The organism is Oceanobacillus sp. E9, from assembly GCF_001741975.1.
Taxonomy (GTDB): Bacteria; Bacillota; Bacilli; order Bacillales; family Amphibacillaceae; genus Oceanobacillus; species Oceanobacillus kimchii.
Genome location: NZ_LSNA01000010.1, coordinates 1 through 55,419 on the forward strand (window position 1 = coordinate 1; position 55,419 = coordinate 55,419).

The 55,419-nt window shown below is 35.0% G+C and carries 71 protein-coding genes and 1 pseudogene (1 of these 72 only partly in view); 10 read left to right on the top strand and 62 right to left on the bottom strand.

Features of this window, described 5'->3' with window-relative positions; genetic code table 11:
- Nucleotides 1-357: 357 nt before the first annotated feature.
- Nucleotides 358-579 (bottom strand): hypothetical protein, encoded by a 222-nt coding sequence (locus tag AQ616_RS17680; RefSeq protein WP_017795230.1) that lies wholly within the window; start codon nt 577-579, stop codon nt 358-360.
- Nucleotides 580-876: 297 nt separating this feature from the next.
- Here AQ616_RS17680 and pdaB point away from each other — a divergent pair, with 297 nt between their 5' ends.
- On the top strand, nt 877-1,632 hold the full coding sequence (pdaB, locus tag AQ616_RS17685) for a polysaccharide deacetylase family sporulation protein PdaB (RefSeq protein ID WP_069686460.1): 756 nt from the start codon (nt 877-879) through the stop codon (nt 1,630-1,632).
- A gap of 39 nt (nt 1,633-1,671) precedes the next feature.
- Here the strand turns inward: pdaB and AQ616_RS17690 are convergent, their stop codons facing one another.
- Nucleotides 1,672-2,325, bottom strand: coding sequence for a KinB-signaling pathway activation protein (locus AQ616_RS17690; RefSeq protein WP_017795228.1), 654 nt, complete (start codon nt 2,323-2,325; stop codon nt 1,672-1,674).
- Between the two features lie 133 nt (nt 2,326-2,458).
- Between AQ616_RS17690 and gerD the strand changes: the two genes are divergently transcribed.
- The gene (gene gerD, locus AQ616_RS17695) at nt 2,459-3,112 is read left to right on the top strand and encodes a spore germination lipoprotein GerD (RefSeq protein WP_069686461.1); all 654 of its coding nucleotides are present in this window, start codon (nt 2,459-2,461) and stop codon (nt 3,110-3,112) included.
- A gap of 104 nt (nt 3,113-3,216) precedes the next feature.
- Here the strand turns inward: gerD and AQ616_RS17700 are convergent, their stop codons facing one another.
- Nucleotides 3,217-4,275, bottom strand: a complete 1,059-nt coding sequence (locus tag AQ616_RS17700; protein WP_069686462.1) for an Mrp/NBP35 family ATP-binding protein — start codon at nt 4,273-4,275, stop codon at nt 3,217-3,219.
- Nucleotides 4,276-4,364: 89 nt separating this feature from the next.
- Nucleotides 4,365-5,096 carry an N-acetylmuramoyl-L-alanine amidase CwlD gene (gene cwlD / locus AQ616_RS17705; protein WP_017795225.1) on the bottom strand — a complete coding sequence of 244 codons (732 nt, stop codon included), beginning with the start codon at nt 5,094-5,096 and terminating at the stop codon, nt 4,365-4,367.
- Nucleotides 5,097-5,260: 164 nt separating this feature from the next.
- On the opposite strand from cwlD, the gene AQ616_RS17710 reads away from it, so the two are divergent.
- Nucleotides 5,261-5,674 (top strand): DUF948 domain-containing protein, encoded by a 414-nt coding sequence (locus AQ616_RS17710; protein WP_017795224.1) that lies wholly within the window; start codon nt 5,261-5,263, stop codon nt 5,672-5,674.
- Between the two features lie 100 nt (nt 5,675-5,774).
- On the opposite strand, the gene AQ616_RS17715 is transcribed toward AQ616_RS17710, so the two are convergent.
- The 3 genes from AQ616_RS17715 to AQ616_RS17725 are packed head-to-tail and all read right to left on the bottom strand — an operon-like array spanning nt 5,775 to nt 6,901.
- A complete protein-coding gene (locus tag AQ616_RS17715) occupies nt 5,775-5,996 on the bottom strand; it encodes a hypothetical protein (RefSeq protein WP_069686463.1) in 222 nt (73 codons plus the stop codon).
- A complete protein-coding gene (locus AQ616_RS17720; protein WP_017795222.1) occupies nt 5,989-6,438 on the bottom strand; it encodes a DUF948 domain-containing protein in 450 nt (149 codons plus the stop codon). The genes AQ616_RS17715 and AQ616_RS17720 overlap by 8 nt, the downstream gene beginning before the upstream one ends.
- Nucleotides 6,439-6,442: 4 nt before the next feature.
- Complete coding sequence (locus tag AQ616_RS17725) at nt 6,443-6,901, bottom strand: DUF948 domain-containing protein (protein WP_017795221.1); 459 nt, start codon at nt 6,899-6,901, stop codon at nt 6,443-6,445.
- 137 nt (nt 6,902-7,038) lie between these two features.
- On the opposite strand from AQ616_RS17725, the gene AQ616_RS17730 reads away from it, so the two are divergent.
- A complete protein-coding gene (locus AQ616_RS17730) occupies nt 7,039-7,887 on the top strand; it encodes a YihY/virulence factor BrkB family protein (protein WP_069686464.1) in 849 nt (282 codons plus the stop codon).
- 211 nt (nt 7,888-8,098) lie between these two features.
- Here AQ616_RS17730 and AQ616_RS17735 read toward each other — a convergent pair whose 3' ends face one another.
- From AQ616_RS17735 to AQ616_RS17765, 7 genes are all read right to left on the bottom strand, one after another.
- A complete protein-coding gene (locus tag AQ616_RS17735) occupies nt 8,099-9,337 on the bottom strand; it encodes an efflux RND transporter periplasmic adaptor subunit (RefSeq protein WP_069686465.1) in 1,239 nt (412 codons plus the stop codon).
- Nucleotides 9,334-10,008 (bottom strand): hypothetical protein, encoded by a 675-nt coding sequence (locus AQ616_RS17740; protein ID WP_069686466.1) that lies wholly within the window; start codon nt 10,006-10,008, stop codon nt 9,334-9,336. The genes AQ616_RS17735 and AQ616_RS17740 overlap by 4 nt, the downstream gene beginning before the upstream one ends.
- 117 nt (nt 10,009-10,125) lie before the next feature.
- Nucleotides 10,126-11,292, bottom strand: coding sequence for a GNAT family N-acetyltransferase (locus tag AQ616_RS17745; RefSeq protein ID WP_017795217.1), 1,167 nt, complete (start codon nt 11,290-11,292; stop codon nt 10,126-10,128).
- Between the two features lie 229 nt (nt 11,293-11,521).
- Nucleotides 11,522-12,565 (bottom strand): NAD(P)/FAD-dependent oxidoreductase, encoded by a 1,044-nt coding sequence (locus AQ616_RS17750; protein ID WP_017795216.1) that lies wholly within the window; start codon nt 12,563-12,565, stop codon nt 11,522-11,524.
- A 265-nt stretch (nt 12,566-12,830) separates the two neighbouring features.
- Nucleotides 12,831-14,237: an NADP-dependent phosphogluconate dehydrogenase gene (gene gndA / locus AQ616_RS17755; protein ID WP_017795215.1), complete on the bottom strand. Its 1,407-nt coding sequence runs from the start codon at nt 14,235-14,237 to the stop codon at nt 12,831-12,833.
- A gap of 86 nt (nt 14,238-14,323) precedes the next feature.
- Nucleotides 14,324-14,656, bottom strand: coding sequence for a hypothetical protein (locus tag AQ616_RS17760; protein ID WP_069686467.1), 333 nt, complete (start codon nt 14,654-14,656; stop codon nt 14,324-14,326).
- Between the two features lie 313 nt (nt 14,657-14,969).
- Nucleotides 14,970-15,533, bottom strand: coding sequence for a DUF4256 domain-containing protein (locus AQ616_RS17765; RefSeq protein WP_251046453.1), 564 nt, complete (start codon nt 15,531-15,533; stop codon nt 14,970-14,972).
- Nucleotides 15,534-16,146: 613 nt separating this feature from the next.
- Here AQ616_RS17765 and AQ616_RS17770 point away from each other — a divergent pair.
- A complete protein-coding gene (locus AQ616_RS17770; protein WP_017795212.1) occupies nt 16,147-17,046 on the top strand; it encodes a YitT family protein in 900 nt (299 codons plus the stop codon).
- Nucleotides 17,047-17,208: 162 nt separating this feature from the next.
- On the opposite strand, the gene tlp is transcribed toward AQ616_RS17770, so the two are convergent.
- The 6 genes from tlp to sigY form a co-directional block, all read right to left on the bottom strand.
- Entirely contained in the window at nt 17,209-17,433 is a 225-nt protein-coding gene (gene tlp / locus AQ616_RS17775; protein WP_017795211.1) for a small acid-soluble spore protein Tlp, read from the bottom strand.
- A 429-nt stretch (nt 17,434-17,862) separates the two neighbouring features.
- Nucleotides 17,863-18,642 (bottom strand): ABC transporter permease, encoded by a 780-nt coding sequence (locus AQ616_RS17780; RefSeq protein WP_069686469.1) that lies wholly within the window; start codon nt 18,640-18,642, stop codon nt 17,863-17,865.
- The gene (locus AQ616_RS17785) at nt 18,639-19,544 is read right to left on the bottom strand and encodes an ABC transporter ATP-binding protein (RefSeq protein ID WP_069686470.1); all 906 of its coding nucleotides are present in this window, start codon (nt 19,542-19,544) and stop codon (nt 18,639-18,641) included. The genes AQ616_RS17780 and AQ616_RS17785 overlap by 4 nt, the downstream gene beginning before the upstream one ends.
- Nucleotides 19,544-19,747, bottom strand: coding sequence for a PLDc N-terminal domain-containing protein (locus AQ616_RS17790; RefSeq protein WP_069686471.1), 204 nt, complete (start codon nt 19,745-19,747; stop codon nt 19,544-19,546). The genes AQ616_RS17785 and AQ616_RS17790 overlap by 1 nt, the downstream gene beginning before the upstream one ends.
- 303 nt (nt 19,748-20,050) lie before the next feature.
- Nucleotides 20,051-20,395 (bottom strand): YxlC family protein, encoded by a 345-nt coding sequence (locus tag AQ616_RS17800; RefSeq protein WP_069686473.1) that lies wholly within the window; start codon nt 20,393-20,395, stop codon nt 20,051-20,053.
- Nucleotides 20,382-20,912 carry an RNA polymerase sigma factor SigY gene (gene sigY, locus AQ616_RS17805; protein ID WP_069686474.1) on the bottom strand — a complete coding sequence of 177 codons (531 nt, stop codon included), beginning with the start codon at nt 20,910-20,912 and terminating at the stop codon, nt 20,382-20,384. The genes AQ616_RS17800 and sigY overlap by 14 nt, the downstream gene beginning before the upstream one ends.
- An 847-nt stretch (nt 20,913-21,759) precedes the next feature.
- On the opposite strand from sigY, the gene AQ616_RS17810 reads away from it, so the two are divergent.
- Nucleotides 21,760-22,011, top strand: a complete 252-nt coding sequence (locus AQ616_RS17810; protein WP_069686475.1) for a hypothetical protein — start codon at nt 21,760-21,762, stop codon at nt 22,009-22,011.
- A 119-nt stretch (nt 22,012-22,130) separates the two neighbouring features.
- A complete protein-coding gene (locus AQ616_RS17815) occupies nt 22,131-22,454 on the top strand; it encodes a DUF3221 domain-containing protein (protein ID WP_168156664.1) in 324 nt (107 codons plus the stop codon).
- 17 nt (nt 22,455-22,471) lie between these two features.
- Here the strand turns inward: AQ616_RS17815 and AQ616_RS17820 are convergent, their stop codons facing one another.
- The 3 genes from AQ616_RS17820 to AQ616_RS17830 all read right to left on the bottom strand — a co-directional run bounded on the left by AQ616_RS17820 (nt 22,472) and on the right by AQ616_RS17830 (nt 24,603).
- Entirely contained in the window at nt 22,472-22,666 is a 195-nt protein-coding gene (locus AQ616_RS17820) for a hypothetical protein (RefSeq protein WP_069686477.1), read from the bottom strand.
- Between the two features lie 125 nt (nt 22,667-22,791).
- A complete protein-coding gene (locus AQ616_RS17825) occupies nt 22,792-23,214 on the bottom strand; it encodes a hypothetical protein (protein WP_139136388.1) in 423 nt (140 codons plus the stop codon).
- A 57-nt stretch (nt 23,215-23,271) separates the two neighbouring features.
- A complete protein-coding gene (locus AQ616_RS17830) occupies nt 23,272-24,603 on the bottom strand; it encodes a fibronectin type III domain-containing protein (protein ID WP_069686479.1) in 1,332 nt (443 codons plus the stop codon).
- Nucleotides 24,604-24,782: 179 nt separating this feature from the next.
- Here AQ616_RS17830 and AQ616_RS19710 point away from each other — a divergent pair, with 179 nt between their 5' ends.
- Nucleotides 24,783-24,926 carry a hypothetical protein gene (locus AQ616_RS19710; RefSeq protein WP_168156665.1) on the top strand — a complete coding sequence of 48 codons (144 nt, stop codon included), beginning with the start codon at nt 24,783-24,785 and terminating at the stop codon, nt 24,924-24,926.
- Nucleotides 24,927-25,095: 169 nt separating this feature from the next.
- Here AQ616_RS19710 and AQ616_RS17835 read toward each other — a convergent pair whose 3' ends face one another.
- From AQ616_RS17835 to terS, 25 genes are all read right to left on the bottom strand, one after another.
- A complete protein-coding gene (locus AQ616_RS17835) occupies nt 25,096-25,338 on the bottom strand; it encodes a hypothetical protein (protein ID WP_069686480.1) in 243 nt (80 codons plus the stop codon).
- Between the two features lie 29 nt (nt 25,339-25,367).
- Nucleotides 25,368-26,036, bottom strand: a complete 669-nt coding sequence (locus AQ616_RS17840) for a hypothetical protein (RefSeq protein WP_139136389.1) — start codon at nt 26,034-26,036, stop codon at nt 25,368-25,370.
- A 552-nt stretch (nt 26,037-26,588) separates the two neighbouring features.
- Nucleotides 26,589-27,437 carry a M15 family metallopeptidase gene (locus AQ616_RS19805; RefSeq protein ID WP_069686482.1) on the bottom strand — a complete coding sequence of 283 codons (849 nt, stop codon included), beginning with the start codon at nt 27,435-27,437 and terminating at the stop codon, nt 26,589-26,591.
- Nucleotides 27,438-27,481: 44 nt separating this feature from the next.
- Nucleotides 27,482-27,706, bottom strand: a complete 225-nt coding sequence (locus tag AQ616_RS17850; RefSeq protein ID WP_069686483.1) for a phage holin — start codon at nt 27,704-27,706, stop codon at nt 27,482-27,484.
- Between the two features lie 19 nt (nt 27,707-27,725).
- On the bottom strand, nt 27,726-28,022 hold the full coding sequence (locus AQ616_RS17855; protein ID WP_069686484.1) for a hypothetical protein: 297 nt from the start codon (nt 28,020-28,022) through the stop codon (nt 27,726-27,728).
- 44 nt (nt 28,023-28,066) lie between these two features.
- Nucleotides 28,067-28,279 (bottom strand): hypothetical protein, encoded by a 213-nt coding sequence (locus AQ616_RS17860; protein ID WP_069686485.1) that lies wholly within the window; start codon nt 28,277-28,279, stop codon nt 28,067-28,069.
- 28 nt (nt 28,280-28,307) lie between these two features.
- Entirely contained in the window at nt 28,308-33,062 is a 4,755-nt protein-coding gene (locus AQ616_RS17865; protein WP_069686486.1) for a phage tail protein, read from the bottom strand.
- Complete coding sequence (locus AQ616_RS17870; protein ID WP_069686487.1) at nt 33,062-33,778, bottom strand: distal tail protein Dit; 717 nt, start codon at nt 33,776-33,778, stop codon at nt 33,062-33,064. Before AQ616_RS17870 ends, AQ616_RS17865 begins: the two co-directional genes overlap by 1 nt.
- Nucleotides 33,779-33,791: 13 nt before the next feature.
- Nucleotides 33,792-35,969 carry a hypothetical protein gene (locus tag AQ616_RS17875; protein ID WP_069686488.1) on the bottom strand — a complete coding sequence of 726 codons (2,178 nt, stop codon included), beginning with the start codon at nt 35,967-35,969 and terminating at the stop codon, nt 33,792-33,794.
- Nucleotides 35,970-36,611 (bottom strand): Gp15 family bacteriophage protein, encoded by a 642-nt coding sequence (locus AQ616_RS17880; RefSeq protein WP_069686489.1) that lies wholly within the window; start codon nt 36,609-36,611, stop codon nt 35,970-35,972.
- A 3-nt stretch (nt 36,612-36,614) separates the two neighbouring features.
- Nucleotides 36,615-36,998 (bottom strand): hypothetical protein, encoded by a 384-nt coding sequence (locus tag AQ616_RS17885; protein WP_069686490.1) that lies wholly within the window; start codon nt 36,996-36,998, stop codon nt 36,615-36,617.
- Nucleotides 36,999-37,040: 42 nt separating this feature from the next.
- Complete coding sequence (locus tag AQ616_RS20120; protein WP_084822509.1) at nt 37,041-37,367, bottom strand: fibronectin type III domain-containing protein; 327 nt, start codon at nt 37,365-37,367, stop codon at nt 37,041-37,043.
- Entirely contained in the window at nt 37,291-37,734 is a 444-nt protein-coding gene (locus AQ616_RS17895; protein WP_017795186.1) for a phage tail tube protein, read from the bottom strand. The genes AQ616_RS20120 and AQ616_RS17895 overlap by 77 nt, the downstream gene beginning before the upstream one ends.
- A 12-nt stretch (nt 37,735-37,746) precedes the next feature.
- A complete protein-coding gene (locus AQ616_RS17900) occupies nt 37,747-38,133 on the bottom strand; it encodes a phage tail terminator protein (protein WP_017795185.1) in 387 nt (128 codons plus the stop codon).
- A 10-nt stretch (nt 38,134-38,143) separates the two neighbouring features.
- Nucleotides 38,144-38,533 (bottom strand): minor capsid protein, encoded by a 390-nt coding sequence (locus tag AQ616_RS17905; RefSeq protein ID WP_240490531.1) that lies wholly within the window; start codon nt 38,531-38,533, stop codon nt 38,144-38,146.
- A complete protein-coding gene (locus AQ616_RS17910; protein WP_069686493.1) occupies nt 38,499-38,834 on the bottom strand; it encodes a putative minor capsid protein in 336 nt (111 codons plus the stop codon). The genes AQ616_RS17905 and AQ616_RS17910 overlap by 35 nt, the downstream gene beginning before the upstream one ends.
- Nucleotides 38,824-39,201 carry a head-tail connector protein gene (locus tag AQ616_RS17915; protein WP_084822510.1) on the bottom strand — a complete coding sequence of 126 codons (378 nt, stop codon included), beginning with the start codon at nt 39,199-39,201 and terminating at the stop codon, nt 38,824-38,826. The genes AQ616_RS17910 and AQ616_RS17915 overlap by 11 nt, the downstream gene beginning before the upstream one ends.
- Before the next feature lie 11 nt (nt 39,202-39,212).
- On the bottom strand, nt 39,213-39,458 hold the full coding sequence (locus AQ616_RS17920) for a hypothetical protein (RefSeq protein WP_069686494.1): 246 nt from the start codon (nt 39,456-39,458) through the stop codon (nt 39,213-39,215).
- 16 nt (nt 39,459-39,474) lie between these two features.
- The gene (locus AQ616_RS17925; RefSeq protein ID WP_069686495.1) at nt 39,475-40,389 is read right to left on the bottom strand and encodes a hypothetical protein; all 915 of its coding nucleotides are present in this window, start codon (nt 40,387-40,389) and stop codon (nt 39,475-39,477) included.
- 13 nt (nt 40,390-40,402) lie between these two features.
- Nucleotides 40,403-40,963, bottom strand: a complete 561-nt coding sequence (locus AQ616_RS17930) for a phage scaffolding protein (RefSeq protein ID WP_069686496.1) — start codon at nt 40,961-40,963, stop codon at nt 40,403-40,405.
- 108 nt (nt 40,964-41,071) lie between these two features.
- A complete protein-coding gene (locus tag AQ616_RS20125; protein ID WP_276206877.1) occupies nt 41,072-41,203 on the bottom strand; it encodes a hypothetical protein in 132 nt (43 codons plus the stop codon).
- An 11-nt stretch (nt 41,204-41,214) separates the two neighbouring features.
- Nucleotides 41,215-42,339 carry a phage minor capsid protein gene (locus AQ616_RS17935; RefSeq protein ID WP_069686497.1) on the bottom strand — a complete coding sequence of 375 codons (1,125 nt, stop codon included), beginning with the start codon at nt 42,337-42,339 and terminating at the stop codon, nt 41,215-41,217.
- On the bottom strand, nt 42,339-43,829 hold the full coding sequence (locus AQ616_RS17940) for a phage portal protein (RefSeq protein ID WP_069686498.1): 1,491 nt from the start codon (nt 43,827-43,829) through the stop codon (nt 42,339-42,341). Before AQ616_RS17940 ends, AQ616_RS17935 begins: the two co-directional genes overlap by 1 nt.
- Nucleotides 43,830-43,840: 11 nt before the next feature.
- Nucleotides 43,841-45,115: a PBSX family phage terminase large subunit gene (locus AQ616_RS17945; RefSeq protein WP_069686499.1), complete on the bottom strand. Its 1,275-nt coding sequence runs from the start codon at nt 45,113-45,115 to the stop codon at nt 43,841-43,843.
- The gene (gene terS, locus AQ616_RS17950; RefSeq protein ID WP_069686500.1) at nt 45,108-45,872 is read right to left on the bottom strand and encodes a phage terminase small subunit; all 765 of its coding nucleotides are present in this window, start codon (nt 45,870-45,872) and stop codon (nt 45,108-45,110) included. The genes AQ616_RS17945 and terS overlap by 8 nt, the downstream gene beginning before the upstream one ends.
- A gap of 335 nt (nt 45,873-46,207) precedes the next feature.
- Between terS and AQ616_RS17955 the strand changes: the two genes are divergently transcribed.
- The gene (locus tag AQ616_RS17955; RefSeq protein ID WP_069686501.1) at nt 46,208-47,464 is read left to right on the top strand and encodes a hypothetical protein; all 1,257 of its coding nucleotides are present in this window, start codon (nt 46,208-46,210) and stop codon (nt 47,462-47,464) included.
- Nucleotides 47,465-47,520: 56 nt separating this feature from the next.
- Here AQ616_RS17955 and AQ616_RS17960 read toward each other — a convergent pair whose 3' ends face one another.
- The 7 genes and pseudogenes from AQ616_RS17960 to AQ616_RS17980 form a co-directional block, all read right to left on the bottom strand.
- The gene (locus tag AQ616_RS17960; protein WP_069686502.1) at nt 47,521-48,033 is read right to left on the bottom strand and encodes a sigma factor-like helix-turn-helix DNA-binding protein; all 513 of its coding nucleotides are present in this window, start codon (nt 48,031-48,033) and stop codon (nt 47,521-47,523) included.
- Between the two features lie 89 nt (nt 48,034-48,122).
- Entirely contained in the window at nt 48,123-48,944 is an 822-nt protein-coding gene (locus tag AQ616_RS17965; protein WP_069686503.1) for a hypothetical protein, read from the bottom strand.
- Nucleotides 48,941-49,035, bottom strand: a pseudogene (locus AQ616_RS20230) (XtrA/YqaO family protein); the annotation flags it as partial. The gene AQ616_RS17965 and the pseudogene AQ616_RS20230, both read right to left, overlap by 4 nt.
- A gap of 11 nt (nt 49,036-49,046) precedes the next feature.
- Nucleotides 49,047-50,144 (bottom strand): MrcB family domain-containing protein, encoded by a 1,098-nt coding sequence (locus tag AQ616_RS17970; RefSeq protein WP_069686504.1) that lies wholly within the window; start codon nt 50,142-50,144, stop codon nt 49,047-49,049.
- A complete protein-coding gene (locus AQ616_RS17975) occupies nt 50,141-50,335 on the bottom strand; it encodes an XtrA/YqaO family protein (RefSeq protein ID WP_069686505.1) in 195 nt (64 codons plus the stop codon). The genes AQ616_RS17970 and AQ616_RS17975 overlap by 4 nt, the downstream gene beginning before the upstream one ends.
- A 40-nt stretch (nt 50,336-50,375) precedes the next feature.
- The gene (locus AQ616_RS19720) at nt 50,376-50,549 is read right to left on the bottom strand and encodes a hypothetical protein (RefSeq protein ID WP_168156666.1); all 174 of its coding nucleotides are present in this window, start codon (nt 50,547-50,549) and stop codon (nt 50,376-50,378) included.
- A 4-nt stretch (nt 50,550-50,553) separates the two neighbouring features.
- Entirely contained in the window at nt 50,554-50,763 is a 210-nt protein-coding gene (locus AQ616_RS17980) for a hypothetical protein (RefSeq protein WP_069686506.1), read from the bottom strand.
- A 447-nt stretch (nt 50,764-51,210) separates the two neighbouring features.
- On the opposite strand from AQ616_RS17980, the gene AQ616_RS17985 reads away from it, so the two are divergent.
- On the top strand, nt 51,211-51,435 hold the full coding sequence (locus AQ616_RS17985) for a hypothetical protein (protein ID WP_069686507.1): 225 nt from the start codon (nt 51,211-51,213) through the stop codon (nt 51,433-51,435).
- A 121-nt stretch (nt 51,436-51,556) separates the two neighbouring features.
- On the opposite strand, the gene AQ616_RS19725 is transcribed toward AQ616_RS17985, so the two are convergent.
- From AQ616_RS19725 to AQ616_RS18015, 7 genes are all read right to left on the bottom strand, one after another.
- Nucleotides 51,557-51,706 carry a hypothetical protein gene (locus AQ616_RS19725; protein ID WP_168156667.1) on the bottom strand — a complete coding sequence of 50 codons (150 nt, stop codon included), beginning with the start codon at nt 51,704-51,706 and terminating at the stop codon, nt 51,557-51,559.
- A 12-nt stretch (nt 51,707-51,718) separates the two neighbouring features.
- Complete coding sequence (locus AQ616_RS17990) at nt 51,719-52,219, bottom strand: Holliday junction resolvase RecU (RefSeq protein ID WP_069686508.1); 501 nt, start codon at nt 52,217-52,219, stop codon at nt 51,719-51,721.
- A 15-nt stretch (nt 52,220-52,234) separates the two neighbouring features.
- Nucleotides 52,235-52,435 carry a hypothetical protein gene (locus AQ616_RS17995; RefSeq protein WP_069686509.1) on the bottom strand — a complete coding sequence of 67 codons (201 nt, stop codon included), beginning with the start codon at nt 52,433-52,435 and terminating at the stop codon, nt 52,235-52,237.
- Nucleotides 52,432-52,695, bottom strand: a complete 264-nt coding sequence (locus tag AQ616_RS18000) for a hypothetical protein (RefSeq protein WP_069686510.1) — start codon at nt 52,693-52,695, stop codon at nt 52,432-52,434. Before AQ616_RS18000 ends, AQ616_RS17995 begins: the two co-directional genes overlap by 4 nt.
- A complete protein-coding gene (locus AQ616_RS18005; protein WP_069686511.1) occupies nt 52,692-53,612 on the bottom strand; it encodes a DnaD domain-containing protein in 921 nt (306 codons plus the stop codon). The genes AQ616_RS18000 and AQ616_RS18005 overlap by 4 nt, the downstream gene beginning before the upstream one ends.
- Before the next feature lie 166 nt (nt 53,613-53,778).
- Nucleotides 53,779-54,570 carry a recombinase RecT gene (locus AQ616_RS18010; protein WP_069686512.1) on the bottom strand — a complete coding sequence of 264 codons (792 nt, stop codon included), beginning with the start codon at nt 54,568-54,570 and terminating at the stop codon, nt 53,779-53,781.
- A 1-nt stretch (nt 54,571) separates the two neighbouring features.
- Nucleotides 54,572-55,419 carry the 3' portion of a YqaJ viral recombinase family nuclease gene (locus tag AQ616_RS18015; protein ID WP_069686513.1) on the bottom strand. It continues 85 nt past the right edge of the window, so 848 of the gene's 933 nt are visible here — the last part of the coding sequence; its start codon lies beyond the right edge, outside the window — the gene reads right to left on this strand; it ends in the stop codon at nt 54,572-54,574.

Sequence of the window (55,419 nt, forward strand, 5' to 3'; positions counted from 1 at the left end):
TTGTATTTCTTGTGCTTCAGAAGTCAACTTCTGACTTCATTTCTTTTAAGAAAAACGAGGTGTTTTTCTTCTTTCGTACTGGTTGTTTTGTTCAGTTTTCAAAGAGCAATTTCTGTGTTTGTCGTTTTTTGCGACAAGATATAATTTATCATGTTATCCGTTTGATGTCAACATTTTTTTAAATCTTTTTTTGAAAATCTTTATTCAATGTAAGTTGCAAAATGTTTCATCAAGCGACAACAAAAATTAATATACCATATTCCTTTTTATTGAGCAATAGTTTTTAAACAAAAAATTAAAATTCGATAAAAAACCTTTTGCAGTAACATTACGAATCACTACAAAAGGTATCCTAAATTAAATATTCCCTTTCCTTTTAGGGATATACTTCATACACTCTTGTTCACTCGCCACTCTACGAAGTAATTGAAATAATAATCTATACCTTTCTCGCATTGCGCTTTTTACCATTTGATCAATTCGACTATCGTCTAAATCTAATAAGATTTCTTCAAGCTCTCGCTTTATTAAATACTCCATTTCCTTCTGTTCCATTTCATTTACTAATAATCCAATCATGCAATCACCTCATATATCACCGTATAAATCCGTTAAACAAATTCATATATTACTATTAATATATTTCAATAAGTCATTTTCGGTTCCAAAGACTAACGACTTAAGTATTACAAGTATTCGCAAAAACAAATGAATTTTGTCGGTCGGAGTTTTTAGCATCTATCCACTACTATTCCCCAAAACCACTAAATTTCATCCATCATTTTCTTAAACAGTTTTCGACAAAGCGAGCTTGTACATAATTAGCAAGTCTAGTGCATAGAAATGATTATAGGTATAAGTAGAGGAGGAAAACAAATGGATCATTTTTATTCCTTTCGTCTAAGAGGGAAAAGAACTGCATGGATTATCGGTTTAGCATTTATCATTGCTTTTATAGCATGGACACAAAAAGATGCAGTCTTTTCCGTATTTAATGGCGAAGAGCCTGTTGCTTTATCAAAAGGTAATGCCGATGAACCAAACATTGCTATTACATTTAATATTAGTTGGGGTGAAGAAAGAGTAAAAGAAATATTAAAGCAATTAGAAAATGAAGATGTACAAGCTACGTTCTTCATTAGTGGAGAGTGGGCAGAAAGGCATCCAGACCTTCTAGAAGCTATTTCAGAAGGTGAACATGAGATTGGAATGCTTGGTTATCGATACAAAAGCTATTTAGACCAAGAGATTGATCAAGTTAGAAAAGACCTATTGTATGCACAGGAAGCCTTTGAAAAATTAGGTTATGAAAACGTTAATTTATTGCGCACACCACATGGCCATTTTAACGAAGAAATTATTGAACTCGCTGAAAGTCTCGGTTTCCATGTTGTTCATTGGAATGTAAATCCTAACGACTGGGAAAATCCAGGTACAGAAGTAATCGTTGACTACATCATGAAAGAAACTGATAATGGCGATATCGTTCTCCTACATGCATCCGACAGTGCAAAACAAACTGCCGGTGCACTAGAAACCATTCTCCCAGGACTTAAAAACAAGGGCTATGAACCGGTAACCATTTCAGAAATCATTAATCAAGCAAAAGCAAACACAGAAATTGTTGATTAAAAAAGATCTCTTTCCAATTTTGGAGAGAGATCTTTCGCATTACTTTTTCTTTTTTTTATTGTGACTTTTTTTATCCTGTCCATTACTTCCTTGAACTTGAGGCTTCTTCTCTTGAAAATTTAATCGATGTAAATTCAAAATTTGGTATGTATTCGATACGAGTAATGGAACCACCATAAGCCATGCATAATCTGTTCCATCTACCATTAATCCTGGAACCCATTCTACTGTCGTAAATACGACCATAAAGAATAGCGTTGGAATAAATGCTTTTTTATTTGTTTCTTTGGCTTTAATCTTAGCAACTATCCAACCGATTAGTAATAATGCCGCTGCTAATAGGATAAACCAATACAGCTCAACATTATCCGCTGATCGATATGGAAAATAAATAATATCAAAAAGAATAAATATAATTAGACCTACTTGTACCGTTGACCAATACCCTTTGAATAAACTCTGTCCCATTCGATGAACAAATAAATACGCGAAAAAACCAGTTAAACTAATGGTTGCAAACGTTAACCCTAAACCTAAAAAGAATACGATAAGTCCTAGAATTTCCATACCATCAAACGGTTGCATATAGTTTAAATATTGCTCTGGTTTAACAAAGAAACTTGCAATTAATCCAGCCAGTCCACCTAGCCAAAATGTTTTCCATAAAAAACCTACAAGGATTCGTGTATTCAAACTTTTTCACTCCTATTGCACATACTTTCATTTCCACAATATTTTACCATGATACGGCATTTATTTCTCTTATGTATGTGCATATTTTAATTATTGATTATACATATTAAACATATAGAAAGGAGGACTATAAATGGTACGACGACATCTATGTATTGTACTCCTTAGCTTATCCTTCTTTATATTGTTAACCGCTTGTGGTGGCGGTGGTGGTAATAGTCAAAACGAAGGTGAATATGATACAACCAAAAAAATGGTTGTTGATATACTTCAAACCGAAGACGGTAAGAAAGCGCTCCGCGAGATTATGCATGATGAAGAGCTTAAAAACTTATTGGTAATGGAATCAGACAGCGTGAAAAATGCTGTTAATGAAGCTCTTACTTCAGAAGAAAGCAAAAAATCTTGGGAAAAAATGTTCGAAGATCCAGAGTTCGTTAAGAACTATGCACAAACAATATCTGATGAACAAAAGAATTTAATGAAGGATCTCATGAACGACAGTCAATTTCAAAAACAAATGATTGAACTGTTAAATAATCCGGAAGTAACGGAGCAAATGCTATCTGTTTTAAAAAGCCAACAATTCCGTGCTCATTTAGAAGAAACGATTCAAGAGACCTTACAATCACCTATTTTCCAAGCTAAAATTGAAGAAATTCTACTCAAGGCTGCGGAAGAGCAAAGTAAATCAAGTGGTTCTTCAAATGAATCCGGTCAACAAGGCGGATCTGGAGAGTCTCAGTCTGGTTCCAATAGTGGTTCCGGCGGCGGGGGCGGCGGTTAATACCAATTGGATATGAGAATAGGGTGCCCGCCATCAATCAGGACACCCTAATTCTTTATCCCGCATGTAACGGGTTGTAACCCCTCACTAAATGAAGTTTCACTTTATTCTTCCATCTTGGCAATTACTTTAGCTGCTATCTTATGATATTCTTTTCCAATTGGATGATCTTCTTGATACACAGAAGGTGCAAAAACATCCTCTTCTTCATAAGGTTGTTGTAGAGGTAGTTGTCCTAATACTTTTGTTTTTAATACGTCAGCAAGTTTTTTGCCTCCACCTTTACCGAATACATATTCTTTCTCTTCGGTTGTTTTACTTTCAAAGTAAGCCATATTCTCAACCACACCAAGAATTTCATGGTCTGTTTTTAGTGCCATTTGGCCAGCACGTGCTGCTACAAAAGCAGCTGTTGGATGTGGTGTAGTTACAATTACTTCTTTACACGTAGGTAATAACTCATGTACATCCATTGCGATATCACCTGTACCTGGAGGTAAGTCTAATAGCAGATAATCTAATTCTCCCCATTCTACCTCAGAGAAGAAACTATTAATCATTTTACCAAGCATTGGGCCTCGCCAAATAATCGGTGAGTTATCTTCTACAAAGAAGCCCATGGAAATTACTTTTACTCCAAAACGTTCTACGGGAATAATTTTTTCCCCTCGTACAACAGGTCTTTTCTCCACACCCATCATATCAGGAACACTAAACCCATAGATATCGGCATCAATAATTCCAACTTTTTTACCTAATCGCATTAAAGATACTGCTAAGTTTACGGTTACCGTAGACTTACCTACGCCACCTTTACCACTCGCTACTGCGATAAATTTTGTATTTGAATTACCACCCATGAGAGTAGCTTCTTTCGCTTTCTCTGCTGCAGGTTGATATTTTTGAATAACTTCATCTGGAAGTGCTTCAAATCGAAGCCCTACTGTATTTGCCCCATCACGCTTCAAGATTCCAACGATTTCTTGTTGTAATTCCATTTGTTCTGCTGTATTAGTCTTGGAAATACCAATCTTCACGCTGACATGTTTCTTGTCTTCCTTAACCGTAACTGACTTAATTCCCCCAGTTTCTTCCAATGTTATATGTAAAAAAGGATCTTTAACAGAGCTTAATAGCTCTACAACCCTCTCTTTTGTTAGCATTGAACATCACCATCCCTTGTGTTTGTATCCACCTGCTAGTATAACACAAAACACAGAAAATCTAAGTAATATGCAATATGGTGACGGTTTCAGTTTGTTTCCTCTTCTCTTTCAGGCTCCTCTGTCGCATATCGTAAAATTCCCTCATAAATACTTGCCGCCATTTTTCGTTGATAATCTTGGTCTTTTAACAATTCTCTTTCCTCCACATTAGATAAGAACCCTATTTCCACCAAAGCTCCCGGAACTTCGGCATGTTTTAGTAAATACATGCTATTTAACGCTAAAGGTGATCGATTTGTGTTTTCTAAATTTCGTATGATTTCTTGTTGAATCATCGTGGCTAAATGCTTATTCTCACCATTTGTTGGATAATAAAACGTTTGTGCACCTCGCCATTTTGTCGAGGGTAATGCATTTAAATGTAGGGATAAAAAAAAGTCTGGCTCTTTGTCGTGAATAAACTTCAAACGATTTCGAATATCTTCGGATTTTCTTCGAGCTAGTCCACTTGTGTCTTCTGCAGCTAAATCTTTATCTTGTTCCCGGGTTAAATAAACAACTGCTCCTTGTTGTTGCAAATAAGACTGAATAAGTTTCGATACTTCTAGAGCGATGTCTTTCTCTTCTGTATCATCGGACCCAACCGCTCCTCCGTCAGGCCCACCATGCCCAGGGTCGATCACAATTGTTTTTCCGGTAAGGGGTAACGTCCACCCTTGATTTGCTGTCATATTTGTCTCATTTATTGGGTATTGTAATAAGTACGCAAGTAAAAATACACCTAATAGCCAAAAAGCAATTTTCTTTTTTCTTCCCATATATTTTGTGCCCCTTCCTTTGACTTCTCTTTTACTAAATTTATGGGACAAGATTGCAGTTTATGACTTAACATTTGTGGTATGCTATTTACGAGGTAGGTTTACTTCTACAAACACAGTGGTATCGATTAATCAAAGAATTACTTAAACGGAGGGAAACACTCATGATATGGATAGGAATTGGCCTTATAATTATTGGTATAGCATTTTTAGGAATTGCTGGAGCACTATTTAAGCCATTAATGAAACTAGCTGATTTATTCCAAAGCGTCCAAAAAACGACAGACCAATTACCGGAAACAGTAGAGACTATTACGTCTCAAGCTACAGACGTTCTTGGAACCGGAATCGACACATTACAGCAAGTAAATCAACAAATTAAAGAACTATCACCCATCTTTCATTTAATAGGAGATGCTGGTCGTGCGACCAATCGATTAACTTCTTCTGTATTAAAAACCGCCGATGGACTTCAAGAAAAAACAGAAGAAGCGAACGCAATGATTGGGAGTAAAAACTTACAAGGCATTTATGGCCTAGCAACCATTGGTTATTTCCTAGCGACACGAAATAAATAATAAAACATATTAAGATAAGGTTAGAACATATCTATTTAAAAAAGCTAAACGATTGTAGCCGATAACCCGGCAATCGTTTAGCTTTTTTTAACATATTTTCTTAGATACGATTTTCCACTTCTTGGCGAATACCTTGTAGGTCATTCGCCTTTTCAAATCCATCTGTATAGAGTTGCTGTTCAAAGTCTTTCAATCGTTCTAATAATGGTCGATTCTCCGCTAAAGAACGTTTGTTGGAAATGTATGAACTGACCACCCATCCTAATGAAACCCCCAGTGCTGCGCTTGTAGCGATAGCAGCTTGCTTCCCACGCTTACTCATTGGTGTAATCTCTTTCCTCACGCTTCATTTCTCTGCGTTTTTTCAACCAATAGTAACCTAATGCAAAGCTACCATACAAACCACCAAGATTATTCTTATCAGCAATATCTCTCCCTGCTTCTGTACGAGCTTTTACAGAATCGGTTACATCTACTAAAGAAGAGGAGAATTTTCTTGTTGCATTTCCTACATCTCCAACCATATAGAAAAGGGGACTCAATTGCTGTAATTTATCATTAACATCTGCCAATGTTTGATTACTTTCATGAATCATATCTCCTGTTTCTTTAAAAATCCCGTCCAGTTGTTCCGGCAATTTTTGAACCGTTTTATCTACTCCACTTAATACACTAGCCAAGTTATTTAACGTATGTCCGATAAAAATAGCCAAAATAATAGCCGCTACTCCAATAATAATGACACCTATGCCGATTAACGTCATTTACTTATCCCTCTCTTCCTGTATTTACAGTAGAAGAATCGTTCATAGACGATCCTTTTCCTGTTCGATACGTTTTAAATACTTGCATAAACGCTTCGCTCCACGTGATTCCTGTTATAAATGGTTGTAATTTCTTTTCTAATTCCGCTTCAGACAGTGTTTCCTTTTGTTGTAGATATAACTGGTTCATCGTTTGTACCGAAGTACCCACATCTTCTACGTGATCAAACACACTATCTGTCGCTTTCACTTTTTCACTAATATCATCGACCAATTTATCTGCTTCCTGCAGTGATTCCGTCAATTGAGGTGTAATATAATGCATTTCTTTTTCTAATTCCGTCATCGATCTGCCTAGCGATCGCATTGTATCTGAAAAACGACTTAATGCGAATGCCGCATAACAGGCCACAATTGCAAATGCGATAGCGATGAACAAAATTCCAACATAAATGACAGCCATATGTAAAATTCCCTCCTCTTAGACAATATTATACCACCTGTCTACAGAAATAAAACGTTTCCTATCTCTAAGTAAGATTAATCTTATTACGGAATGGGTATAGGTTCCATATAGTACCAAATATGGAGGTTGACCCAATGAAGATAAAATCCAATGTGCAAACGTTTATGACTAAATTTAAAGATGATGATGTACCATTACTTGCAGCTTCATTAGCTTATTACTTTTTATTATCTGTTTTTCCATTACTGGTAGTAGCTTTTGCTATTATTCCTTATTTTAATATAAGTCCACAGGATGCAATACAATTTATTTCTTCTATACTACCTGAAGAGCTAGCGAACACGTTCCAAGATAATATCGTGAGCCTTGTAGAGACACCTCGTGGTGGCTTATTAACAGTTGGTATCTTGGGAACTTTATGGTCTGCTTCCAACGGAATTAATGCATTCATTAAAGTATCGAATGAATCCTACGAAGTAGAAGAAACTCGCTCATTTATAAAGACAAGAGCAATTGCCTTTGGACTTACTATTGCAATGATTTTTGCAGTTATTACAGCTATTATACTACCAGTTTTTGGGGATGTCATTCTAACAATGATTATGTCTACTGCTGGGATTAATGCATCGTTTGAATGGATTCTACAAATTTCACGTTTTGCAATTAGTATTGCAATAATTACACTATTATTGCTAACGCTATATCGTTTTGCACCAAATGCAACACTTCCAGTGAAACATATTATTCCTGGAACCTTAACAGCTAGTATCCTCTGGCTTATCATTTCATTCGGATTCTCTATTTATGTATCAAACTTTGGAAATTATTCAAATATGTATGGAAGTCTAGGCGGTGTCATCATTTTAATGATTTGGTTCTTCTTGACGGGGATAATCCTTCTTATTGGCGGTATTATTAATGTAATGTATCATCAGAAAAAAACAGCAGAAAATCCTGCGTATTCTCATGCAGCGGATATATAAATTCATGAGTGCAAGCTAAAAACGTGGTAAGCGCCCACGGTGGGAGGCTGGAACAAAACAAAATTTTGGGCCAATGGACGGATGCCTTGCCTTTCGCTAACAGTTCCTACTGCCAAGTCTGTAGTAATCTTTATCCACCAAGTTTCCGCCCATAAAAGGCTACATTCCAAAAAAAGTCCAAACCGACTATCGATGCCAGTTTGGATTTTTATTATCTTGATAATATACCTGTAACAAAGCTTCTTGCCCATTGATTCCAAGTAAAAGATGACTTCGACAATTCTTTTACTTGGATAGGAGTAATGAATGTAGCTTCATGTCGGAATTGAGAAGAAGGTTGATTCGCAACAACATCACCAACTTCTACCCCCTGTACAACTTCTACTTGTTCATCAACATGTAACCCAGTCTCAATTGGGCTCTTCATAAGTTGTCCATTCGTATGCAACTTCCATACATGATTCGTAAAAATCGAATCTTCAAATAAGGTAGTGGCACTTAATGCTTCTTCCATGATAATTCCTATTTCAGCATGGTAACCCGGAAGCAGTGCCTCTAAAACTTCTGGATCCTCTTCCGCTATAGATACGGAAAATGGGTACACGCTTGCTGATTCTAAACCTACTTCTTTTGGATGATCACTTACTTCATTTATTGTACCCTCAAGCGCTATTGGTAGTTCATTTATTTCCATTTGTGTGGCAAGTCCTGCCTCCACCTTTGCTCGTTCTTCTTCCGTAAATTCTCCATCAACTTGAAGTGTTGTATCTTGTATGGTAATTACAGGATCTTCTAAACTGTCTTTTATCTCACTTATTCGACCATCAAAAGGACTATTTACAGTGATTACATTCCCAGATGATTGTAATTCCATTAACTGTGCTTCTAGACTCTGTAATTCCGCTGTTTTCTGAGAGAGTTCGTTTTCTTTTTCAATCAGGTATTGTTGCCGTAACAATTCTGCTTCTACGGTGTTCTGTGGGAATTTAATTTCAAGCTCTTCTTCATTTAGTGTCACATCACTTGGTGTACCAGTAGCACCTTCAGGAATTTGAAACATTTCCATTTGTGTGATAGCAGATTGTATAGCTGCAAGTTCCCCTTCTACTTGAGACACCTGTTGGTTCAAATTTACTTCCGTTTCATAATAACTTTGGACTTCATAGGAGAATAATGGCTCACCACTCGTCACCATATCCCCTTCCTGCACCATAAACTCTTGAAATACACCACTGGTTGTATCAAAATAGATGTGCTCTTCTCCGGCCACGTCAATCACACCAGGCTTATATAACATTTCTACAAGATCTGCCTCATGGCTATTTGTCCAGCTATGTACAAATGATACACGATCTATTTTTTCTTCTTTATCAAATAAAACGAGGACAAAATTCACTACAACAAACACAGTAATCGAAAACCACAATATATGCTTCTTATATTTCCTCATCCAAACCACCCACTTATGATGTATGAATCAACATTTGCTAAAACACTTGCAACAACCCATCCTAAGAAGTGAATTAAAATAACATTTAACCAAACAAAACGGTTTCTCACATCGGAATACTTCGCCAAAAAATTTGCTTGAAAGTATATAATCCATAATTGAAATAATGATATCGCTCCAAAAAAGTAAACAATCCAGGAAATATTAGTTATGTAAGAAGCAATTATTCCAAATGAGAGCGGAGATACATACCAACTTAACCCAGCAAGTAAAGCCAAAGGAATCCATAATAATCGCTCTATTAAAAAAACTATTAACGCAGTATGTTGAATAATAATTAGCTTTTTATAAGAAATTCCTGTCAGTAAATAGAATAATAGAGATGGTAAAAAAATAACGATCGCCGCAAACAGAAGCCCATAGACCATTCTGCCTAACACAAACCAAAGTTTACTAGCTTCAAAATCAACAGAACTTAACCATATTCCGTTTTTAGATATTTCCTCGGAACCAACACCTAAAAAAGCCATTATTCCGTAGATAATCATTGATACAAGTGATAAGGTGACTGTTATCTTCCATAACCCTCGTACTTCCTCTGCTTTATTTAGTCGAAAACTTTCATCTTTTGTCTGAGAAATCATTCGAAACAAACGCGCATAATAAGTCATTTCGTCACATTCCTTTTGCATTATCCATTCTTTTCTTCTAGTTGTCATTTTACCTTAATAACTGATGAAATACTATGAAATTTTCATTAATTTGACAACAATAGTCGTGAAGACCTATTAGAAAAAGTCAGCAAAATATGGTTTGGTTTGTGGAATTATGCGGTCAAGTGTTTCAATTTGTTGTTGCTCTCCTTGGATTAGACCTATCTCCATTAACTCTATCGGACGTTTGTACCCTAATAAAATCGATGCTAACTGTTGTATCGTGATGGAAACCGATAAAGTTGCTTCTTTAGACTTCTTTTCTACATAGATCTGTTTATTATTACTTTCTAGTCGATACGTGCCAGAATTTGATTCTACAAAATCATCTATAATCTCCAAATTAATTGTTAAATCTCCCATAGGTGCTAAAAATGGATATTGCTGTAGAAATTTAGAGACATCGACAATTCTTGCCATAAAATACGGGCTGACTTTTTGTTCAAAACGTGGATCATCCAATAATAATGGCAGTGCATCGTGACCAGCAGCAACCATTTTTACTTCTTTTGCCATCGAGTCATGATTCGAAATAAAGTGGAGTAAACGTTGTCTACTCGCTAGCGTAAGGTGTATGAGTTCCTCTACTTCTAGTATATTTTTCTTAACTTCATACAGAATATATCCATCTGGTTCGCCTTGTGGATCATAGCTAACGGCAATTAACTTCTCTTTAGATAAAATTTTATGCTCCCACCAGTGGAGATCTCTCAGAAGCATTCCGTTAAATTGTTTTGTATATTTTTCATAAATTGTTTCTACTATCGATGTAACATCATTATTCTGCATTCGTCGTATCATACCACTATCTAGCTGCCAATCTCTTTTAAAATGATGCATTGGAATAATGTATTCCTTCTCATCAAAGGTAATCTCCCAACCAAACCGACGATAAAATGGTATAGAGAATGGATGTAAGTAGGATAGTACTTGTCCTTCCTTCTTCATTTCCTGCAAAGCATGTTGAAGTAATTTTCGCACAATGCCTTTTCGACGAAATTCTGGCCACGTAGCAACTGAAGATATACCTCCCATTTTAATTGGCTTACCATGTACAGAGACTTCTAAAGGAACGATATGAAGCTTTGCTGCCAAACGATCATCTTCCATCCAACCCCATACTGCTTCCTTTCGTTTTTCCTTTTTTCTTTCTTCTAATCTTTCCGGTGTTAATTCATACTGAAATGCAAATGCCGATAATTGATAGATTTCATCATTTTGTGAAGATAGCTTTTTTAACAATGGAGAATCCCCCTTTTTTGAAAAATTCGATTACTTTTTCATACTACAATAAAAAGTGAAATTATTTAAGTTAAATTAAAAGACATGCAGAAAAACTCTGCATGTCTCTAAAAATACTACATGAAAATTTGTGTTGGGAAGATATTAAATTACTCTTGTATCCTAGTTGAGAATAGAATACTTAGAGACTCATCAGTCACTCGTGAGAGCTACAGCGTACAGTTTCCCTTTATACAGTTGCAGCTGATGCTTTAATCTTTTCATTACGTTCTTTGAACATTTCATTGTGGGAAGATACCATCGCAAAGTTATTTGCCATTGGGTCAATATACTTTTTCGCTTGGTTTACTGCATTTGCAGCATCTTGAAAAGCACCTGCAATTAAATGAAGCTTCCCTTCATGATGAAGTATATCTCCAGCTGCATATATTCCAGGGACGGAGGATTCGCTATTTGGCGAACCCGCCACAAAGTAACCATCTTTTATCTCTATTCCTAGGGAGGGACTATTGTCTAGCAAATCAATATCTCTGTCATATCCATGATTTATGATGACCTCATCAATTGGAAGGGCTAAGATATCTCCAGATTCATGATTAGTTAACTCCACGTGTTCGATAGACTGATTATTTTCAGAGATAAGTTTTGTGATTGAACAATTAAAGTAACATTCCGCTGAACTTTGCATTAGTTTTGTCACTTGTGCTTCATGTCCGGACAAAACATCCTTACGATATGTCAGATAAACACTTTTCGCAATATCTACTAGCTCGTTTGCCCAGTCAACGGCAGAATTTCCGCCACCAGAGATAATTACTCGTTTATCTTTGTAACGTTGTAAAGATGTTATTTTATAGTTTAGATTCGTCACTTCATATTTTTCTGCACCTTCTATATTTAATCTTTTAGGGTGTAGAATGCCGCCACCAACTGCTACAATGATTGTCTTTGAATAATGAATCTCTCCAGATGCGGTATGTAATTGAAATAATCCCATCTCATTTTTATCAATGGATTCGACTTTTTCATTTAACACAACAGTTGGATCAAACGTCATTGCTTGTTCTACCATTTGCTTTATCACGTTTTCACCTGACATTGGAGTTAATCCACCAATATCCCAAATGACTTTCTCTGGATAAATATGCACCTTTCCACCTAATTCTGCCTGATAATCAATGATTTTTGTTTTCATTTCTCTTAAACCACTATAAAAAGCAGAATATAAACCAGCTGGACCACCACCAACAATCGTAACGTCAAAGACTTCCATTTGCTATTCAACCCCCTAAAAGATATGAAGAACTAAATTTTAGTTAAACTATAATGATAAAACCTCTTAATTGTCATTATAATGATAATGAGAATCGTTTTCAATCTTTTAGAATAAAAAAATTTTACACCTTATACAAGTAGAAACTCTTCGGACAGCCTTACACGTGTATAATTTCTTTGATGCATCATTCTTATCTATGCAAAAGACAGAAAAAAGAACCTGGTTTAACATAATGTTAATCAGATCCTTTTTGTTTTAACGATTAAAACCACTGAGAGTGGAACACGCCTTCTTTATCTTTTCGCTCATACGTATGTGCACCAAAGTAGTCACGCTGTGCTTGAATAAGATTTGCTGGTAAATCTTCTGAGCGATAACTATCATAGTACGCAATTGCACTTGATAACGTTGGAACCGCAATACCATGCGCAACCGCTAGGGATACAACTTTTCGTAATGAAGACTGGTAACCTTCTACAATTTCCTTGAAATAAGAGTCGAGCATTAAGTTCGGTAATTGAGCATCTCTGTCATAGGCATCTTTGATCTTTTGTAAGAACTTCGCACGAATAATACACCCTCCGCGCCAAATCATCGCGATATCACCATAGCTCAAGTTCCAATCATACTCATCGGAAGCTGCTCGCATTTGAGCAAATCCTTGCGCATAAGATACGATTTTACTCATGTAAAGTGCTTGACGGATTGCTTCAATAAGCTCCTCTTTACTTTCATCTAATAATACATTCGTCGGTCCATTTAATTCTTTGCTTGCACGAACACGTTCATCTTTTAAGGAAGAAATAAAACGTGCAAACACGGACTCAGTAATTAACGGAAGTGGCACTCCTAAATCAAGTGCATTCTTACTTGTCCATTTTCCAGTCCCTTTTTGACCTGCTTTATCTAGAATTACTTCCACCAGTGGCTTCCCGGTCTCTTCGTCCACTTTAGTGAAGATATCTGCAGTAATTTCAATCAGATAACTGTCTAATTCTCCATCATTCCAATCCTTGAATACGTTATGAAGCTCAGTCGCATCTAGTCCTAGAACATTTTTCATTAAATCATATGCTTCTGCGATTAGTTGCATATCTCCATATTCAATTCCATTATGAACCATTTTCACAAAGTGTCCCGCACCATTTGGTCCAATATATGTTACACATGGATCATGATCAACTTTTGCGGAAATAGCTTCAAAAATAGGAGCAACTAATTTATATGCTTCTGCTTGTCCACCCGGCATAATCGATGGACCATTTAACGCTCCCTCTTCTCCACCAGATACTCCTGTACCAATGAAATGAATACCCGATTCATCTAATTCTTTATTACGACGAATTGTATCTTCATATAATGTATTTCCACCATCGATAAGAATGTCTCCTTTATCAAGATGTGGCTTCAATGATTCAATGGTAGCATCCGTTGCTGGACCAGCTTTTACCATCAACATGATTTTACGTGGTTTTTCCAAAGAATCTACAAATTCTTCGATTGTTTTTGCACCAACAAAGTTTTTTCCGCTTGCTTCATTTGCTAAGAAGTTTTCTGTCTTCTCGTAAGAGCGATTAAAAACTGCTACGGAAAAACCTTTGCTTTCCATGTTAAGTGCGATATTTTTTCCCATAACGGCTAAGCCGATAACTCCGATTTGTTGTTTCATCAACTCATCATTTCCTCTCTATAATTATTTTGAAATGAATCATTCCCTATTATAGCGAATTTAGTAGTAGGAAACCAATATCCGCTTTAATAAATTATAGTCAGTTGGTTTGTAGTAGAGATTACCTCGACTGTGTGATCCCCTTTTGTATAGTAAACAGCCGCACCTTCCCGAGCTCCTTCTTCCCATCCTGCTTGTTCGATAAAGTCCATGTAACTTGATGGAACCCCATTTTCTTCGGATGCTTTAATCCAATTATAAATTTCGCTATGTTGATTCGTATTTATTAAGTCAGCAGCTTTTGGTATAGGAAAGTCATGGTTTGAACTGGAATTCCCATAAACAAACAACCTTGAATATACAATCAATGCACTAAAAATTATAGTTACTACCGTAATGGAAATAATTCGCTTCTTCATTACTATCTCCTCAAATTCTATTGTATAAATGAGTATTCTGGATAATTAATTATACATTAACCAAATTAAGTAAAACTTCATTTAATGAGAGTTTCGGTCTTCCCTCCATTTATCTCTTTCACTTAAGCCTCATAGTCTTGAATTCGGAGTTTACTTTTCTCTACATGCAGGATAAAAGATATACATAGTTAAAATTAAATATTAGCTTAATTATCTTCATACTGATTGATAATATAATACTTTATATAAAAAATAGGAACAAAGGTCAGAATTAACTATCTTTTAGAAGACTAGAAGAAATTAATCACTACAATTACACCCGTACTAAACCACGAAAACCTCTTGAACCATAATAAGAGGAAGCTCCATTATGATAGACAAACACATGTCCATAACGATAATCACAAAATATAGCGCCTCCGGCTTCACGAATATCAGAAGGAGTTTTTATCCAACTTGATGTTTTCATATCAAAGTTACCAAGCTCTTGTAATAAGCGATATTGTTGTTCATTTAATAGCTCAATACCCATCTCAGTAGCAACGTCAATCGCACTATTATCTGGTTGATGCTTTTTTCTTGATTCTAACGCTTCACGATCATAGCAAATACTTCTACGCCCCTTGGGACTCTCTTTAGAACAATCATAAAAAATATATTCATCACTTTCTTGGTCATATTCAATTACATCCGGCTCGCCTTCTGTTCTTTCCATTTCATAGAGAGACCAAAGCTTATCACTATTCGCTTCTAGCCTTGCTTGTACATTTTCCCATTCTATATCTTTATGTCGATTCGGATTCTTTTCAAACCGTACTTTTAACGTTTCTATTAATTCTACTTGTTGTTCTGGCGATAATGTCTTACTATTAATCAAATTTATTTCCCCTTTCAAGAATATACTTTTTTAAAACATTGATTAATCTATATTGCAATTAGGAGATATATTAAACTAACCGAACTAATTTAGATATTAGAACAGTATTAAAATTATATCTTTCTTATCAAAGTATTTGATTTAGCTGATAAAAGCCAAATATAGTATCTTGCTAAATATAGTTTAACATTATGAAAATTAAATTGTTATTTAAATTAATACTAAACATTGACTAACTTGCAACAATTCTATAATCAACTTAAGGATCGCTAGCTAACTCTATTTATAATTATGTACCTCTCAGTTATAAAACTATACTGATTCTCTTTTTTGTAGACAAGTATAGTGTTCCTTCTTGTTACAACACATTCTATGCCCTCCTATCATAATACATATTATGATTAAAAGAACTGAATCGATTAAACAAGGTTCATAGTAAAATAAACATTTTTAACTAACTATAGTAATGGTCCATTAACTACTCTATGCGCTTTTCTTTTAAATTCTTTCCAGTGTACAAAATGACTTATAAATGATATCTCGTATCGCTGGTACTAGTATGGTACAATGAATTGCATCCTATTGAACTTAGGTAAAAGGTGGACACTCTTATATGAAGAATTATTTGTTTTTGATTATAGGTACATTTTTCTTTGCGGTTTCCGTAGCAATTTTTGCAATGCCAAATTCCCTTGCTGAAGGTGGTGTTCCAGGTCTTGCATTGCTTATGTATCATGGAATAGGAATATCTCCCGCTCTTACTACCTTCATTATAAATGCAGCAACACTTCTTATAGGGTATCGTTACTTACCTAAAGATATGATTGTGAAATCAATCGTAACCATCCCACTCTTTTCTATTTTTATATACATTTTAGAAGACTCCGTTTCAGGAATACCAGATCCACTATTGGCAGCGTTATTTACTGGGGTGTTTACCGGGATTGGTTTTGGATTAATTTTCCGGTCAGGAAGTACCACTGGAGGAACATCGACCATTGCGCGAATGTTAAATTACAAGTTTGGCTGGGAATTAACCGGTACGAACTTTGTACTCGATGCAGCTATAGTTATTTCTGGTGTTTTTGTAATTGGACCTTTATATACGATGTATACAATACTTGCATTATTCATAGGAAAAAGAGTAACAGACTATGTATTAGAAGGTTTTGAATCAAAGAAAGTAGTTCATATTTTCTCTCAAAAAACTGAAGAAGTCGAAAAAGCCATTCAAACTAACCTTGGTGCCCATACAACTGTATTAACGGCCAAAAAGAATGATGATGGTATCGAAGAAAATTTAATTTATGTAGCTATCCCCAAACAACGTCTATTTTACTTAAAGAAGCTCGTTCAAAGTATTGATGAGACGGCATTTACCGTAGTGCACACAGTAAAAGACGTTACTGGCGGAAGTTTCGCAGAAGCTCATCACCCTGGACAGAAAACGTTCCGAGACAATAAAATAGAACAACGATATTATAAAAACCAAGCTGATGAAGAGAATATGTAACGACTCTTTTTATGTTCGCGGAACACAATTATTAAGAAACCGAACTACAATCCAAGATATAATTTATCGAGACTATAGTTCGGTTTCCAATTTACTGTCTTAAGACACTGTTTTATCCCTCATGTAACAGACAATAATGCCTCTACTGAAAGAAGTTTCACTTTATTGTGAATCAGCTTCATCTTTTATTTCTGAACGTAATCCATCTACACTTTCTTTTCTTCTTTCATTTTTACTCAATAATTCTTCTTTTTCTTTACTGCTTAGTTCCTCTGAGTGAGCATTAATGTAATCTTTTGATTCATTAAGATTTTCTAAAGTGTGGTCGATGGTATTCTGAATCTTCTCAACGTTATCAGATCTATCATCTGGTTTCGGATGAGTCATACTATCCCTCCTTCAATAATATTCAGGAGTATTTTTTCCATAACCTTGAAATATATTCTTATGAAGAAACGTATTATGACATAAACTTTTATTAATATGGAAAAGTTATTATACAAAGTAAAAATCCCCCACTATAAGAGTTGAGGGTTTTCTGATATTCCAAAAACTTAAAGTTTTGAGAAGTATACAGATAAATTTTAAGTGCACCTAATCCATGGAAATCCATTTATATCAACGTTTTGGGAATTGTTCTATGGATAAAAATGTATGAAAAAGGATTGAGATTGACATTACTTGAACCAATTTGCACCAATATGATGGATGTTAGTTGAATACATTTTGCTAATATAATCCACTGCTTTGTATAAAATAGTGTACCTTCTTGTCTCATAAACTTTATAAAAAGAATACACATGGTAGGATACATTTTCAATCCAATAGCTCTTTTTGCTTAAAGATTTGTATGGATGAGATGAGAACGACGACGATAATAGCAATAGTTGTGATAAAAGCTAGCAAGAAACTGGAGCCTAGTTCTCCTGACAACAAGATCTGACCTGTGTGCTCAGTCATCGTAGCCGGACTCCATTTCATATGCTTTCCCAGAATGGATGTAACCGACGAAATGGCAAAGACCACAAAAATGGTAACAAAAGCGACACTGCCATTTCCTTTCATTATCGTACTGAAAAAGAGCGTCAGTGTAACAACAAAAACTAACCATATGCTGTAGATCACTATACTTTGAATGATGCGCTCAAAAGCAACTGTTTCAATGAGTAAGCTCGTATAATACCAAGAAGCTACATATCCGATAAACAATGAAATGAGTGTAATGGAAAGTAAGCCAGCCCATTTTGATAATATATACGTGGAATATGGAACTGGTTTAATCATGACCATACCAGCTACGCCACTCTGTCTTTCTGCGGAAACGACCCCCATTGCACTCAATACAAGAATAAGTACACCAAGCATCCCATAATTAGATAAAACCGTCATTAATACTTCTTCCCCAGTCGGAGTAGGCATTTCAAGGACTGTACCTTCTGGAAGGCCGCCAAAAGTGTCCAATATTTCCGGCATATAATACGAACTAACCGGCTGCATGACACCTAGCAAAATGAAGACAATTGGAATCCATAAAATTTTATAATTTCGAATCATTTCTGTTATTTCTTTTCGATAAAGAACCGTCCATTGTGTCATGCCTTCACCACCTTCATAAATAAATCTTCTAATGTTGTTTGAGAAATCTCGAACTTACGAATCGGAAGTTTCCTATCCGCGATATCTCTTAATAATGCTTGCTTCCCATATACCATATCTTTCAATACGATGCTGGCTTTATTACCTTGAATGTTTACTTCAGATACAAAGCTATAACTCGCTATGCTCTTTAGCCAATCAGTAGCCAGTGATTCGAATTCAATTTGTAAAATAGGTTGTCGATACTCTTCCATTACATTTCCCAGGCTACCTGATATCACAATCTCCCCTGCATTTATAATAAGAATGTCGTCACTTATTTCCTCTGCATCGTGAAGGACATGGGTTGAAAAGAGAATGGTTGTTTCTTCTTTAATCTCCCTCATCATGTCCAACACTTCCCTTCTCCCAAGTGGATCGAGTGCTGAAACAGGCTCATCTAAAATAAGTAATTTCGGACGATGAATTAGTGCCTGTGCCAATCCGAGGCGCTGCTTCATTCCACCAGAATAACCCCCTATTTTTCTTTTCTTCGCGTTTGTTAAGCCCACTCGTTCAAGTAATTCTTCACTTCTTTTTTCTGCTTCTTTACGATTCAGCTTTGCTAATTGTCCTGCGAAAACCAGAAACTCCTTTCCGCTCATCCAATTAAAGAAAGTGGGATATTGGGGTAAATACCCAATAAACTGCCTTAAATCCTTTGCTTTTTCCCCTTTAAAATCAATACTTCCTGAAGTCGGTTCCAACAATCCGGATAGCATTTTTAATGTCGTTGTTTTACCTGCTCCATTTGGTCCAAGTAAGGCAACGCACCTGCCTTCTTCAATATCAAAATTGATTCCATTAACAGCATTCTTACTCCCAAAACTTTTTACTAAATCGCTTGCCTTTAATAACTCCATTAATCATTTCTCCTTCCAACAACGAAATAAAGCACTGGTCCAATTAAGCTGATAAATAAAATAATAAGGATCCACAACCATTTTGGTCCGTTCGTTTTTTCTTCTCTCATACAAGAAACTAATGCGGTAATCATAAGAATTAATTGTAAGACAATAATTGGCGCAATCGCTCCCCAAGGGATATCATTTAATGTTATATTCATTTTTTTCTCCTCCAAATAATTTACTTACCCTTAATACGATTACGTTCACCTAATCGTTCACTCACGAAAAAATAAAAAAATCTCAGGAATTTGATCCTGAGACCTTTCTTTTAAATATTTTTCTTGCAAAAACAAGATAGATAATAAGATAGGTTGGAAATTGAATAAGGCCTAAAAAGCCCCATAGCCAAGCATTGTGTCCCCTCTTCCGTGCATCCCAAAACATCCATGAGCCTTGGCAAATCAGAATGAATGCAAGTACGAGCCATAACCAAAGTGATATGCTACTGAGATCGTTTGGATTCATTCATTACTGACCTTCTTTCTAGTTTTGTTAAGGGCTAAAGGCAATAAGATAATTCCCACAAGCTGAAAATAAAGAAAAAGAATTGGCTGACGATAAACGACAGCAAATACAACCGAAAGCACAAATACTGCAACAGAGATAAACGTGAGGAGATCTTTCCATTGTTTTTTTCGTATTCTTTTTTTCTCTAATTCAACATTCTCTTGAAACCATTGTAAGTTTGGGGTAGATACTGGATTCCATTGATCCAGTTTTTCTAAACCATCTATTAATTGCTTAGCCGTTCGTTCATCTTCATCATCCAACATAGAATTACTGTTTTTAGAATCATCCTTCTTCAAGTTCAGCCAACTCCTTTCGTATTCTTTTTAGACCATTTGAAACTCGAGATTTTACTGTTCCTTCTACAATATCCATCATTCTCCCAATTTCCTCATATGAATATCCGTAATAATGCTTTAACACGATTGGCATACGCATTTCTTCATTAATTTGAGCAAGTACATCAAGTACATTCGTCCATTCTTCGTTCATATTGGCTGCATTCCATTTCATTTTTCGGAGCGCTTGTTCTTCCTCTAGCCATTTTTTCTCCCGCTTCTTTCTACGCTGTTGATCGATAAAAAGGTTCGTTGCGATAGTGATGAGCCAGGAGGAAAACTTGGATTCGCCATTATACAGTTGGATTTTCTCAATACACTTCATCATCGTCTCTTGAGTTAAATCTTCTGCGATCTGTGGATGAAGAGTAACTTTCATTAAATACTTTAAGAGGAATGAATAATTCTGTTGTAGCAGTTTCGAAAGAGCTAATGTATCGCCTTTTTTCGCCTTTCGAATTAAATCCTTTTCATCCATGAGATCTACTCCATACAATAATGATTTATCACGGGACAAACGTCCGTAAAACCCCCACTTCAAGGTTCGAATGAAAACGAGGAAGCGAAGATGGGGAATAAACGGACGCTAACGCCCTGATAAGTTTCGCTAACAATCAGTAGGAGTCAAAAACTGCCACTGATTGAGGTCTCACTTTATATGTAATACGACTAACTAGTAAAGATCGTTCAATTTCAAAGTAAAAAAATACGAAAAAATGCTTATCTCTTATTAGTATTATTATGTTTCCTTGAAAGTTGTATATTGAACAAGCTTAGAGAATTTTATTGAATTAAAACAAGTTAAAATGCAATAGTTCCAGGTTCGGTATGGTATACAACTATAATCATCATACTACAAAAATATCTCAAAAAAGAATAAATATAGTCAACATATAGTTACAAACGATTCTTTGACGTAAAAAAAGCACCTTTCCCGAAGTGGGTTAGGTGCTTTAAATATTGAAATATTAACGTTTTGAGAACTGAGGTGGGTAGTAAAATCAACGATCGCAGGCGTTTTTGTATGTTACATGTATGTTATACGAACTTATCCACAGGTTTCTAAAGAAATTGAGGATAAAATTTATATATTTGATATCTGCAGTATACCATTTGAATCAACATAAAAAAACCACCCTTATTCGAGTGGCTTGCATATCGTCCTAGCGTAATTATTATGTAATAAAGTTAAATAATTTTTAAATATTTTGTATTATTTTAACATTAAGGAAGGTATTTTGTAAAAATTATAGAACTTTAATATTAAGCAAATAAAAAGGAGGGTAGAAAAAGTTAAAATACTAAAAAATATAAAGGGTGGTATAATGAATCTTAAAAACTTATTTATTTTGTTTTTGTTCTTATTATTTTGTTTAATCTTACCAACTTCTTTTTCTGCAGAAGATAGTAAAACAAACCCCTATGATATGATATCGAAAGATGGAGAAGTTATTAAATTCGATGACTATACAAGAAATCTAACCCCTCAAAAAAATATAGAGATTAAATCACAAGACCCAATTTATGATAAAAATACTTTACAAGACGTATCTACCTACTCCATAATAATGAATTAACCCGCAGAATAACTGCGGGTTAATTCAAATAAAGAAGGGAGCACATCAAAATGAAAGGAATTATGTTATTTGTAATAATTTCATTGTTATTATTGATAGGATGTAATTCTACATCTAATATGACTGAAGATACTGATACTTCTAATAATGAGCCTGTTGATTCAACTGCCGATAATCCACGTTCAGGATATATTTTAAAAGTTATTGACAATGATACGTTTCTTTTTGCACCAACTTATGATAAAAGTCTATTAGATAAATACTCTAAGTCCGAGGATATTCATTCTAAGTATCCAAATGCAATTCTTATCAATGCTTCAGAAACTGAATTTAATCTGAATAAGCAAAAAGAAGGAGAAAGTGTAGAAGTATGGTTTAAATACACATTAGATATTTATCCACCAATGGGTACTGCAAGTAAAATAACAATAAAAGAAAAATAGAACGATAAAAACCTCCCTTATTCAAGTGGCTCGCCAAAATTATATTTAAGTATCATGTCTTCCGCATATCCTCTGTCTATTTCATCCTCTGCATTTGATAAACGACATTTAATATGTACCATTGTCCTTAAATTCCCAACAATAACACCATCTTTTGATTTCAATTCTTCTTTACAACATCCACACCAATATGAACCCAATAAAGTCGCCATAAAATCCCCCTCATTATAGTTATATATACCTAAATTCTATAAAAACAGAGATTTTCCTTCTAAAATTTAAACAAGCTCTTTTAGATATAAAAAGCCCTCACTAATGTGAGAGCTTTACTTAATTATTATTTTGATAGTATTTTGTCTACAAATAAGAAAAAGAAACTTGGATAAATGGACATCCAAAAAAATGAAATAATAGAATCTCTACTTTTGAAGTCTGGTAATTCGCCACCTACTACGGTGAACAATAAAAACATAATTAATATTCCTAATAAAGGGTAAAGAGTTATTTCAATTATATTTTTAATAGCACTGTTATTGAAAAAAGCGGCTATTTTGTCTATTATCACCGATAATGTTATTCCAATAATAAAAATAACCGGAGCTACATAAACTATTGATACAACTATAGTTGCAGCTAATAGATCAGTGAGTACATTATAAACAGAAGTGCTATTCACACTGCTAGAAGCCTCTGTCAGAAGTACAAATATAAACCCTGTATTGAAGCTAGTAAATAAAGCAACTAATAGCTTTCTTTTCATAAAAGATAAATTATTTATCATATCATTAACTCCTAAAGCATTTCTTAAGCTGTAAAATTAAAATTTAATATTAAATGTCTCATTTGGCATACCAGGTAATAAATTAAAGAATGATTGTCCAGTATAAGTTCTCAATGATGTCCAACCCATACCAGTATACGCAACACCTAAATATATCTCATGATTTGGAGCCTTATCATGAGACCCTCTAATACTTCCGCTATAGCTACTATCAAGTTTACCAAAATATTGGTAAGTAATGTTAGGATACATAGGATCAAAAGGAACACCTACATCATGATTTACTTCCCATTCAACATTACTATTATTTTTTACTAAAGGAACAAATTTAATACCTGAAGCACTTGCAGTATCTCTCATATCAACTTTTGTTCCCGCTTTATCTTCATAAAGCACTGTTTCCGATACGGACCTCTCCTGACGTAATTCTCTTCCGTCACCAGCGGGAGACCATCCAGCGTATACGTCTGAACGAGTTCTATATTTACTTGAAGTAGCACTAAACCCACGATTATCACCTTTTAACCAACCACCGTGAAACGGAAATTTGTTTTCCTCTACACGTGAAGGAATAAACGTTGTATATCTAAAAAGCATACTATATCTTACATTCTGAGGGCTTATATCAGTTGAAAATGGAGTCGATAAACCCTTTAATTCTTCAATATTTACTTTCTCTGGTGTTCGAACAACATTAATCAAATTTTCTCTTTTAGTAGCTAATTCATTAATATGTTCTTGATTAGTTGGTAGATTCCTAGATTCAAGTTCTTCTCTTATTCTTTGTTTCGCTTCTTCACCAGCATCTGTTTCAGCTACAACTGTATAAACATATGTCTGTCCTGGTTGTACATTTTTATCTTCATAATATTTTTCTGACACTTCAGCTATTAATTGTTCGTCTTTATATACTTTGTACTTACCGTTATTAGTTTGAAGTTCAGACCATTCAAGCTCAACATAATTTGTTCCAACATTGCTATTAATTATTGCATTATAGACTTCTGATTGTTGCTCATCTGTGGTTTGAGTTTTTAATAACCTCAATCCTTTAGGGCTTGTTGTAGACGTTTTTACTGTTACAATATCAAGCAATTCTCCATTATCGTTAAAGCTACCTATTTTATAACTATAATTTGTTGATATTTCAAGATCTTTATCTATGTATTCTTTCTCATTACCCTTCCATATTTTTTCACCGTCTCTATAAATTTGGAAACTATCCCCATCTATTGACCAGTATAATTCAATACTATCAGCTGTTTGATCTACCTCAACTGATGACTGTGCTGAAACGGTTACATTCCCAAACAAAAGAATGCTTAACACAGTTACTAAAACTCCTAATGAAACTTTAATTCTTTCCATATTATCCCACCTTTATAAATTTGTAAATTATTACAAAAAGTGTAAATAATTTACATTTACATTACAAACATTACCATTCCTTTTCATAAAAAACAAGGCTATTTTAAATATTCATTTTTTAATTAATTCCTTTACCTGTTAAGGTGGAATAAATATTAGTAAGCGACAGGAGAGTTTTTATGAGTTTAAAATCAAGCATATACAAAGTGTTACGTATCTGGAACGATGTTGATGCTGTAAGAAAGGGGAAAATAGGTAAGCGAATTGGAAGACGAATTACTGGACGTGCTGCAGGTAAAGGGATAAGGAAGTTATTTAAATAATTCTTTTTCTATTACGGAATTTAGAGATGTTAAACAAGTTTATATTTTTGAATAACTGAAGGAGCATATCAACATTATTTATTATCCTATTTAGAGCTTATATTTTATTTCAAACAACTAAAAAGTGACACCTAAACAGGTGTCACTTTTTATCATATAGGTTATGACTTCAACCAGATATGTTTACTTTGCCCTTCTCTATAAACTCCCAGACAATAAATACAATACCTATTATTAATGAAGCAACAGTTGCAACCATTAAACCATTTGGAATAAACGATAGATATAGTGAAAAAACTTCTTCTCCCCACTCTCCACTATTAACCATCATAATCGCACTGCATAAATACCTAGTCGCATATAATAACGCAGATATTAATAACAAAAAACTCCCAAAAATTGACTTGTTCATAATTTTAGTTGCTCCTTTTGAAATAGAATCTAGTATCTGACAACCATGTATTCCCGTTCTTTCCATTTTTGTGGGTATACATATTTTGTTGAATAAACCTTTCCTCTACTATCGTATCTTTGAGTCTGTTTAACCTGATACTTGTCTCGAACATGTCTGTATTTAAGACGGTAGTTTACACCACTTTTTAACTCAGGGCTAACGTACCCAACTGTTTTAGTATACTCCTTTGTTATGTCGAATTTAACTAGAGCGTTTACAGAAGCTTTAGTAGCCATTAACTGACCAGTAAAAGTGTTACTAACTTTATTTGAATGAGACGCATATAGTCTACCGCCAGACTTTGTAGTTGCACCTGCATTAGACCAACTACCATAAGACTTACCTACATATTTTTTACTATCTAAATACCATTTTTTTGAACGAGCAAATGGCGTTACTCCTTCCACATCCGAATTATCAAACAACTCAAGAGTGGTGTCTATATATGGAATCTCTATACCTATAATATCTTCGTTTTCTATGGGGATTTGCTCAGAGTATATCGCAACAATCTCTTCTCCCTCTTCAAGACCATCCTCATACCCCTCAAATTCTTCCTCACTTAAACTATCGATATCCACTTCGATTATATCAGTCTCAGTGTTCTCCCATATTAACCATTCCTCTTCCCAGTCTTCTTTGTCTTCGTCGTTCACATCTGCGTAGCTCTTGGTGGGATTGCTAAAACTAAAAAATAACATTACTACCATTAGTCCTAATAATAATCTAGTATTTTTCAACTTTGTAACTCCCCTCTTAAGTATATTGTACTAAAATTATGAACATTTATAGAATAGTCCTATATATTCATTTAGTCAATACGTAAAAGGGATTATTGTACTATATCACAACCTGAATTACTATTAATTGTATTCTAAAACCGTATCGTTAGTAAATAATTCAATTTCACTATTATATTCTCTCCTGAATTTTCAACTCAGCTCATTACACTCTTCACTGTGTTTTTCTTAAATTATAATAATTTTCTATTCGCAAATTTAATCATAAAGATTAGTATTTTAGAACTTAGACTATCAATATTATATTCTGCTTTGCTTATTAATTGTTTTTATTTTCAATTATACTATCGGTTTCGATATAAATACTTAAAATCCTACAAGCAAATCATATTAATAACTAATTATTGGGGGTTTCATATCTTCCGAATGACAAAATTAGGAATTTAAACAGGGATACCTCAATAGTTTTCACACAAATATTCCTGCGTTTAGTCTACACTGCATCTCTTTGACTACTGCAGAAGGACGACTTAATTTACAATCAACCACAGACATACCAAGATATATCTGTAGTCCTTCAATGGTGTCGGGTCCGAGTAAACCATCTTGTTTTCTTCCCAATGTACCTTGCAATGCTTTTACCATTTGACTACCTTTATTACCTTTACCATATTGAACGGTATTTCCATACATGGCTTGAGTAATTACGGTGCGCAGTTGGTCACTAATTATGCTATCGACAGTAGTATTCAAGGCGATTTGCACCGCCTTGGTTGTTGCTTTCCCCCATTTACCATCGACATCTAGAGAAGCTTTGTTTAATTTTCCGTTGTTGGATTTTGTTGAGTTGCTAACTTTACTTTTTAATGATGGTTTTTTGCCTGCACGCAATTGAGATAAAGATAAACCGCCGGTCATTTGTAAATGAGGATAATCTTTAAATGATTTCCAATCTCCGCCCCATTCAAATCCTAAAGATTTAGCAATAGCTGCAACTCGTTTCCATTCATTATTTACTTTCCATAAAGCAGTGTTGCCATCTTTGCTAACAAGGAAATAATCTACCGCAAGTCCAAAGTTATGATAAGACTGTCCGCCCTTAGCATTAGTAACTACATTGCCAGAGGCAGTGCGCCCCTGTGCATATAGTTGATTCTGTCTTGCGTAACTTCGGAATCCCTCAGATATTTGTACTCTAATTCCCTCTTTATAAGCTCTTTCGATTACTTCGATTGCCGATTCTTTCACCACAGGATGAATTCCAGATCCCATGTTTCTAGTAGAGCGGTCTATAAGCGTTTTTACTGGTACACTCATGTTATCATCTCCTTTTTGATAATAAAAAACACCTTCACAGGTGCTTACTTAGTTAGATTATTTTGTAACAATAAATCTTTTTGACGTTTGCCTTTAAGTGTTACATAGTTGTTTTTGAACCATGCCCATACTGTTGCTAGTCCTGCTAAAATCTCAGCAATAATATCCTCGCTGACTACAGGAATTGGTTGTAACCCATAGTTAGAAAGCAACATATTGATCCATGCAATAGCAAGCGCAATAGTACGAATAATTGTAGATTTATCCATGCGTTTCACCCCCTTTCAATTAAGCTCCAATACCAAATGTTAATAAGAAATATAAAATTTGAAATACAAAAGCCCCAATCATTGTGATTAGGGCAATCATCAACCGTCTATTGTTGTTTTGAATGGTTTCTATATCTTTTTCATTCTCCTTAGAACGATAATCTGCATCTGCAGCAGTCTTTTTTGTTTTTTCTACTGTTTCCTTCATATCTGTTAATTGATCTATTTTTCCGTTTAACTCAGCCATGGAAACTTTTACATCTGTAAGGACGTTCATAAACTCCTTCATTTCTTCCATCTCCTTAGTTTCTGGCATGCTCGACCCCCTAACTCTCCATATTTGATCATAAAAAATAACGCTTATTCAGCGTTTTCTTCTTGTTCAGCAATATCAGAATTAGTTTTTTTAAATTGTGAGGATAAAGCATCTACATCAACCTCTAACAGAGCGATATGCTCCGATTTCTGTCCTAATTGTTTTTTTAACTTATCAATAACACCAAATGATCTTAATAATTGTTGTTGTAGCTCCTCTTTCGACATGTTCTGCATTTTTTGTTGGAAACCTTCCATTTAAATCTCTCCCTTATTGTTTTTAACTTTATAACATTTGTTCAATGATCATATACAAATTCTCAATTTCCTTTTCCAATTTAATTCTCGCATTTCTTTCGGATTTTATAACCTTCACCATAGACATATTAATGCTATTGTAATCCAATCCATCTTCATCTCTGACTATTTCTGGAGACATCTCCATAATAGCCCCTATTTTCTTTTTATTATATGTGCCAACTTCTACATCGCTATTTATGTTGTATGTTACAGGATTTATGCTGTCTAATACCATATAAGCTGTATCATCTTGTAATTCTTCAATATTTTGTTTATATAATATAGACGATCCAGTAGGGAAAGATGATGCTCTAATAGGTTTATATCCAATAGAACCTGCTGTATAAGTCACTGCATCTGTTACTCTCGTTCCATTATTTGAACCAAGATAAATATAATTTCCTGCGTTTTGTACTATGTTGCCGGAATGGACAGTGTGGGTATCTACTTCACTAGTAGCATTTATAGTATCAGTATCTATGGTGTCCCCTTCTATAGTTGTCGTATTGCCCCACCTAGTCGCCCTAAATATTTGTGGTACTTCGAGATTTATGAAATAGCCCTCTTCACCATATACAACAGGCGCTTCGAGTTGTGTACCGCTTAGCAATGGTTGGGTAAACGTGACTGGTGTATTACTGGATATTGATATATGGTCGTTATGATCACCAATGAAATTGAATCTCAAATGATTATTTGATGTGCTGTCATACGCATCAACATCGAGACCCATTGTCAAATAACCTACATCATACATAGCCATACCAATTTTTCTATAGCTATTTAATTGCCACACTGTCTCATCCTTTGATATTCTAAACAATCCATATTCATCTGCTGAATATCCTGCAATTAATGCTGATTCTGATCTTCCCCATATAGAGACAGCATGTGTGTCGTACCCTCCAAACCAAATACTACCATTATTATTCCCTACTTCATTTACAGTAGCAGTGTCAGCAATACCCATCAAATCATATGACCAAGGATGCTCAACATCCCTTTTAAGTTGTTCTACAATGTCAAACCTACCGAATTCATAATTGCGTGCAGTGGATCGTACTGAATCAACATTCATAGTCATTGGTCCACCGTCAGTCCAGAAAGTTAAACCTCTTGCACCGATGTCCATATCTCTATTGCTATCAACTTTAATAAAAATATTAGGATCATCCTGAAATCTCATTTCTACAGTAGGTAATTCTCTGTACAAAGTATGAAGTATGGAGAACGCTTCTTTCTTTTGACCATTACCAGATGAATGAGACCCACCACGTGTAAATGTTAATCCATTGCCATTCAATTCAACACTAGATCTAAATTTATTATTCACAATCATACGATCAATAGCATATTCTATATCATCAGTATAATCATTGTAATCATACATATCCTCAGCGGTGTATGATAACAGTGTTAGAGCTTCTGGTGTAAGTGAGTATCCATCCATTAGCACAGCGAAATTATCGTCTGGATCTTCAACTCTCCCCATTTCATATGGAGATAAAAAATTTGCAGAAGCAATACTCTCACTAGTGAAATTAGAACCCTTCGCAACAGAATATACTCCAGTACTAGAGTCCCAACTTCTACTATACGAGTTTAATGCCCCGCTAAATGTACCAGATACACCTTCCAGTTTTCCTTTGATGGTGACATCTTCTGCAATAACAGTACCTGCCATTAGTTTATCTGCGCTGACTTCTTGAATCATAGCATTGGTAATGGCTGCATTTGCTATTATTCCACTATTTGCAGTTATTGTTCCTGCTGCTATTTCATTCGCAGTTACTGAATTAGCATAAAGAGAACCACCATCCATATAAATCGAATTGCGATAAGCCCACAAACTCGTGGGATCTTCAGCAAATTGTTTTGGTATACCACCATTTACAAGCATTACCTCACGAATATAGTAGTCTGTAGATCGTATGGTTTGATCGTCATCTATCCAACCAGTTGTTAAAAACTGCACTCCCCACCAATCTTCTATATCCCTTTGGGTGATGAGTATCTCGAAATCTAATGTAGCCCATTCCCCTGCTTGTAGATTAGGGTGCTGATCCATAACATCGCTAAACATTATTACATTAGACCAAGTGCTGGGTGCAGGGTTTGAGAATCGTATCCCGTCAGCTTTCATCAAATTATCTTCAGTATTTGGTGAAGTCAAGATTCTTATAATTCTAAAATCCTGTGTTGTAGGGTCAACTATTTCATCGAATTTAACATCAAGAGTCAATGTGAAAAAGTTACCCGCCTGCGATAATACATATCTATTATTCTGGATTGAATATAAACCATTGTAAATCTGTTGATTAATGTGCACTATATGTGCATTTGGTTTGTCTGATTCTGGCTCTAGTATAGTGGTTCTAGCATTGGCATATTGATTACTGAAATCCCACCCTTGCTTGCCAATATTAAAGCTACCATTTTGCAACAAATTATACTTCTTCTGTGTATATTCTTCTATTTGATCCTCTGGGGATGATCTATACCCTTGTGCATTACTGGATTGTATTACCATTGGTCTTTTTATGTGTATATCTCTTCGACCCTCTGTGTCCCAGCTAGTGAAAAATCCTAAATACCCACGACCACTAGATCCTTGCAAAGTTCCTGCAGGAATTTTGTAGATATATCTAGTCCATTCGTCATCTATTGGCAATTCATCAGTTAGAAAATTGGTCAAGCTATATTGAGCAGGACTCAGATTGTCTGTCAGCGGACCCATAAAATATGGTCTTATCGTATCCTGCCTTATTCTTGCTTCATAAGATACTATTATATCCTTGTTAAGATCCAACTCTTGTATAAATGGAGGAGAATATAATCTCACAGATCCGTCTATATCCACATAAATTCCTATTGCTCCATTCCTTTGTTGATATCCTTGTACGTCTACTGGTGTACCAAATAAAGCAAATCTCCATTGATCTTCATTTCCATCTATAGCAAAACGTTCGAATTTAGTATCAGAAAGTAAATTATCTGCGCCCTCAAAATCAAGATTATTGATCGCATTATCTACGTATGTCTTATCGGCTTTGTCTGAGGGATCATATCCATCGTCATATAAAGCTCCATCACCAATCATCAATACATTAGCTGTTAATCTACCATTAATGTGGGCATCTGTAATAATAGCGTTATTTAAATGTACTTCATCGATCATAGCTTGCTGTGCAAGTAATTCTTTCGTAATTGTTTGTTCTGATATTTCCGTATTGCCATCAATTTGCTTGGTTTGAACCATTACCCTTTGTGAAAAATCAGATCGTTGCCCATGGGTATTAACCGCACATACTACGAAATACCATTGTTCGTTAACTTCCGCATCATGGGCATAACCACCGGACTTAGTAGCATAGAGAAAGTTATCAGTATCAGAAGGTACAAAGTTAGCATTAGTACTACCATATACACGATATTCCGCTATATATACAGATGGGTCATAATCCCATTTCAACATAATAGATGAGAATAATCCTGTTGCCTGCAGATTTTCTGGTGCAGGTGGCTTTACATTTGGAAAACTATCGTCGTCAACTATTCCCCCACTATCCCATGAACCGCTATTCTCGGTTACTTTATTAATAACCCAGTCTAACTTACTCTCGTCATCTTTTATTCTTAAAAAGTTACCTACAGTTATATCTCCAACAGATGGATTTCCAATACTGTACGATATCTTTATAACTCTCGATTGAACAGTTAAAGCAGGGCGCATTTCTTCATCGATAATGTAGCCAGTATCCCCTAGATACACTTGTTCATGTTCATAATCTGCAATTCCATAAAAAGTACGGACAGCCATTTCATATTTCACCTGTGGCTTGTTATTCTTTTGAACATTGTCCCAAGTTACCTGCAGTAATTCTTCTGGGTCGGTGATATCGTCATTGTCATAGATGCCAATGCGGTGTATCTTGCCTTCTTTCGTTTTAATACCATAACTTTCGAGCGCTTCCGGATCTCCGACATATTTTTGACCTTTCGGTTTATCTACTGGATCTCCATTTAGTACATTCCATTCCACATCTTCAAAGGTTATCTTTCTACTATTTCCTGCGCCAACCTCAACACTACCACCACGACCGATAAACGCAGTTTTAGGATAATGTAGCACAGTACGTCGAATCGACTGTATATCTTTATCAATTTCAAAGCGCTTACCGTTATTTACGCCTCTTCTTTCCCAATCAATAAAACGACCAGTGATTCCATGGTCGTCAAATTCTACTCGATCTATATATTCCCCTCCCCATACAGAGCGAATATGTTTTAATGATTCCGTAACACTTTGATAGTATAAACTAGTTGAGCGTGTACCATAATCTCCTGTACGCCCTCTTTCGAATCGAGTTCCATCTAGTACAACATCTAACACGTCATTAATTGGCATGTCCTGCGGTCGTCTCTCATAAACCCAAGCATCATTAAGCTCTACATATGAAGGCATACAGATTGCCATTTTCAGCTTTCCTTCATCGCCATTGACATCCTCGACCTCTTTTATAGTCCAAAGACGATATACGCCTCGAAGATCTTTAACTACAATTTGGTTTTCTCCTTCAATATAATCACATGCATCTGCAGTATAAGGAAATACGACAGTAAGATTATTACTGTCGTTGTCGATATCCTCTTCTAATATGGATTCATCATCTACGTATTCATCAGATACATGTAATAACTTATCTTCATCGTCAAATATATAGACATTTGCTCTTTCCATTATCTATATACCTCCCTAAACTTCAAAACTGCATCAACTGCAGTAGGTTCAATTCGAATATTATTAATACCCGGGGTTAATTTCCAAAACTTTGGAGCTAGCATACTAATAGCATTCATTTGTAACTTATCATTTATAAAAACTTTACGTTTTTTAAAATCAACATTGACTTTATCTCCTATGGATAAATCATAAATTATACGTAATTCTTTATCTCCGTTAATTAGAGATAATATATCTGTGTCTTCTGACAGAACAATTTCCATTTCAGGGGGTGCTTGTTCAGTACCCATATACTTTACTTCTATTTCTCCAGTATCAAAATCTAATTGATCAGTTTTTTCATATTTATTAGGATCAGCACAAAAGATAGTCAATGTACCATCTTTTTTGAAGAAATACTCGTCACCTTCTTCCGATTCTGACGGTCTACCATAATACGTAATATCTGGCTCATCAGGAAAAATAATAGGGACATCTTCTGCAACATTAAGGACTCCGTTTAGATAATCAACAGTAAGTCTTAAAGATTCTCTATCATGTGCAATGATGTCCCCATTTATACCAAGAATTCTTGGCGGTCGTTTTGAGCCATGTACATAAGCTCCATCTGCGCCTGTAATCTCAGTTATGAGTAGTTGATTATTTGTAAATCCTCTACCTGTAATAGATTTAGTTTTAAAATATGGTGAGAGATCAGCACCGTTGAATATCATAAAATATCATCCTTTATTTCTTTTTCAGTCTGTAATTCTGGCGATCTTGTTCATCCGATATATCCTCTACAAATGCAGAGTACGTTTTTCCGCCAATTACCAGATTAATTTGTGCAGGTTGCTTACTTCCTCCGTTACCTTCGCCTGTATACGCCCCATTGTGTTCTGCAGGTACAACTGCTTCTCCTGCGTGTAGCATTGCAAGTCCATCTTGTGTAACTAAATCAGTACCAATATTCAACTTAGGAATGTTAGGTATGCTAAATCCTAATGTGTTTCCGCCTTTGCCTCCCATACCAGGAACCCAATCTGGGACTTTAGGAAGTTTAATCTTTATCCGATTTAACCCGTTAATCATTCCGTTTATCGCACCTATGACACCGTTAATTGCGCCTTTGATTGCGCTAACGATACCATCCCATATTCTATCCGTAGTAGACCTGACTCCGTTCCATACATTTGATATTGTGCTAGAAATCGAGTTAAAAGCTGAGGATATCCGGTCACGTATTGTATTTACAACATTTGATATGGTGTCACGTATACCATTCCAGATGTTTGATATTGTTTTTTTTACACTATTCCAGATATTTGATATAACGTCCTTGGTGGCATTAAATACATTAGAAGTAACATCTTTAACGCCATTCCATATTTTAGAGACAGTATTTTTTATTGCATCCAAAACGTTGGTAATGATATTTTTCCAACCATTAACAACCTTAGATATAAAATCTTTAATAGCGTTAAATACTGTTGATGTAACTTTTTGTATCCCATCCCATGTTTTCTTTATGAAATTAGAAATCGCTGTGATTGTCTTATCGAACATATTTTTAATGCCTGTCCATATTTTATTAAGGAAATCAGATATTTTTTGGAAGTTTTCTTCTGTTTGTCTTCGTTGCTCTTCCCATTGTTCAACAAAGAAGTCCACAATTGCAGTAACAATATCTGTGAAAAACTGTTTAATGCCTTCCCATAGTTCAACGAAAAAGTCGGATACTGCTTGCCATATCTCTACTGTTTTATCTTTAATTGTTTCCCAAGTTTCGGGAATAGTCACAGTAAAAAATTCCATCGCCTTATTGAACTCTTCGACTATCGCTTCCCATAACATTATGAAAAAGTCTTTGATGGCATTCCAGACGATCATTGTATATTCTTTAATTTCATCCCAATGATAGATTATAACGGTAGCTAGGCTACCAATTAATGCAATCCACATTGTTACAGGGTTGAATACAAGACCAATAGCGCCTACAAGTTTCCCTATGATTCCAATTACTGGGGCAACGGCACTGATAAGAGAGCCCATGACTACCAATACTGGACCGATAGCTGCTGCAACTGCTCCAACAACCATAACTACTTTTTGCATGGTAGGAGATAGGTCACCGAACCATTTAATTAATTTAATTGCACCTTCGACCAAGCTTTGTATTGCAGGAATCATCTTTTCTTTTATTGCATCTTTATTCTCATTAAACATCTTGAATAAAGGCTTGAGTGCTTCGCCCATTACCATGAAGAGAGTATATTTCAGATTGTCCCATTCCTTACGAAATTCGTTCATTTCATCCAACTCTTCTTGACTGAATGGTACATCTATTTCGTTCATAATTTCGTCTAAGTCTTTCCCACGACTTTCTAACTCGCTCACTATTGGAAGTAACTCTGGCATGTTCATTTGGTTAGCAAAAGCTCTTCTGTCAGCACCTTCTAGCTCTAGCATCGTTTCAACAATGTTACGCATTTGCTGATCAGCACCCATATTTTTAAATTCTTCAGCACTGACTCCCATAGCTTCAAAGCCTTTTGCTAGTCTTGGAGAAATCTCATTACCTCGCTCAATTTGCTTATTCAGTGTTTGCAATGAATTAGCAACTGCATCCGTATCGACACCTGCATCTGTAGCAATCTGGCGCCAACGTTGCAATTCATCAGTAGACATTCCAGTTATGGATGATAAATCTAATAATTCATCAGCGAAATTACCAAACTTAACCATTGCACCGCCTAACGCCACACCCACACCAGCTATCGGACCAGTAACCCATTTAGTCATGGAACTTCCAACATTCTTCATACTACTTCCAACATTTTTAAGCTTCGTTTGTAGGTTTTTTACTCCCTTTTCTGCGCCTTTTTGGTCTATTTTCGTATCTATCGTAATTGAACCGTCTGCCATTTATTTATCACCTGCCTTTCCACCGAAGGCTGTAATCATATCTTCAAATGCTTCATCTGCTGTTTTCTCACTGTTTTCAAGAGCATATTTTCGTTTAAGACGTAAGATTTTATTGCGCTCTTTCTGGTTATTCTTAGTAGGGGCAGGAACTTCCATCGCTCGTATTTGAACTACCTGCATGAATGGTGTTTTTTCACTTAATCCACTAAACAAAGATATGAATTTTTTCCAATGCATTTTGCCCTGTTGTTCGAGTAAATCAATACCGTAATCCATTAAAAAAGAAGCGTATATACGCTCCCCATCAACATCAAAGTCATATTCTTCTTTTTTAGAAGGTGGCTCATTTTCTAGGTTTTCTTCCGTTGCTTGTACTGTCTGGAATTCATTATCTCTTTTGAAAGAAAGTTCCTCTTTTAAAATCATCATGAAAATTTGGTATTTTTCATCCGAAGGCAGATACTCTATTTCTTCATAATTGGTGATAAGCATTTCTAGACCAATTAGTACCTTTTCATAATCCTCTAAATCCCCATCTTTAGTCATTTCAATAAATAGGATTATGTTATCGAAGGTTACATTTAATTGAAGTACTATTCCTTTATAAATGCATGTATACTTTAATGATTCTGTAAGAAACATAGGCTATTTCTTCTTTTTCAGATATTTTGCTTTCTTTTCTTCAAATTTCTTTTTATATGTTGTATTAATATAATCAATCACATCAAAGAGAACATCTAAGACCAACTCTAACGACTCATTTGTTTTTTTATAAATTGTGTCAAATGCGCCATCTCCCAATATCTCATCAGTAGCACGACTTGTTTTCTCTTTTAATCTATTCATCTCTTTTTCTAGTACCTCAACATCGTTAATATCTCTAACTTTTTCAGATTCTTTAGATGCTTTTTGTAAATCTATTGCTATCTCTGCATACCGATTCTTTTTCTTATCTGATAAATCAATTTCGTACGTTGTTCCATCAATCGATACTTCTTCTATCGCTCTTTGAATACCAATTTCCTTCATTTAAATTCCTCCTAAAGAAAAAGAGCAGCCATTTGGCTACTCTTATAATGTAGTTACATTCACAACGTCTGACGGGTCAGACTCCGTACCGTATTTATCGTTTATTGCTGTTACGTAAAATTCATAGGTTGATGATGTTATTAATCCTGATACCGAATACGTATTCGTAGTTACAGTATCAACTTTTTCACCATCTTGATATACGTTGTACCCACTAGCATCCTCAGTCACATTCCAATCAAGATCAACGCTTGTTTCCGTCTCATTTGAAGCGACAAGGCTAGTGGGAGCCTTAGGGAGTAGGCTTTGTATATTTTGGTTTCCCAGCAAAATGTATTTCAAAGGATATATCACCTTTTCCTCCTGCATCTCCACCCGGTCCTGTAATTGCAGCAATTGTACAAGGACCTTCAAAAGATGATCCGTCTGGCAATGTTAAACGAAAATCAGTCCGTCTTGACGGTCCTAACTCAAGCACTTTCGAGTAAATAAAATCCTGTGCCTCATCTCCGTAGTATCGATGTCCTGAAAAGGAAGCGATCAGTTGCGCACCGATTACATCTGTTTCCCCATATCCATCACCATCAAAGTATTTATCTTGGGCAGTCTCTTCGTTTGGATCTGGCTCCATACTATTGATACCTTTACCTAATCTTTCCCATGTTTCCGTTTCTCCGTTAGGTGTTACATTAATTTCCATCCTGTACTGTGAATTTAATAAAAATCCTTCTGGCATATTCATCCTCCTTTATGTGTATAGTTCCGCTTGAAACAATGCTGTCCATAACGTACCGTAGCTTGTTTTCTGCACGTAAGATGGTGTCGTAATGCATTGAAACGAAACCAATTTAAAAGAGCCATCACTCGAGGTGATAGCTCTGCTTGGTAAATTTTCATATTGACTTTCTAATTGATGAATCATTCGATATGCTTCTAAATTACTTTTGTGGTGGACTAAAAGCTGAAATTGAAACGGATATATCTTGCTTTTCTCCATATAGCGATCATTAATATTAGCAGGTGAAGGTCTAATAGCTATACTGTTATCATTTTCTTGATACGTCCCTATTTCAATAATAGAGGGTGTAAAAGATAAGTTTTCCGTATAGTCTTTTAATCGTTCTAAGAAATCCATATCATACCTCCTAATATTTTGATCTCGCTGCTTTTTGTGCCTCATCTAACCATTGTTTAATTTTTTCTGCTTTGGCAGCTTCAAACCAAAGCCCTCTAGCATTCGGATTTATGTCTTTAGAGAAATTATAGTTCGAATTAAAATATATTTCTCTTACGTATGGAGTTACCCAACGTATCTCTCCATTCCCAATTTTTGAATGTGTAATCCCACTATCTCTAGTATTCTTAGAACGCATGGGGATATAGTAGTTACTATCTTTTAAAACCTGATTATCCAAAACAAATTGACCAAAACCTAATGCATTATCTAATTTTTTATTTACTTTATTCTTATCGAAATCAACTTTTACATCAATCACACTATCACCTGAGTTCCAATTCATAATGGTGTGGTTCATTACCAAATGCATAGTGAGGTTTAACATCAACCACTTCACGATTAACACCATTAAACTCAATTTCGGATCTTATTTTAAAATTGGGAAATGCTGACGAATTGACTCGATCTACTAAAACAACATGATTGACCTCTTCACCTTCACTATTGGAAGTACGCTTTAATTTGCTTACAGGTGTAACTCTCACGTGTTCTATTTTAAGAGGAGGGGCGTGATTACCATCCCATCCACTAGAGCCCTCATATGCTTTATATTGGATTGTGTGAGGGAGTAAATGTTTTGGAATTGGACTAATGACCATGATAAGCACCTATTCCTCTGTACAATAAGCCTGCATATGCAAGATTCTGCATAACCCCATTAGGAATTTGAGTAGAAGCTTCCGCATTCATGGAGTAACTAAATGAGCCAACATTCACACTTTGCATCGTCCCTTGTTGTTTAGTAGCTATATAGCCTCCATTCATCACAAAATGCTCTGTCATGATGGCTGTTGCTTTTTTTAATAGATTCTTTTGTACATCAACTAACTTATCCTGACCAATAGAAAAGTTAGTTTCTACATCGATTACATCCGAAGCACGTTTAATACAACGATTAAGTTCCTTTTCATCTTCCATAGGAGTACCTTCATACTCATTTAAATAGTAATCTGCATCAATATACAAAAAGACACCCCCTATTTAGAGGATGCCTTTTTGTTTTCTTCTTGCTGCTCTTTCTCAAGTTGTTTTACTTTTTCTTTGAGATCCTTATTTTCTTTTACAACTTTTTCATGGGTTGATTTAGCTACGGTTTCCTCTTTCTTCTTACCGAGTACCTTTCCTTTTTCATCTGCCTTCTGATAACCCATTGCAAGCAATTCTTTTATACGTCCTTCATTATTTTCTTTTAATACAACATTGTCTTTACGAAAGTATGGCATATTTGTTCATCCTCCCTTATTGTTCTTCTCCACCGCTACCAGATGACGGTGCTTTATTCGATACAACTAAGCCTTTAGCTTGGTGTTCAAGCACAAACAAGTCATGATACATACGATTTTGGTACAGGTATCCGTCACCCTCGGTATGTTGCCCAGGTTGGAACAAATACACTGAGTTTAGTTTCGCCTTTGCAACAATCGCACCCTTATAAACAATAATCCAGTTTAATTCTTGTGCATCGTTAGCCGGTATATAACCATCTGTAAAATCATATGCAGTATGGAAACGGTCAACATCGAATACTTCAATAAGTGTTACCCCATCAATAGTTGTAACCCGAGTTTCAATTGTCGTATCCTGATTCTGTAAAGAAAAAGTCCCTTTGCCTTCCTTGTACTTCTCAATGGCATCCATCACATCGGTAGATACATAGGCTTTTAGATTTGCAGTACCAAACTTACGTACTTTTCGGATGTCGGATTTCAATCGGTCAAATACGTCTTTCGGAGTACCATCCGTTACGTTCTCATCTTTCGCTTGTTCCAATTCTTGCGCTTTTTGCGCTAGTTTAGAGAAGCGATATGCATCAATTTCTGGACCCGCATTTTCCGTCAAGAATATCCGAGTTACATTTGCAGCACTTGCAGCTTGATTTGATTCATCTACATCCATTTGATCAACGAAGAACTCAACGTCACGATCAAAGCTAAGTGTATATGGCTCATGTGTAACGTCTACTGTGCCTCGATTATAGCCACCGTTTCGAGTATGTTGCTTATAACCAGAAACAGATAAATGAGGTACATGGAACGTTTTTGCCCCCATCCAGTTTACTCCTTGTGTTTCAAGGTCATTTGTAAGTGTCGTTTGTTTGATTACTTGGTCTAATTGCGTCTGATATCTTTGTGCATAGTTAATTGCATTTGGCATGTTTAATCATCTCCTATTTTCCTAATAATGTTTGTGCGAAGGCATCATCTCCGCCTCCGCCTTGTTGATGACTTCCCGGAGTATATTCCAAGCTAGGGTCATTACTGTTTTGCTCGGACTGAAACAGGTAATCATCAGATTCTTTTAATCCTTCCAGTTGCGTATCTAATCCACGCAATTTGTCACCGTCTAATTTAATTTCATCTAGATTAAGTAAGGCTTTAACTGCAGTTGGATTCTTTACATTGGCATCTTTCAATGTGTTTTCTAACTTGTGATCAAATGCTTGTTGCTCCAATTTCTGTTCCAGCTCTGACTTAGTTGTTTCATTCTCTTCCTTCAAACGATCGATTTCAGCAGTTAAATCTTCATTACCTTTCGCTTTTTCCCCTAGGTCTTTCAGTTGTGTGTCACGATCAGCAATCTGTTGCTTATAATCGTTAACTTGGCTTTCAAGCGTATCTGCCTTTTCAGCTTTCTCCTTCATGTCGTTTACCGATTTTCCATGTTCAGCCATAATTTTATCAATGGCTTCGTCTTCTAAGCCTAATTCCTTTAAAAAATCTCGTTTCATTCCAATCTCTCCTTACATTTTTTACGTGTTATGACCACGATAGGATAGTTATTTCACGCATAACTGCGAACATAAATAAAAGCACTCAACGCTTGACTGCTGAGTGCATTAACTAAAATAAGTTGGTCCTTTTTCTTTTTCTTTTATTTCCTTTACAACTTCTGTCAACTGTAAAAAGGCTTTTTCCAACTCATTCACTTGTTCTTTTAATTTCTCATGCTCTTTTTTACTTACTGGCAAGCCCTCACCCCTTAACGTATTTGTTCCCTTTCATTCGTTCGAGTGCGTCCGGTACGCTTAATAAAGCTTCTTAAGTTCGCTTGACGTTCTTTTATTCTGTCGTCAGCTTCTACAATTCCTATATCATCATCAAGTTCAATCATCATAACCATTTCACGCTTTGCTTTTCTGATTTCCCTTTCTAGATAACGTTGTTTTTGACTTTCCTCATACATACGATCATTCTTCTCACTACTTACGGGGTTATATGTTTTCTTTGTACCTTCAAAGTACGGATACTTCACATGACCGCAATGTACGCCAAATAAGCCAGCAGGATGTCCCATACTGGTATCACCTAACGCCGGATATTTTGGATGATTTCCAGAACGAGAAAATATTCGTCCTTGATATGGAGCACATAAAGGTCTGGCTCCATCATGCGAACTGACTTCAACAAGATCCACATCGTACTCATCCATTCGAGTATCTTGCATATCATTGGCAACATTATTGCTTGTTGAACGCATCACCATGCTTACATAGGCTTCTGTTGACCACTCTCTACCCTTTTTATCTACTAAAGCAGGTACACCCTTGTTTGCAAGTTCTTTGATAGACTCTCTTAATGCTTGTTGCGGAGTAGAAACACCTGCCAGCACCTTTCCAGTAGTATCGTTGATAACATCGAGGTACTTTTGCCTTGAGAGGTCTAATATGGTTGTATTCGTAAGATTAAGCGTATTTTTCGCTTGCCTCTGATATCCAACCAATACATTTTTTAAGGATTCACTACCTTTCGCACTTTCTGGTGGCATCAACAGCTTGCCTTTTTTAGCACCTTCGAACATGTCGCCCTCTATTTCATCAACTGCGCTATATCCTGCATTGGATAACATCTTTTCTACTTCTTGCATGGTTTTACCAGAACGGGAAGAAATAATTTCTATATGCTCTTTGTTGATAGCATCTAACTCACTTAATCTACTTAGTTGCCACGATTCTACTAATTGCGTATTTCCATTCTTTTCTATATCAATAAGAATGCTATTATCTCTCGCAATTTTCTTGGCAATATTCTTTAATATCTGATCTTCAATAGACAAATAAACATCCGTTACGGGCTTAGTAAGGTTTTGTGATACCCATTTCTCCATTAGTCATCATCCGAACCTGTACCGAAGAAATCAACATCACTAGCATTAGCGCTTTGATTTTCTTCATTGATTTCATCCATCCATGCCTGTGCTTCGTCTTCATTTAGACCATATATACGCATAATTGCTCTTTTTCTTGGGAGTAAATTATTAGATACCTCTTGAATTGTTCGAGCAAGTTCTGCAGCGTTATCCTCGATGACAGAATCATCAAAAGTAACCGTAATATCAATCTCTTGATTGCCATTAAAGATGTTATAGACCTTGGCAATAGCGATAATCGATTCTATTACATCTTGTAAACCGCCTTCGATAATCGTTTCATGAGACTTTTTAGACTTAAATGTTTTACTGTTTTCGCTCATTACTTCCGTTGCAGTCTTCACACTCTGTCCATCAAAAGAAAATGTGCCTAAAGAAAAGCCGGTTTGTGTAGCATAGAGATTTAATAAAGCATTAATACCTGCGATATGTTCATCAATTCGAAGAGTCACATTAATATCTTTTATGCCTTCTTCATCATCTTTGAATTTCATTGCTTCGTAAGTCTCGTCGGTGTCATCAAAATAACGGTGGATCTCTTGTGTTTTTGGGTCTACAACAGTTTTAACCATGTGAGCAGGAACAATAATCCGTTTCTTTCCTAACCTAAACTCTCTATGAAAACTATCAAAAGCAGTATCGATGGCTTTTAATGTATCTAAAGCATTCGCAAATATGGAGATTCCCATCGGTGACTGTAAATCAATATTATTAGCAGTATTCGGCTTGAAATAAGTGAATAAAGGCTTTTTCAAGTTGTTAAAGCGATATTGCTCTTTCATATCTGGGAAGATGATCTCTAATGAAACACGTACACCTAACTCCGTACCGTTTGATTCATATAATTCATGATCAACAACGTATTGATTAGCCTTCTTATCCCATGTATGCCATTCTAAGTGCGTGTATTTCTTATCGCCCTTATGGTACTCTCCAATGAAAACACCTTCTGTAATCGTGTCATTATGCCAAGCAATCGGGATAAAACTATCTGCAGTAACAAAAGAGAGCATAATCTTACCTTCTTTCACGAATGGCTTAATGACCATACCGCCTAAGGCAAAGTTATACTCTAAGTGATCTTGAAATTTTTTATTAAATTTATTTTGCTTGAACACTTCTTCCACAAATTCTGAGGTGCGGTTCTCCCCGTCTCCAATACTGATACTGCATTTCTCATTAAATACCAGACTAGCCATTTCTGCAGCAGCAGTTTTTGCCATCATCAACGTGTCTTTCTTACGATGCCTTTTTCCAGATATCGTATGCTCGTAAATATCATGCCAATCTGGGTAATATCCCTTGTACAATGCTTGCCATATCGACATTTTGTTATACATATTCTGGTTGATATTGATGTGTTTGTGGTTTTGTATCTTGTCTATGCCTTTAATTAACCCCATTCGATACAAGCCTCCTTTCACTGCATCTATAATTCGTTTTAACATTAATTCACCACCTACAATACATAGTTGTGATAAAAGTGATTGTTCGCATATCGTGCTTCGTCCATAGCATGGTTGTAATCATCAATTGGCTTTCCATTGTCGTCTCGGACATACATTCCAATTTCTTTAATAAAGTTGTAATGATCATATTCATCATTTTCAACCAAGAAAAATTGATCATTGGTCATGGAGTTTTGAAGTCGCTCTATACCTACCTCAATTCCCCCGCCTTGTTTCTTAGCGTCCGATGCGTTGTTATCTGCCCTAGATGTATCAATATGGATATCATGTAGTTCCTCTCGCAACGATTTACAAGCAGGGTCAACGAACATGTCAGAAAAGCGCATCTCATATTTATTGGTACACCATTGGACGAATTTCTTTATTTCTTTCGCATATTTGCTCATTGATTTAACTTGTCCCGTCTCTGCACCAGAATGATAGTAATTTGCGACCCTATTTAAGCGAAACTTCCCATCATAAAGTGTAACTATATTACAACTGCAGGAAGTCGCATCCGATTGACCACCATCAGCAACAAAAAACATTTCATAAGGTTCACCAAGTAATGTAGCTTTTTCATGTTCGGAAGGCTTGAACATCGAATATATAACGCCTTCTGGTAGTACTCGTTTACCGAACCAATCACGATCTAAAAGATACGGATTTTTTTGAAGTGTTTCTTTTATCTCTTGCTTACGTTCTTCGCTAATAATAGGATTATCTTCAATTGTCCAATGCGTCCATCTCGTGTTTTGGACCTCAAAAACATCTTTAATAACTGGATGATTCGGTGCAGGTGGATTGAGATCAGCAATATGAAACCTGTCTTGTGCTGCCATTGTTCGTCGAAAACATTCTTGTATAAACGACATATGAAGTAAATTAATCTCTCCAAACGCTACAGATCCCAACGACATACCAGTTATAGCACCGACACTATTTGCCTTTGCGCCACCTTTGTAATAAATCTTTTTAATACCATTGGGTGTGTGGATTTCTAGATGATCTCCATGTTCATCGTGCTTAATTTGAGCTAGATTACCAAATATGTGCATTAATCCTGTTCCGTCACCATCTATAAAGAGCCTAAATGCTTGCTCTTGGTTATACGCACTTACTAAATGGTTCGTATCTCGTGAAAATGTATAAAGGTAAGCCAAACGAAAATGCACCCCTGTTGTTTTCCCAGAACGTGGCGTTCCCTCCTGTACCTCTAATCCAACATCAAAAGGGGCTGTAACTAACTTCTTTTGTTTGGGAGAAAGTGTTATCTTTTTATTCATTTTTCGTCACCGTATCAATAAGCGTATCCAATAAACTGGTATCTTTCTTCTGTCCTTTAAGAAGTTTCGTACGTTCTTCAATAAACTCCGTCTCTTTCTTCGTCTTATCAATTACTGTTTCCATTCGTTCCACTTCTAACAGACGTTTATCGTTATGTTCAGCTAACTCATAGAATTGTTTAAGCATACTTCTTAATTCACCCATAGCACGACTTTGAGAATTTAAAAAAGTCGCCTGTTTATCCCAAGCGAACTGTAATTCGTATTCCTCTTCAATTGGAACTTGCTTAACTTCATCTTCCATTTGAATAACTTCAAATTTCGATTTCTTTAATTCTTTAGTTAAGTCTTGTTGATTCTTAACATGCATAATCTGTTGAGCTCGCATAATTGAAGCAAACTGCATTTGTATGTTCATCCATAATATTTCTAGTGGAGAAACATCATTCATTCCATTCACTATTTCCATAGTTTCATCAGGTAGGTATTTAGCAAATAGACCATGCGTGACTGCATTACTGTTTCCTTTAGGGGCAGAACCACCTTTATTCCCAATTGCATTCTTACTACCTTTAGGAGCACCTTTCTTTTTTGTGTGCACACTTTTTGTTTTGGGTGCACCCTTTTTTCGTGTCCACCCATAACGTTGTTTCCATGATTTTACGGTATTAATGGTAACACCATGTTTCTCTGCTATCTCTTTATACTTCAAACCTTTAACGTAATCTTTCTCGGCAAGTTTATGCTTCTCAGCCACTACATCATCACCCACCCCCAAAATATAATTAAGTTTGTTTTGTAAAATTCTTAAAATAAAAAAAGGAATTTATAGTTTATTGTCGAAATAGACTATATAGGGAAATTTAACTACTAATTTTCTAAATCAGGATATTTCAAATACTATAGTATTATCTTTTCTTATTATAATATTATTTACACAATACTTTTCACCTTTAATTTTCACAATACTTCCAACAGAAATCATATTCTCATAACAGAATACTTTTTCCATTTTGTCTTCAAAAAATAAAAATGACCTTAGAAAAAATAAACATTTCAATCTTATTCACCTACTTTGAAAGGAGATTTAATATGAAGATTAAGAAAAAGGAATACTTAAATGAATTGTTACTATTTCACCCTTATCTAAAAAAGAAAGATGTAAATTCAAAATTACAGTTTATTAGTAAGTATCCTGATTTCAATAAGATTTATACAGAAATCAGGGAAAATAATAAAAACGCAAACACATCAACAATAATTGCAAAAACACTTCAAAGAGGAATAGACGACTCCTCACTTACAATTAAAGATATTGATGAATTACTTTTTCTTTTAATTGAAGATTCTTTGTTTAATTCATTCTTGTATAAACTAGATAATGAAGAATTATCTTCACTTGAAAATAATGGAAAAAATAAATTATTCAAAGATTGGAAGCTACCTAACAATAATGAAATACTGAGCAACCTAAATTTACAAAATCAAACTTCAGATTTTGTAATTTGCGGTTATAGAGAACAAACTAATGAAAAAAGAATTGAGTCTCTACGAATTTTATTACTTGACACAAATAATGTTAAGATTTATGAGTCTGAACAAACTTATAAAGATACTGCTTTTCCAACAATAGTTGAAATTGATTTCTTAAGGAATCTATTACACATTAGGTTAAAAGATGTTGATAATATAATCAACAATGAAGAGAAAATCAGTACGATGTCGGGAAGAATTTTAAACACATTAAATTTCATTGATAGTTTTAAACCAAACATAACATATAGCAAATTTAATAAATTCAGAGAGTCCCTATTTAAGTTAGAAGAGAATCTACTTCATAAAAAGAGAAATTCTGCTTACAAAAAGTTAGAAACTTTCAACAAAGAAATTGTTCAGTTTTCAAAGGAAGTTGAAGAAAAGTTCTCCCCACCTACAAACTCAGAAATTAATACAAAAGAGTATATCTCAAATGGCGTACTATCAGTAATCGCTACCACTTTAAGTAATAATGAAATAGGAGATATTGTAGGTATCAAGTTTAGAAATAATAACGAAAATGATTCAGATAAAAAATATGCAGAAATAACAATAAATGATAAGGGCTTTAAATGCATATCAACAAATAACCTTTACTGGTTAAATTTACCTGTATTATTAAACCGAAAGAAAATAGAATTTTTAAAGGTATCTAAGAATCTCGCGAATGGTATAGTTATAGCCAACCTTGAATTTGTTAATGAAACTGCTAATGTTAGGATTTTACAAAAATCTAGTCATGACAACCCTGGTAAAAAAGCTACCCAAGAAAAGTATGATGATTTTATTAATTATCTGAATCCATTTTTATAAACTTAAAAGGGTCATTACTTTGTTAATGATCCTTCTCTTTCATCCTCAATGTGGTTTCATACGGCATTTGTATGGCATAATACTTTCCTTTCTATTTTCTTTTTAGCTCTTTGAATGAATGACTGCACCGAGGACTTCTTAATACCTAGTATTTCCGAAACTTGACTCATGCTATGACCATTAGCCATATGAAGCAAATAACATTGTCTTTCTCGATGCGATAATTCAATCAAAATATCATAGAGATCTTGCTTTTCTCTTTCGCTTAGTGTTCGTTCTTCTGGTTCAATATCCAAAGAAGGAAATAACTCCATATCATAGAGCACACGCTTTTGATACGCAGAACGCTTATCTACTCCCCTCAAGTTTCCGGGTCTTCTTCCAGTACGCATCCAATCCATTGCATAACTCATATCAGTAATCATGCTATTAATCTGTCTTTTATCCTCTTTATCCTTTGGATTTTCATCTGGATTAAGTTGATCAGACATGCTTTTAAGTCCTTTTCGACCTTCCTCATATTCAATTAATAATTGATCTGCCCAGTTTTCTATTTGCTTGCTATTCATCAATACCGACCCCTCTTCAATAAATTAAAAAGGACACCAATTGACGATTTAACGTCAATCAGTGTCCTCCAGTTTGCTGGTAGAACTACTTATTTATGTCTAGTTTCAGAAATCGCAACATCTATAATTTGCACTATAAATGACAATCGATTTTTTTTACGAGTAAAAATATGCCAAACATACATACAATATATTAGAAATATAATAAAGTATGTTATGTAATCTATGATAGTTATAATATGTTCTGTTTTTATTTCTGTATCAGTTGAAGTTATAAAACCATTAAGGGTAGGTAATATATCTTTAGTACCAACCCAATAATTTACTAAAGCTGTAATAATTATTATGGGTATTGTGAACACCACAGAATTCATTAATCTGTCGAATACATTATTTGATAATTGTTTTTCTATATATGCTTTCAATAATTTCATATTATTCACATTACCGGAACAAACATTCTTAATTTTATTTTCTACCTTTTTCAAATCTTTAACAATGTATCCAGTTCTTTTATCCCCAAGTAAATTATAAAAAAAAGATTGATCCACTTCTACGTCTTCTAACCATCTATATAATGTTTGACTACTAAATTGTTTATTATGCCTCTTAAATTGTCTTTCTTCTTGCCAATAATAGAACCTTAATGTTAATTTCATTATTTCACGCACTAAATAAATAATAAAAATTGTAGAACAGATTCTTGTTATTATTTCGTATGGTATATAATCATTTAAATAAATTATTGATATAAATAGTGCAATTACAAAGATAAAGATAAATATAAGAACTTTACTTAATGTTTCTAAAAAATAAAGTGATAAAGATAATATTAACGCTACGGTTAATTTAGAAATACTTAAAATCGTATTTTTTAAATAAATCCAATACGTCAAAAATCGAAAACTCAAAACTCCTCCCCCTCATCAAACTTATCTGTTTCACCCTCCCTTGATGAGTAATTACCTTAGTCTCTCCACGAACGGGTAAATAGGAACATTTCAGCCTGTTTATTATTCTTTAATATCATATTTAAGAAACAATTCTCGAAACTCTATCCAAATCTCATACTTTTTTAATAGTTCTTCTCTATCTTCAAATAGTTTTTTTATCAATTTCTTTTTGGTGTTTTTTTCTGCATGATGAATTGCACTGTGACAATTAGGACATAAAGATACAATATTTCCAACAACATCAATGCTATACTCAAATTCTTCTTGTAAACTCATTGGTATTAAATGATGAGCTTCAACGTAATTTTGTTTAGTAACTTTCGAAATAAACGTGGTGTGTCTTTGATCTATTTCACAGAGATAATTAGCATTTACTAAGGCCTCTTTAGCTATTGAACTATCTCTTTCCCACTTCATAGACTCAGCCTTTGTTTTAGAAGGTCTCTTTTTAGAACCAACAGTTGAACTTGCTGGTTTAGCAAATTGAACATCTTCTTGAAATTTCACATCATCAATCTCATTTTTATATATAATATCGTCTATTGTTTCATCAATAGTTCTTGCACCTATAAACTTTTTAATTTCTTCCAAAGATACTAGTAGTTGTTTTAAGTCTTTTATAAATTCGTCCTTTGAAAAGTTAACTTCTTTATCATAATATTTTGCGCAGATATTTGCTGCAGCATAATTTTTAGCATTATCCGTATTCGCTACTAACGTTACTTCTTCTTGTGTAAAACCATACTCTTGAGGAATTGTAATATTTGAACCAATATACTTGGCAACATGCTTCATCTTTAACCTAGGGTTTTCATTTTTAAACTTATTCTTTAAATATGTTGTACCTTGATTTAGAGATAAGTAAAAACCTTTCATGTCTTTTCTAAATGCAATAACAACATAGAATCCTTTTTGAGCAGAAATAGAAAGGTCTTTATCAAATACAGCTAACCACGGGGTCTCAGTATAATTCCCCTGACCAAAAGAACCTTTATAAATATAATTATCATTTTCAATTAATTCTCTTTGAATTGCTTCAGGAAGTACTTTCGTAATTAGCTTTTTTATATTTTCATCTAAAGAACTTTCCGTGCTGGTATATTGATTTAGCCTAAATTCGTTATAATTATCGAGAATAAATCTAAGTTCCTTAATCAAAACTCTTCCCCCTCATCAAACTTAATCCTTTTCACCCTCCCTTGATGAGTAATTACCTTAGTCTCTCCGTGGTCGGGTAAGTAGGATAACTTTGCTTCACCATTTGAATACACAAGTACAAATGGCCTATCCTTATTTTCTATATCGACATTTAATTTACCTTGTTTAAAAGGAATTTGTTTTAATCTCATGTTAGCCCTCCTAAGATAATTACTCATTGATAAATTTGAATTACTTCACTGCTTGATTTAATGCTTGTATATTCGTCCATTCTAGAGTGTATAGTGAAGATACTTCTTCTAGCTTTCTTCCATCACTAGTGTAATAGATTCCTAGTTTATGCATATCTCTGATCAGTTTTTGTTTTCTTCTTTCTACTTCTGTTTCATTTTCTAGTTGAGCCATTGTTTCACTCCTTGCCTATTAATAAATTGTTTCCTACACGTATTACTTCTTCACATTCGCTTTCTAAATGGTCGAGACAATCATTCATTGTGTAACTATTGTAGTAACCATCTAAACGTTTTTGATAACCTCTCAAAACATCCATTACGTTGTATGAGTATCCTCTTTCGTTAATAAATCCCCTTATTTTTCGATGTGATTCATGTTCACCCATATTAGAACTCCTTAATATCCTCTTGCTTAACAAAAACACCGTTATCGTTCTACCGCGACGATCTTTAATTTCGTTGTAAGTATAAGCGACACACTCTCTAATATCTGTGTTCTGTTGCATAGCTAGGATTGTAAGCACGACATACATATCACCGATAGAATCGATTTATTGAGCGGTATCACCCTTATTTAATCCTTGGCATAGCTCCCCGAATTCTTCACCTAATTTATTTAGCTGTTTACTTGAGTCTGCTTGATTTAATTCCCTATCTATTGCCCATCCTTAGATTAGTGTTGTTAGTGTATCTAGATTCATTGTTTAACCTCCAATTGGTTCGTAGTTATTCGAACTACGCAGTAACTTATTACCATTTCTCCCAATTCATTTAACCAATACAGGCACCCATTTTTCCTATTTTAATATGATGTATTTGAAGGAGTGATGAGTATGCCATGGTATCAAAAAATTAGATTTTTGATTAATCAGCCTGTTGGTATTTCATTGACAAACGGACAAGGAACGTCAGGTATTTTGTGTGGTACATCTGACGATAAGCTACTTGTAATCGAATATTTGTATCAATCACAATTCGCTTTAAAGCAATACGATTTTTATATGATTCAGGATGTGAATGGATTTCCATCTTGTCATAGCCAACAACCATTATATTAGTGATACGTCCCTCTTTTAGAGGGATTTTTTGTTTAGCATTTCTCCACACCCCATATTTATATAGCTTTAAACACTTTCCTGTACCCACATTTCTAAATTAACTGTTGCGAAGACATTTTCCTTATTTCCCAAGTCTGGTTTCTCTTAAAATCGCTAATTTAACTTTTAATTCTCTTAATGATTTTCCTTCTGTTTCAAAGAAGCCAAATCGTCTTAACTGACCTATCACATAAGCTTTCATGCTATCCTCGTGTATATCAACCATTTTCACACTATCCCTCCCTTATAATCCGACTGCTGCAAGATAATCTAAAGCAATTCCTCGACCCGATAAGACCCTCGGAAACTCCCCCATATCTTTATAGGGAATACTCTTGCGACCGCCAGTCATAGCTTTATTCCAGTAATCTAATACACTATCAAACGGTACAAAATAGGTTTCGTTTAACTTTGCGAATTCGATTAATACGAAGCATGTACCCCCTTGATCTTGATAGTTCATTAGAAAACGCATTTGATGCTCTTCAATATTGCTAAGAGGAAAACGTGTCGTTTCTCTTGTTGATTTAGTATCGAAAGCAATAGCCTTACCATTTGCTACGCCTACAAAGTCAACAGTGCTCTTTTTTTCGGGATGGGCACTAACAATCTGCTTTCCTCTGCGGATGACCCTCCATGGGGTAGGAACCTTTTGAACTGTTGCCCATTTCTTTAACTGGTACTGTCTATTAGATGACTCTATTATTTGTTCGAAAGATTTCCCTCTATTTGCGTGTGAAATCATCCTCTTGTATTCCTCCTATAAGTCGTTAAATTTACTTGGTGCATCTTTATAGAACTTCTTATAGAGCTCTATCTCCTCTTGTGTAGGCATATCTAATTCGTATTCACGTAACTCCGGTTCTTCTGGTGATTCTTTAGGTGCTAATACAAAAATCATTAAAGTTGTGATCAACATAGCGACTATTAAAATTGCACCGTTAAGGACATCCTTTTTCATACGCTTTCCCTCGGCTGTATAAAAATCGGTCGCTTTAAATTCCCTTTCCTTGCTTGATCATATAATCCTATGAATATCTCATCCGCATCTCTATCAAATAGACCTGCAATATCCTCGATACAATAACCCATGTCATGAAGTTGAGTTACTTCTTCAATAGTGCTTTCCGAATATACTCGGTTCATATCTTCTAAGCAGTACACAAGTCCATCTTTTGGCTTTTTTACCTTCATTCGTTTAATTGGTGGCAGTAAGATCATGAACTCCCTCCCGAAGCTTGCAAATATTCCTGCAAGCGTTGTTGTACATCTATCACTGATTCTCCCTGTTTTTCTTCTGGCTCTACTTGTTTTTGCTTATGCTTGTTCTGCTTAAACCAATCAGGAACAACTGCTGCAGATTGTTGCCTCGGATAATATGGCTTCTTGCTTTGCTGATGGGTCCTCTGATTTTGAAATTGAACCTCTTCTGCTTTAGCTTGTTCAACTGTTTTTATATTTTTATGATGCCAAGAATTCAAGATACTTTTTGCATAACCCCAATTTCGCTTATTTCTATCAAGCGACCGCTTCAATGCCTCAATCACTAGATCGTCGCCACAATCTTCTATCCACTGCATCATAGAATCCCTTTCAAATGCACTTGGTTCTCCCGGAAAATTGTTTTGATAAAATTGAATCGCATCTGTAGTAGGAGTAGTAGTATATAATTCTTTAATTCTTAAGTTCTTTAATTCTTGATATTGTTCTCCCTTCGTTCTATCTTCGTTCTCCTTTCGTTCACTATTAGTTCTTACTTCTTCACTTTGGGCGTTCTCCTTAGATTCATTACTATCCTCTAAGTCTTGATATTTCGCATAGTTAAGGATGGTAAATAGTGTTCCTAATTCCGTTTCTTTAACGTTTAGCCTTTCAGCATCAACTAATTTCTGAACGCAACGCTTAATCGTATTAAGTGAATACTTTTTATAACCACGACCTTCTTTATATGAAAGATCATCTGCTAGTTTCCGATAAGAACGAATGTATTGTCCTTTATCTAATGTAATTCCTTTATATTTAAATCCGTCCTTAAAACTGGCTTTACCAATCAAATAAATGAACACACGAAACGTCGTTACATCATGCCATAGATCGGAGTCAAAGATTTCTCGATAAACCTTAAACCAAGTTGTCATTTCCACCACCCCTTATCGATGTATTTCACAGTAAGCTTTTCTATCTTGAACCTTCTTCACCACGTAATTTGGATATCGTTTCATATATTCCAATATGAGCCTCTGTAAGTCTTTTTTATCTTGCGCCTGCTTGAATATCCAAGCAGGCAACAAAACTTTTGTGTGATTATTCATTAGCATTCTCATCACTAAATTGTTCTTGAGCAGCAGTTAATTCATCTTCGGTCAAATTGAGATCAATAACCTCTCCATTTGGTTCTGAAGGGTCTTTTGTTTCTTCTACATATGCTTTCTGCATATCGATAGACAAGATACCCCATTTATTCAACATGTTTCGTACAACGGTCTTCTTTGCCATTGCATCCCAATCATTTTTCCAACCAAAACCAGATTTACTAAACTTATTTTTATGCTTTTCTATTTCTGCTTTACTCCAGTAGACTGTTTTTCGAAATCCATTAATTAATTCAAAGAAACCAGTATAACCAATCACTTTATCCGAGGTTCTTTTTTCAAAATCTAATTCAATCTCTTCTGTTAATCGATTAAAAGACTGGAGCTCCCCTTCATATACCTCAATAACATTTATATTTCTATATTGTCCGCTTCTAAGTGCTAACTGTATATAGCCTTTGTATCCAAGCTGAAAGGTTGCTTGATTACCATAAGGTATAACCCATGCATAACCTAAATTTCTATCAATTGGTAAATCTAGTGTTGCAGCTACCATTGCACTTGAAACAACACTCATTTGATCACATTTTTGTAAATTGGTATCGCCATTTACGAGATTAATAACACTTGCCATAAACTGTGATGCCTTTGAATCTAGCATTTCTTCAAACCGCTTCTTTACACTTTCTGCACCCATTAGTTGTTTGATCGTATAACCTGATGGAGTGTTTTGATTACCCTGTTTACTCGAGAGTTGATTTTTCAAAGAGTCATTTGTTGCCATATTATCCAAGCTCCTTTACATTAAATTTGCGATAATTAGAGGTCTTGAGAACGGAATTATATACATCAGGGTATTTACTCTTTAAAAGCTTGGAGTCCACACTCTTACGCTCAAATTGCTTCCAATCTACTTGATAATTTTGTACAAATCCGCTTTCCGCTTCTTTCAACTCATGTTTAATTTTGTTCTCCGTTTCTTTAGCAACTTTCTGTAATTCTTTAATCTGATTTTTAATAGAAAGCAAATCATCAATTTTTTCTTTATAGTTAGACTCAAGGTCGATAGATTTTCCTTGTTCAACGTTTGCATAACGTTCTTTTAGAAATTTTTCAGCTGCACTTGAACCATCCAAAGCAGGAGGACGATTTCCTTTAACATGGTAATTCCAGAAGTGGATTTCTGCATCAAATATCATTTGAATTAGTTCTTCATCACGTTCAATTTCTTTCCATACAAATTTCTGCCCACCTATAAGAACAGCAATATACGCTTTCGAATAACCTGTTACACCAAGATAATGCTGAACTTGTACAAGATAAGCTTCCGGTATTTCTTCGCTATCCCATTCTTTCGTGAGAAAAGTACTTGCTGTCTTACATTCAAGTAGTGCATCTTCACCAACTACTTTTCGATCAATATTAGCCATCAAGAAAGGATAATCTGTATGCTGAAGCATGAAGTTATTTCTTCTTACTTTCTTTCCTGAACGGATTTCAAATTCTTTCGCTACCATGTCTTCAAGAAGGTCTCCAAAATAAGCAGCTTCACCTGCAGTATCCGTTAAATGTGATTCATCTGTTTTTTCAAGCCATAGTTCAAACGGCGTTTTATATTTATTTAATCCAAGGA

Excerpts from the sequence above, each read along its gene's own strand:
- AQ616_RS17680 (WP_017795230.1), bottom strand. The coding sequence starts at position 579 with ATGATTGGATTATTAGTAAATGAAATGGAACAGAAGGAAATGGAGTAT.
- pdaB (WP_069686460.1), top strand. The coding sequence starts at position 877 with ATGGATCATTTTTATTCCTTTCGTCTAAGAGGGAAAAGAACTGCATGG.
- gerD (WP_069686461.1), top strand. The coding sequence starts at position 2,459 with ATGGTACGACGACATCTATGTATTGTACTCCTTAGCTTATCCTTCTTT.
- AQ616_RS17700 (WP_069686462.1), bottom strand. The coding sequence starts at position 4,275 with ATGCTAACAAAAGAGAGGGTTGTAGAGCTATTAAGCTCTGTTAAAGAT.
- cwlD (WP_017795225.1), bottom strand. The coding sequence starts at position 5,096 with ATGGGAAGAAAAAAGAAAATTGCTTTTTGGCTATTAGGTGTATTTTTA.
- AQ616_RS17710 (WP_017795224.1), top strand. The coding sequence starts at position 5,261 with ATGATATGGATAGGAATTGGCCTTATAATTATTGGTATAGCATTTTTA.
- AQ616_RS17715 (WP_069686463.1), bottom strand. The coding sequence starts at position 5,996 with ATGAGTAAGCGTGGGAAGCAAGCTGCTATCGCTACAAGCGCAGCACTG.
- AQ616_RS17720 (WP_017795222.1), bottom strand. The coding sequence starts at position 6,438 with ATGACGTTAATCGGCATAGGTGTCATTATTATTGGAGTAGCGGCTATT.
- AQ616_RS17725 (WP_017795221.1), bottom strand. The coding sequence starts at position 6,901 with ATGGCTGTCATTTATGTTGGAATTTTGTTCATCGCTATCGCATTTGCA.
- AQ616_RS17730 (WP_069686464.1), top strand. The coding sequence starts at position 7,039 with ATGAAGATAAAATCCAATGTGCAAACGTTTATGACTAAATTTAAAGAT.
- AQ616_RS17735 (WP_069686465.1), bottom strand. The coding sequence starts at position 9,337 with ATGAGGAAATATAAGAAGCATATATTGTGGTTTTCGATTACTGTGTTT.
- AQ616_RS17740 (WP_069686466.1), bottom strand. The coding sequence starts at position 10,008 with ATGACTTATTATGCGCGTTTGTTTCGAATGATTTCTCAGACAAAAGAT.
- AQ616_RS17750 (WP_017795216.1), bottom strand. The coding sequence starts at position 12,565 with ATGGAAGTCTTTGACGTTACGATTGTTGGTGGTGGTCCAGCTGGTTTA.
- gndA (WP_017795215.1), bottom strand. The coding sequence starts at position 14,237 with ATGAAACAACAAATCGGAGTTATCGGCTTAGCCGTTATGGGAAAAAAT.
- AQ616_RS17760 (WP_069686467.1), bottom strand. The coding sequence starts at position 14,656 with ATGAAGAAGCGAATTATTTCCATTACGGTAGTAACTATAATTTTTAGT.
- AQ616_RS17770 (WP_017795212.1), top strand. The coding sequence starts at position 16,147 with ATGAAGAATTATTTGTTTTTGATTATAGGTACATTTTTCTTTGCGGTT.
- tlp (WP_017795211.1), bottom strand. The coding sequence starts at position 17,433 with ATGACTCATCCGAAACCAGATGATAGATCTGATAACGTTGAGAAGATT.
- AQ616_RS17780 (WP_069686469.1), bottom strand. The coding sequence starts at position 18,642 with ATGACACAATGGACGGTTCTTTATCGAAAAGAAATAACAGAAATGATT.
- AQ616_RS17785 (WP_069686470.1), bottom strand. The coding sequence starts at position 19,544 with ATGGAGTTATTAAAGGCAAGCGATTTAGTAAAAAGTTTTGGGAGTAAG.
- AQ616_RS17790 (WP_069686471.1), bottom strand. The coding sequence starts at position 19,747 with ATGAATATAACATTAAATGATATCCCTTGGGGAGCGATTGCGCCAATT.
- sigY (WP_069686474.1), bottom strand. The coding sequence starts at position 20,912 with ATGGATGAAAAGGATTTAATTCGAAAGGCGAAAAAAGGCGATACATTA.
- AQ616_RS17810 (WP_069686475.1), top strand. The coding sequence starts at position 21,760 with ATGAATCTTAAAAACTTATTTATTTTGTTTTTGTTCTTATTATTTTGT.
- AQ616_RS17815 (WP_168156664.1), top strand. The coding sequence starts at position 22,131 with ATGACTGAAGATACTGATACTTCTAATAATGAGCCTGTTGATTCAACT.
- AQ616_RS17820 (WP_069686477.1), bottom strand. The coding sequence starts at position 22,666 with ATGGCGACTTTATTGGGTTCATATTGGTGTGGATGTTGTAAAGAAGAA.
- AQ616_RS17825 (WP_139136388.1), bottom strand. The coding sequence starts at position 23,214 with ATGAAAAGAAAGCTATTAGTTGCTTTATTTACTAGCTTCAATACAGGG.
- AQ616_RS17830 (WP_069686479.1), bottom strand. The coding sequence starts at position 24,603 with ATGGAAAGAATTAAAGTTTCATTAGGAGTTTTAGTAACTGTGTTAAGC.
- AQ616_RS19710 (WP_168156665.1), top strand. The coding sequence starts at position 24,783 with ATGAGTTTAAAATCAAGCATATACAAAGTGTTACGTATCTGGAACGAT.
- AQ616_RS17835 (WP_069686480.1), bottom strand. The coding sequence starts at position 25,338 with ATGAACAAGTCAATTTTTGGGAGTTTTTTGTTATTAATATCTGCGTTA.
- AQ616_RS19805 (WP_069686482.1), bottom strand. The coding sequence starts at position 27,437 with ATGAGTGTACCAGTAAAAACGCTTATAGACCGCTCTACTAGAAACATG.
- AQ616_RS17850 (WP_069686483.1), bottom strand. The coding sequence starts at position 27,706 with ATGGATAAATCTACAATTATTCGTACTATTGCGCTTGCTATTGCATGG.
- AQ616_RS17855 (WP_069686484.1), bottom strand. The coding sequence starts at position 28,022 with ATGCCAGAAACTAAGGAGATGGAAGAAATGAAGGAGTTTATGAACGTC.
- AQ616_RS17860 (WP_069686485.1), bottom strand. The coding sequence starts at position 28,279 with ATGGAAGGTTTCCAACAAAAAATGCAGAACATGTCGAAAGAGGAGCTA.
- AQ616_RS17865 (WP_069686486.1), bottom strand. The coding sequence starts at position 33,062 with ATGGAAAGAGCAAATGTCTATATATTTGACGATGAAGATAAGTTATTA.
- AQ616_RS17870 (WP_069686487.1), bottom strand. The coding sequence starts at position 33,778 with ATGATATTCAACGGTGCTGATCTCTCACCATATTTTAAAACTAAATCT.
- AQ616_RS17875 (WP_069686488.1), bottom strand. The coding sequence starts at position 35,969 with ATGGCAGACGGTTCAATTACGATAGATACGAAAATAGACCAAAAAGGC.
- AQ616_RS17880 (WP_069686489.1), bottom strand. The coding sequence starts at position 36,611 with ATGTTTCTTACAGAATCATTAAAGTATACATGCATTTATAAAGGAATA.
- AQ616_RS17885 (WP_069686490.1), bottom strand. The coding sequence starts at position 36,998 with ATGAAGGAAATTGGTATTCAAAGAGCGATAGAAGAAGTATCGATTGAT.
- AQ616_RS20120 (WP_084822509.1), bottom strand. The coding sequence starts at position 37,367 with ATGCAGGAGGAAAAGGTGATATATCCTTTGAAATACATTTTGCTGGGA.
- AQ616_RS17895 (WP_017795186.1), bottom strand. The coding sequence starts at position 37,734 with ATGCCAGAAGGATTTTTATTAAATTCACAGTACAGGATGGAAATTAAT.
- AQ616_RS17900 (WP_017795185.1), bottom strand. The coding sequence starts at position 38,133 with ATGGATTTCTTAGAACGATTAAAAGACTATACGGAAAACTTATCTTTT.
- AQ616_RS17905 (WP_240490531.1), bottom strand. The coding sequence starts at position 38,533 with ATGAACCACACCATTATGAATTGGAACTCAGGTGATAGTGTGATTGAT.
- AQ616_RS17910 (WP_069686493.1), bottom strand. The coding sequence starts at position 38,834 with ATGGTCATTAGTCCAATTCCAAAACATTTACTCCCTCACACAATCCAA.
- AQ616_RS17920 (WP_069686494.1), bottom strand. The coding sequence starts at position 39,458 with ATGCCATACTTTCGTAAAGACAATGTTGTATTAAAAGAAAATAATGAA.
- AQ616_RS17925 (WP_069686495.1), bottom strand. The coding sequence starts at position 40,389 with ATGCCAAATGCAATTAACTATGCACAAAGATATCAGACGCAATTAGAC.
- AQ616_RS17930 (WP_069686496.1), bottom strand. The coding sequence starts at position 40,963 with ATGAAACGAGATTTTTTAAAGGAATTAGGCTTAGAAGACGAAGCCATT.
- AQ616_RS17935 (WP_069686497.1), bottom strand. The coding sequence starts at position 42,339 with ATGGAGAAATGGGTATCACAAAACCTTACTAAGCCCGTAACGGATGTT.
- AQ616_RS17940 (WP_069686498.1), bottom strand. The coding sequence starts at position 43,829 with ATGTTAAAACGAATTATAGATGCAGTGAAAGGAGGCTTGTATCGAATG.
- AQ616_RS17945 (WP_069686499.1), bottom strand. The coding sequence starts at position 45,115 with ATGAATAAAAAGATAACACTTTCTCCCAAACAAAAGAAGTTAGTTACA.
- AQ616_RS17955 (WP_069686501.1), top strand. The coding sequence starts at position 46,208 with ATGAAGATTAAGAAAAAGGAATACTTAAATGAATTGTTACTATTTCAC.
- AQ616_RS17960 (WP_069686502.1), bottom strand. The coding sequence starts at position 48,033 with ATGAATAGCAAGCAAATAGAAAACTGGGCAGATCAATTATTAATTGAA.
- AQ616_RS17975 (WP_069686505.1), bottom strand. The coding sequence starts at position 50,335 with ATGAGATTAAAACAAATTCCTTTTAAACAAGGTAAATTAAATGTCGAT.
- AQ616_RS19720 (WP_168156666.1), bottom strand. The coding sequence starts at position 50,549 with ATGGCTCAACTAGAAAATGAAACAGAAGTAGAAAGAAGAAAACAAAAA.
- AQ616_RS17980 (WP_069686506.1), bottom strand. The coding sequence starts at position 50,763 with ATGGGTGAACATGAATCACATCGAAAAATAAGGGGATTTATTAACGAA.
- AQ616_RS17985 (WP_069686507.1), top strand. The coding sequence starts at position 51,211 with ATGCCATGGTATCAAAAAATTAGATTTTTGATTAATCAGCCTGTTGGT.
- AQ616_RS17990 (WP_069686508.1), bottom strand. The coding sequence starts at position 52,219 with ATGATTTCACACGCAAATAGAGGGAAATCTTTCGAACAAATAATAGAG.
- AQ616_RS17995 (WP_069686509.1), bottom strand. The coding sequence starts at position 52,435 with ATGAAAAAGGATGTCCTTAACGGTGCAATTTTAATAGTCGCTATGTTG.
- AQ616_RS18000 (WP_069686510.1), bottom strand. The coding sequence starts at position 52,695 with ATGATCTTACTGCCACCAATTAAACGAATGAAGGTAAAAAAGCCAAAA.
- AQ616_RS18005 (WP_069686511.1), bottom strand. The coding sequence starts at position 53,612 with ATGACAACTTGGTTTAAGGTTTATCGAGAAATCTTTGACTCCGATCTA.
- AQ616_RS18010 (WP_069686512.1), bottom strand. The coding sequence starts at position 54,570 with ATGGCAACAAATGACTCTTTGAAAAATCAACTCTCGAGTAAACAGGGT.